Raw genomic sequence first — 53,036 nt, forward strand, 5'->3', positions numbered from 1 at the left:
CTGCAGGACCTCGCCGCGCTGCTCGACCAGCAACAACAGCAGAAGGGCCGACAGCTCCTCCAGGACCTGGCCGCGGTCCTCGACCAACAGCAACAGCAGGGAGGCCGCAACCTGCAGGACCTCGCCGCGCTGCTCGACCAGCAGCAACAGCAGAAGGGCCGGCAGTTCCTCCAGGGCCTGGCCGCTATCCTCGACCAGCAGCAACAGCAGGGAGGCCGCAACCTGCAGGACCTCGCCGCGTTGCTCGACCAGCAGCAACAGCAGAAAGGTCGACAGTTCCTCCAAGGCTTGGCCGCTATCCTTGACCAACAACAGCAACAGGGAAGCAAACAACTAGCCAATCTGAAGGGTGAGTCTCAATGAGTCCGGGCACCGACCGCCCCTGGAACTCGGCATTCCAGCCCGACAGGGGGCTCGGGGCTTTCCACTCGCTGCGCAAGGCCATCCTTGCGCAGCGTACCCAGCTGGGTCTCGATGCCCTGAAACAATGCGACGAAGTGCTGAGGACGGCACAGGAGCCTGGCCTCCCCGAGCCGCTGCTCAATCTCCGGGAGGGGGAAGGAGGATCTACGCTCGTCTTCGATGATCCCGTCTATTCGATCTGGCTGCGTTTTTTCCTCCGCGCATCGGCCAACAGGCGCACGGAAGAACTCATCCGCCATATATCGAAACTTCCCTCGGTACTGCAGGACGTCGAGCGTCGACTCACAGGCAAGGCCAACCTCTACGTCCCCGGCAGCGCGATCGCACTCCAGCGCGAGGATCTGCATCCCTATGTCATGAAAGCGACACCGCCAACCTATGATTTCAGTCGTGCCCCCTCCTCCTCCGGAGAAGAAGGACGCACCATCGGCCATCCGTTGAGAATGCAAGCCGGCCTTCTCGGCAGCGCCCTGAAGAACATCGAAACGGCCTGGCCCGAATTGCATGCGCAGATCGAGGAGTGCGTGCGCATCTTCGGCTACCTTCCGGATGCGGCATTTCGCAGTTGCTCGGCGGCGCGCTACTCCGGAATCGTCTACCTGGGCAACATGGATGAATCACTTCTCGATCTTGAAGAGTCGATCGTCCATGAAACCGGACATCAGGTTCTTTACCAACTTGGAGAAATGACCAGGCTGACCCTCCCGCAGACACCGCTCGAGGCCAACTACGTGCTGCCGTGGTCCGGCTCGCGTCGTGATCTCTTCGGCTTCCTGCATGCCCATTACATCTACGCCCTACTGGTCAAGTACTACTGGCGCCGAGCAAACCTGGATGGACGGGAAGCGGCCGAATGCCGGGGCCGCGCGTTACTGATCCTGTCCGGCTGCCTGAAGGCGACCCCCATGCTGCAAGGAGACGCCAACCTGACGGAACAGGGAAGAATCATCGTCGAGCGGCTTGCCGAAGAACTCGCCGAACTGGATGGCGAAATTCGCGGACGGGTCCGGCACGAGCGGGAGAAAGCGAATGCAGAAGCGACAGGTTGAAACGGATGAGCCAGCCACCCTGCGGATCAGCGGCAACGCCCTGCATCTCTCGGACGGCGTGGGAGTAACGCTGCTCGACGATCAGATCGTCCTCGAGAACCGCGCCACTGGCGCCAGCAAAGCCTTTTCCAGGGAGGCGATACCGCTGCTGGATCTGTTCATGGACTGGATCGAACCCGACGATTTCGTCAGCCGGGCCTTCGAGCAGGGAGGCGAGGCGGAGTCTGTCAACAGAGCCATCGGCGTTCTGCACGATCTGCTGGAACTCGATGTGCTGACGGTGCGCGCCGAGGATCTGAGGGGAACCCGCCTGCGCGCCCCTGGTGCGGGCTGGGGCGACGCCATGCGCTTCCTGCTCGCAACACGGACGAGCAGGGAGACGATCTTCGCCCCACCCGCGGAGTTCAATGCCGCCCTGGCCGAGAAGGCAGCCGTCACGCGTCAGGCATCCGCCTTCATGGAATATCCGGCGGCACCGTTCAGTCCATTGAGCGAACCACGCATGACGGCCTCCAGAGGAGAACCCTCGTTCCCGAAAACCATGCTGAACAGGAGGACGGCTCGCCGATACGCGGACCATCCCCTCACCGAAGCCCAGTTGTCCAGCCTGCTCAAGTTCGCCTGGGGCATGATCAAGAGCGTACCCAACCCTCTCGGCGACGTGTTCGTCCGCAAGACCTCGCCGAGCGGCGGCTCGTTACATCCGGTCGAAGTCTATCCGATCGTCCTCAACGTCGACGGCATCGAGAGAGGGATCTACCACTATTCCGTTCGCCGCCACGGCCTGGAGCGCCTGTGGACGGGGGATGCACACGAGTGGATCGCCAAGGCCTGCGGAGACCAGGAATGGGTTCGGGAAGCCGCCGTCATCTTTCTCTGCTCCGCGTTCCTTCCGCGCACGGCCTGGAAATACGACTTTTCGCGCGTCGCCCGGGCCGTGATGGCCGAGATCGGCTTCAGCGGGCAATCGCTTCTGCTCACCGCGTCATGGCTAGGCCTTGGCGCCTTCACCACCATTGCCCTGCGCGATGAACTGTTCGAGGACCTGCTCGGCTTCGACCCTCTGCGCGAACCGGTATTCGCCGTCTTCGGAGTCGGTGCCCTGGAACCGGACATCGTCGACCATTCGCGTCCTCGAACGGAAAACCAGGACGAAGCGGGCGCCCTGTAGAAGATGGACATCGTGCATTCCCATGGACACGACCCGGGCGTACTCGATCCCCGGACCGATCGCCTGTTCGTCGTCGCGCTCAGCCAAAGCCCAGCCAAGGTCATGCTGCGCGCGGCGGATGGCGCGCACCTGGAAATAGCGCTGCCGGCAAGCGGAGCTCCGGACAGACCGGCCGGGACGCGCTGCTACATGAATCTGGAACGCACGGTGGTGGAGCTTCGCGAACGCTTGAAGCCGCGTGATTGCGGCGCGGCGGTGATCGATCGGGTCAACGCCTATATCTCTCCGCCAGGATGCGGAGCGCCGCTGCATTTCGACATTCGTACCGTATGGATCGTGCAACTGTTCGGCTGCAAGACCTGGAGGCTGGGCGACAAGCCCGCGGTGGAACAGCCAAGCCACAACTGCGTCCTGCCCAATGGCGAGCGCCACGTCATCTACGACGGGCGGGAGCTCGAGGCGCCGACGCGGATGCGAACCTATAACCTGTTTCCGGGCGACTGGCTTCTGGTGCCAAAGGGCGTATGGCACGAAACGACAACGACCGCAGGCTCCGTGTCGGCCACCCTCGCGGCGCCGGAAGGCAGCTAGCCGACGCCTGCTGGGAGGATGTCCTCACCGGGTCGTCATCGGCAGACGCGTCACACCGTGCTCGGTGGTCACCGGACCGCTCGCCACGAAACCGAACCTCTGGTAGACCGGCACAGCCCCCAGCGCCGCGCTGACAGTGAAGACACCCGAATATCCCGCCTCGAGACAAGCCTCGCGCGCACGTGCCCAGAGGGCACGCGCCAGCCCCTGGCCCTGGGCCTCTTCCGCGACGAATAGCATGAGCAGATGATGGTCGTCGCGAGTGGCGACGACGCCAAGCATTTTCCCCCGCTCCTCGGCGACGAAATAGCGGCAGGTTCCACGCATACCCTCCAGGATTCGCGGAGTGCCAAGGGCTCGCTGAAGGAAACGCCGCCCCTGTGGAGGGAAATCACGGGCAACATGCTCGCGAGTCAGCCGGCGTACGAACGCGCCGATCATCTCTGCGTCCTCCACCCGGGCCAGGCGAATATTCACCCGATTGGCAGACATGCCCGCCCTCCCGTCGGTCGTCGGCAAACCATGTTTCCACAGTATTGCCCAGGCGACGCCGGCCTGCCATGCCGGCAGGCCGGACAGCGCAGGCATGGCGCCTGGAGGGAGGCAAGGTAAAGAAAGAAGGTGGCGTCCCCGACAGGAATCGAACCTGTACCGACCCCTTAGGAGGGGGCCGTTCTATCCATTAAACTACGAGGACGAATCGCGCCGGTGCTTTTTGCCATGCCGGCTTTCGACAGAAAGACCATCTCCATCGGAGTCCAGCGGCGCAATGCACGATGCGCTGACGGGGCGGCATGTTAACGGCAGAGAAAGCGTTTGTCATGCCACTGCCACCAAGGCTGCGCATAATTTTCCGCAACCCTGGAGGTGCAGCATGAACCAGACCGTCGCCATTCCCGCCGCACAGGACCTGCCGGACGCCCCGCGCCAGCCGCGGATACCGGACTCCCCCTTCGCCAGCTTCGATGTGCGGATCGCCAGCGAGCACGACGCGCCGCGCCTGTCGTTGCTGCTACAGCAACTAGGTAGCGCCGATCCGCGCCCGGACCCGGCGTTGCTGGCCATCCAACTGCAACGACCGCGCGGCGACCGGGTCACCCTGGTGGCCGAGCGCGGCGAGCGCCTGCTCGGCACCTGCACCCTGCATCTGATCGAACACCTGGCGCACGATTTCGCCCGCTCGGCAATTCTCGAAGACATGGTGGTCGACCGCCACGCCCGCGGCCAGGGCGTAGGCCGCGAACTGATCGGCCGGGCCGTGGAGCGCGCGCGCAGTTGGGGCTGCTACAAACTGGCGCTTTCCAGCCACCAGGACCGGGAAACCGCGCAGCGCTTCTATGCCGCGCTGGGATTCACCAGCCACGGCGTAAGCCTGGCGCTGCATCTGGGCTGACCTCATCATGCATTTTGCAACCGGCAAAATGCCAATCCGTGCAAAGTGCATGTCAGAGAGCCCCATACACATATATAGACCATTGATTTAAAAGGATTTTTTATAGGAAAAAGTTGGCACAACCGCTGCTACAAGACCCTCAGGATCAAACCTTGGCCATCTGCCTGGCAAAGCTACGAAATGGAGGTGAACATGAGCAGCTCACGCAACCTGGTCGGCACCGGACTTCTTTCCCTGCTGGCTCTCGTAGTCTTCCAGAACAGCGCACTGGGCGACGAGGACAGGACGCAGGAACGCCACGGCGAAAGGCCGGTAGTGCTGGACAGCAACGCAACGCCGCAGTGGGCACCCGCTGCGCAGCGACTGGTGATCCAGGCGCCCGAAGAATCCCCGCGCATCGTCACCGTAGGCGAGGACGAGCGCGGCACGGCGCTGGTAAGCGCGGCCGACGAACAGGCCTGGACATTCTGACGAAGCAAGCGCCGGGAGACCGGCATCCAACGACGCTACACCGCCGCACAGGTCCCCGGGATGCTGGCGGGCGGAAGGGAGAACGAACATGTGGATCCTGGCTTTGCCGCTGACCGCCCTGGCCCTTTCGGTCGGCGTCTACGGGCTGCTCTGGCTGATAGAGCGCGGAGGAGAAGAATATCCAGCGAGGCTTCCGCTGAGCGACAAGGGCGCCACGGAACCTCGGCGCCACTGAGCCGGCACAAGGAACAGCGAGCCCGACGGAGAGGGCTCCGGGAGTGAAACCATGTCACGATCCGCCGTCATTCTTCTGTTCGTGGTGATCGCCAGCGCGATCCTGGCGCTGAGCCTGCCGCCCGATGCCACCCTCCTCGCCTGGTGCGCCTGGGGACTGCTGGGCATATCCGGCGCCTGGCTGCTGTTTGCGCTGGTGGTAGGTCGGCGAATCCGCTTCGATCCCAGCCTGGACTGATTTCGCCCACAACGCCTTGCCGGGCGCTACAGCGTCGCTCACAGCGGCAGGCACATGCCGTCGTGTGCCAGTTCCACCCCCTCGGGCAACGCAGCGGGGTGGTCCAGCAGCCAGGCGTCCAGCGCATGCCCGACGTGAGTCAACACGGCCCGCCGGGGACGCAGCGATTCGATGCACTCCAGTGCCCGCGTCAGGTCGTTGTGGTTGCGCGGCGGCCGCTCCTGCGGCGGCATCGAGCAGTCCAGCACCAGCAGGTCCAGCGGCGCCGCGAGCAATCGCGAGGCGCTGTCCGCCGGCAGCCCGACGGTATCGGTGAGGTAGGCCAGACGCCGTATCGTTCCCTCCTCGGAAGCCCCCTCCAGCAAGTAGCCGAAGGTCGGCTTCGAGTGGACCAGCGGTAGCGCGGTCGCCGCCAGCGCGCCCCACTGGCGCCGCTCGAAGGCGCCGAAGGGCTGGCTGAAATCGAGGATGCCCGGATGCTTGTAGAGGTCGGCGAGGCCCTCCGGGTCGGCCGGGCCATGCACCGGGATCACCAGGCCCTGGCCCCAGCGCAGGTGCAGCAGGCCTTGGGCGTGGTCGGCGTGGTAATGGGTCTGGAGGATGCCGTCGAGGCTATGGGGCGGGAAGCGCTCGCAGAGATCGACCAGGCCGCTGTCGATCAGCCAGCGCTGGCCGGCGCACTCCAGCAGCGCGCTACAGGGACGGCGACGCAGGCCGGCGTCGGCGCGGGCGTTGCGACAGGCCGGGCAATCGCAACCGTAGACCGGCACCTGGCGGGCGTCGCCGGTGCCGAGCAGGGTCAGGCGCATGCGCGGTCGCTGCCGAGACGGGCCAGGAGGCTGCGTAGCGTGTCGTCGAGGTCACCGGAGTTGTCCAGTTGGAACAGCGGGCCCTCCAGGCCGGCGGCGAACTCGGCGTTGCGCGCCAGGCGCGCCTCGATTTCCTCGGGGCTTTCCCGGCCGCGCGCCAGCAGGCGCTGGCGCAGCACCTCGGGTTTCACCCCGAGCAGGACCGCGAGCAGATCCGGATAGCGCCGGCGGGCCTGCGCCAGGTAGCCGCGCGAGCCGTTCACCAGCACGTCGTAGCCCTGCGCCAGCCACTCGTCGATCTGCACCGGAATGCCATAGCAAAGGCCGTTGGCGCGCCAGCTCATGGCGAACGCCGAGGCCCGCTCGAGGGTGTCGAACTGCGCCGGGGTCACCGCCTGGGCGTCCTCCCCCACCGCTTCCGCGGAGCGCGTGATCACCCGCCGCACGATACGGCAGCCGCGCAGCGCCAGGGGCTCGCGCGCGGCCTGCAACAGGCTGTCCTTGCCCGAGCCGGAAGGCCCCATCAGATAAATCAGTCTGCCTGTCATCAGAACACTCTCTGCCCGCCGCGCCAGACCTGGCGCACCACCGGCTGGTTGTTGCCGAGCGCCCGCGCCTGCAGCAGATCGGCGCGCAGGCCGACGCGGATTTCGCCACGATCGGTCAGCCCGGCGGCCAGCGCCGGGGTACGGCTGACCATCGCCACCGCGCGCGGCAGGTCGTAGCGGATCGCATCATACTCGCTGTGCTCGCCGGCGAGCAGCAAGGCCGCATGCAGCAGGCTGGCCGGATAGTAGTCGCTGGAAAGGATATCCAGCACGCCGATTCCCGCCAGTTGCGCCGCCGCCACGTTGCCCGAGTGGGAACCGCCGCGGACCACGTTGGGCGCGCCCATCAGCACCTGCAGGCCATGCTCGTGGCTGGCCCTGGCGGCCTCCACGGTGGTCGGGAACTCGGCGATGGCCATGCCGTAGCCGGCCGACTCGCGGACATGCGCGAGGGTCGCGTCGTCATGGCTGGCCACCGACAGGCCGCGTCCCTGGCAGACATCGACGATGGCCGCACGGGCGGCGTCGCTGTAGCGCTCGGAGTTGGCTACCTGCTCGACGATGAAGGCGTCCATCTCGGCATCGCTCAGGTGGTACTTGCCCTGGTAGTACTCGCGGTACTTCTCCAGCCTGGCGAACTGGCGCTGGCCGGGGGCGTGGTCCATCACCGAGACCAGTTGCACCAGCGGATGCTCGACCAGTTCGCGGAACACCTCCAGCGTCTGCGGATGGCTGACCTCGCAACGCAGGTGCAGGCGATGGTCGGCGCGCGCGTCGCCGCTGGCGGCGGCCTCGCCGATGGCCTCGAGCATCTTCGGCAACTGCTGCATGCGCTTGCCCTTGGGGTTGACGTCGCCGATGGACAGCGCGTCGAACACCGTGGTGATCCCCGCGGCGACGATCTGCGCGTCGTGCGCCAGCACCGCCGAGGCCGACGGCCAGTCGACGCCGGGACGCGGGGTCATGTGCTTCTCCAGGTTGTCGGTGTGCAGCTCGACCAGGCCGGGCAGCAGGTAGTCGCCCCCCAGGTCCTCGGCCCCGGCCAGGTGGCTGCGGCCTTCGTCGACCGCGGCGATCAGGCCGTCGCGCAGCAGCACGCTGCCGACGAAGACCCGCTCGGCGCTGACTACCCGGGCATTGCTGAGAACGCGTTCAGACGACATGGGCTTGCTCCTGGCGGGAAAGCTCCTGGCTCATGTCCAGGTAGCGGCTGGCCACCGCCTCGCGGGCGGCGCGGTCGTGGAAGATGCCGATCAACGCGGCGCCGGCGCCCTTGGCTTCGCCGATCAGTTCCAGCACTACCTGGCGGTTGGCTTCGTCGAGGGACGCGGTCGGCTCGTCGAGCAGCAGGATCGGCCACTCGACCATGAAGCCGCGGGCAATGTTGACGCGTTGCTGCTCGCCGCCGGAAAAGGTACCCGGCGCCAGTTGCCAGAGGCGTTCCGGGATGTTCAGCCGGGCCAGCAGGCTGCGCGCCCGCAGTTCGGCGCTGTCGCGGCTCCAGCCACGGGCCAGGGCCGGCTCCATGACCACGTCGAGGGTCGCCACCCGCGGGATCACCCGCAGGAACTGGCTGACGTAGCCGAGGGTCTGGCGACGCACGGCGAGCACCTCGCGAGGCTCGGCGCCGACCAGTTCCAGCCAGTCGCCGGCGTGGCGCAGGCGGATGCTGCCGCCGGCCGGCAGGTAGTTGCCGTAGAGCGTGCGCAGCAGGGTGCTCTTGCCGGCGCCGGAGCGTCCGTGGAGCACCAGGCATTCGCCGCCGGCGACATTGAAGTTGAGCCCGCGCAGCACATTGAGCACTACGCCCTGTTGCTGGTGCAGGGTGAAGGTCTTGCTGAGGTCGCGGACCTCGATCAGGTTGTTCATCGCTACTTCTCCGGGCGCCCGTCGCGCGGACCGGCGCCGACGCTTCGGCTCAGGGTTGCAGGACCGACGACACCAGCAATTGCGTGTACGGATGCTGCGGGTCGTCGAGAATCTGGTCGGTGAGACCGGCTTCCACCACCCGCGAACGGCGCATGACCATCAGGCGGTCGGCGAGCAGGCGCGCCACCGCCAGGTCGTGGGTGACGATCACCACCGCCAGGTCCAGCTCGCGCACCAGGCCGCGCAGCAGGTCGAGCAGGCGCGCCTGCACCGACACGTCGAGGCCGCCGGTGGGTTCGTCCATGAACACCAGGCGTGGCGCCGAGACCAGGTTGCGGGCGATCTGCAGGCGCTGCTGCATGCCGCCGGAAAAGGTTCGCGGCAGGTCGTCGATGCGCAGCGGATCGATCTCCACCTGTTCCAGCCAGTCCAGCCCGGCCTGGCGCAGCCGACCGTAGTGGCGCACGCCCTGGGCCATCAGCCGTTCGCCGATGTTGGCGCCGGCGGACACGCCCATGCGCAGGCCGTCGCGCGGGTTCTGCTCGACGAAGCCCCACTCGGTGCGCAGCAGGGTGCGCCGCTCGGCTTCGCTGGCGGCGTAGAGGTCCAGCCAGCGGTCGCCGTCGTCGCGGTAGGCGACCGTGCCGGCGTCCGGCGGGCAGCGCCCGGAGAGCAGCGAGAGCAGGGTCGACTTGCCCGAGCCGGACTCGCCGACGATGCCCAGCACTTCGCCGGGGTAGAGATCGAAGTCGACCTCCTGGCAGCCCTTTTCCGGCCCGTACAGGCGGGTCAGGCCGCGCACCGAGAGCAGCGGCCGGTCGCGCGCGTCGAGGCTCGCATCGATGGATTCGCAGACCGCGTTCATTGCGCGTCCTCCCCTTCTTCCTGGCGGGCACGCCGCTGCGTGCAGTAATCGGTGTCGGAACAGACGAAGCGCTTGCCGCCACGGTCGTCGACGATCAGTTCGTCCAGGTAGGACTCGTGGCTGCCGCAGAAGGCGCAGCTTTCCTCCCAGCGCTGGACCTCGAAGGGGTGGTCCTCGAAATCCAGGCTCGCCACCCGGGTGAACGGCGGCACCGCGTACAGGCGCTTCTCGCGACCGGCGCCGAACAGCATCAGCGCCGGGTTCATGTCCAGCTTGGGGTTGTCGAACTTGGGAATCGGCGAGGGATCCATCACGTAGCGCTCGTCCACCGTCACCGGGTAGGCATAGCTGGTGGCGATGTGGCCGAAGGTGGCGATGTCCTCGTAGAGCTTCACGTGCATCACCCCATAGTCGTTGAGCGCATGCATGGTCCGGGTCTCCGCCTCGGAAGGCTCGATGAAGCGCAGCGGCTCGGGGATCGGCACCTGGTAGACCATGATCTGCTCGCCGCTCAGGGCGGTTTCCGGTATCCGGTGGCGGGTCTGGATCACCGTCGCCTCCGGGGTCCGTTCGGTGGTGGCGACCCCGGCGGTACGGGCAAAGAAACGCCGGATGGATACCGCGTTGGTGGTATCGTCGGCGCCCTGGTCGATCACCTTGAGCACGTCGTCGGCACCGAGGATGGCCGCGGTCACCTGCATGCCGCCGGTGCCCCAGCCGTAGGGCAGCGGCATCTCGCGGCCGCCGAAGGGCACCTGGTAGCCGGGGATCGCCACCGCCTTGAGCAGGCCGCGGCGGATCATGCGCTTGGTCTGCTCGTCGAGGTAGGCGAAGTTGTAGCCCTGCTCCGGCGCGGCGCTGGCTTGCGGGGAAAGGCTCATGCGCGCTTCTCCTGGACAGTGGGTTGCGCGGATTCGGCGACGCCGGGACGACGCAGCTTGCGAATCAGCTCCAGCTCGGACTGGAAATCGACGTAGTGCGGCAGCTTCAGGTGCGAGACGAAGCCACCGGCCTCGACGTTGTCGCAGTGCATCAGGACGAACTCTTCCTGCTGCGCCGGCGACACCACCTCCTCGCCGTATTCCTCGGCGCGCAGGGCGCGGTCGACCAGGGCCATGCCCATCGCCTTGCGCTCGGCGTAGCCGAAGGCCAGGCCGTAGCCACGGGTGAATTGCGGCAGCTCCTCGCGGGAACCGACGAACTGGTTGACCATCTCGCACTCGGTGACCTCGATCTCGCCCACCGGCACCGCGAAGCCCAGTTCCTCGGGCTCCAGCCAGACCTCGCAGGCGCCGATGCGGATCTCCCCGGCGAACGGATGGTTGCGGCCGTAGCCGCGCTGGGTCGAATAGCCCAGGGCGAGAAGGAAGCCCTCGTCGCCGCGTGCCAAGGCCTGCAGGCGCTGGGCGCGGCCGGTGGGGAAGTCGAGCGGCTCGCGGGTGATATCCGGCACCGCGCCGGGCAGTTCGTACTCCGGCGTCATCAGGCCTTCCCGGTCGAGCAGGCCGAGCACGCGCGGACAAGGCTCCAGGGACGCGCCCCGCTCCACTTCGGGGCCGGGGTAGTCGCCCTCGGCGAGCAGGCTGAAGTCGAGCAGGCGATGGGTATAGTCGAAGGTCGGACCGAGCAGTTGCCCGCCCGGCAGGTCCTTGTAGGTCGCCGAGATCCGCCGTTGCAGGCGCATCCCGGCGGTGTCCAGCGGCAGGCTGGCGGCGAAGCGCGGCAGCGTGGTGCGGTAGGCGCGGAGAAGGAAGATCGCTTCCATCAGGTCGCCGGCCGCCTGCTTGATCGCCAGTGCCGCCAGTTGCTCGTCGTACAGCGAACCTTCGGTCATCACCCGCGACACGGCCAGCGGCATCTGCTGGCGGATCTGCTCCACCGACAGCTCCGGCAGCGCGGTATCGCCGCGGCGCTTGCGCGCCAGCAGGCGATGGGCGTTGTCGATGGCCTTCTCGCCACCCTTGACGGCTACGTACATCAGGCCACCTCCTCGACGGGTTCGCTGACCCGGGTACTGCGTGGCAGGCCGAGGATGCGCTCGCCGGCGGCGAAGAAGGCATCCAGGCCCCTGGGGAATTCGGTGCGTGCGGCGCGCTGCGCCCAGAACCCGGCGCTCACCGGCAACGCCACCTGGCGCACCTCGGCGATACCCGGTCCGCGCCACTCCAGCGAGGCGCCGCCATCGAGGCCGGCAAGCTGGATCAGCAGGGTGCAGGACTGGTCCGGATAACGGTCGCTGCCGCTGTCGAAGCCGCTCAGGTCGTCCAGCTCGCCTTCGTCGAGCAAGGCGAACAGCGCCTGCTCGCGCTCGGCGACGATCGGGCAGCCGCAATGGAAGGCCAGGTTGGCGCGCAACGTCGGGCTGTCGAGACCCGGCGCCAGCCACAGCGGGGTGTCGGAGTCGAGGAAGCTCAGGCACAGCGCGTAGCTGGCCGGTTGCAACGCGGCCAGCGCCGGTGCGCGGTCGAGGTTGCGTACCAGCCCCGGTTCGGCGAGGGCCTTGAGCGCCGCGCGGAAACTCCGCTGGGCGTCCAGGACCGGGTCCTGGAACGCCGGTTGCAATAGCGCGGCGGTATCCGCCGGGCTGGGAAGCGAAGCGCTGGTCATCAATCTTCTCCTCGGACCAAGGTGAAGAACTCCACCTTGGTAGTGGCGATTTCCGCCTCCTGGGCGGCACGGAGCTCGGCCTGGGTACGGGCCAGCGGTTCGATCAGGCGCGCCTGCCAGGCCGCCGCATCGGCGCCCTGCAGGTGCGCGTCGGCCAGGGCGGCCAGTTCGGCGTGGCGCTTGTCGCGCCCGGCGACATAGCTGTAGCCGGTACGTCCGTCAGCGAGGCGGACCACGCAGCGGGTCACGGTCATCTCGCCGAGGTTGAACGGGCTGCCGGTGCCACCCATGCGTCCGCGCACCAGGGTCATGCCGGTCTCGGCGGCGCGCAGCAGGTGATAGTCGGCATCGCGCAGGGCGTCCGCATGGGCGTCCAGCTCCTCGCGACGGGCGCGGGCGAGCACGCCCATCCAGCGCTGTCGTGCGGCGATGGTGGGATCGGAATGCAAGGCGGTCATGGGCTTCTCCTAGGGGGCGACCTGGTACTGGAAGCGATCGGCGCGGCTGATCGACTGGGCCAGTTCCACCGGTTGGCCGGTACGGTCGCGGGACAGGGTGAGGACGGTGAGCAACGGCGCATGGCGGGGCATCAGCAGGCGCGCCGCCTCCTCGCGGTTGGGCAGGCGCGCACCGATCAGGCTGTAGGTGCGGGTCAGCGGCAGGCCTTTGTCGGCCAGGTAGCGACGCAGCGAACCGCCCTGGTAGTCGGCGAGCAGCTCGCTGCGGGAAACGGCGTAGCAATGGCGGATCAGGCTCACCGGCTGGCCGTCGAGGTAACGCAGGGTGGTCAGTTCCAGCACCCGCCCGCCCTCGCCGATCCCCAGGTGGGTGGCCTCGGCGGCGCCGGCCGGACGCTGGCGCGCCTCCAGCAGCCGAGCCTCGACCCGGTGGCCCTGGGCCGAGAGCGACTCGGTGTACGCGTTGGCGGCGCCCATCGGGTAGATCGTCGGCGCCTCCAGGACCTGGGTGCCCTTGCCCTGGCGCCGCAGCACGCGGCCTTCGAGCACCAGTTCGTCGAGCGCCCGGCGCAGGGTATGGCGGTTCACCGCGAAGCGCTGGGCCAGCTGGATCTCGCCGGGCAGGTAGTCGCCGGGGCGGTAGGCCAGCAGTTCCTGGCGCAGCCGTTCGGCCAGTTCGCGGTACAGCGGTTCGCTTTGTCTAGACAAGTGCATGGTTTGGAAAGGGCGCACCAGGCGCCCTCCTCACGTCGTCAGATGAACAGCTTGCGCAGGCGTTGTGACAGAACGTCGATCAGGCTCACCACCACGATGATCACGATCAGCACGGCGCAGGTCTGGCCGAACTGGAAGCCGCGGATGGCCTCCCAGAGGATCACGCCGATGCCGCCGGCGCCGACCATCCCGACCACGGTGGCGGAACGCACGTTGGACTCGAAGCGGTACAGCGAATAGGAGATCCACAGCGGCAGGACCTGCGGGATGACCCCGAATATGACCTCCTGCAGGGCGCTGGCACCGGTGGCGCGGACGCCTTCGACCGGACCGGGGTCGATCGCCTCGACCGCCTCGGCGAAGAGCTTGGCGAGCACCCCGGTGGTGCTGATGAACAGCGCCAGCACGCCGGCGAACGGGCCCAGGCCGACGGCGACCACGAAGAGCATGGCGAAGACCATCTCGTTGATCGAACGGCAGGCATCCATCACCCGCCGCACCGGCTGGTAGACCCACCAGGGCACGATGTTCTCGGAGGCCAGGATCGACAGCGGGATGGCGCAGACGATGGCCAGCACCGTGCCCCAGAGGGCGATCTGCACGGTGACCAGCATCTCGCTGAGGTAGAGCTTCCAGTTGCCGAAGTCCGGCGGGAAGAAGTCGGCGGCGAAGGTCGCCATGTTGCCGGCGTCGCGGAACAGCACGGCCGGGTTCATTTCCGCGCCCTTCCAGGACCAGGCGAGGATGGCGAGGAACAGGCCCCAGCCGACTAGGCGTCCCCAGGATGGCTTGCCGGTGGCGGCCGCCGCGGCGGTGGTGCTCAGAGTGCTCATATCGGGAATCTCGACAGCGGTATTGGCGAATCGGGTGGGGCGCGGCGCCGGCCGCGCCCGGGGTGGATCAGCCGGCGTTGGCGGCGGTCTTCTGCTCGCGCTCGGCCATGCGTTTCTCCAGCTTGGCCAGCTCCTCGTCGAGGGCCTTCAGCTTGGCGGCCTTCTCCTCGGCGCCGAGGTTGGCGTTGTTCGCCACGTCGGTGCGCTGCTTGAACAGCTCGAGCTGGCGGATCGGCAGCAACTGGTCGTCGTCGGAGGGCTGGAACTTCGACCATTGCAGGTCGGCGAGGACCTTCTTCTGCTCGGCGTTGGCGCCGTACTTGAAGAAGAAGTCACGCAGCTTGTTCTTCTGCTCGTCGCTCAGGTTGTTGCGCCACACCAGCGGGTCGCCCGGGATCAGCGGCGACTTCCAGATCACCTTGAGCTGCCTGGCCTTCTCCGGCTGGGTCAGTTCCAGGCGCTCCATGCCCTCGGTATTGAAGGTGGCGACGTCGACCTGCTTGTTGGCCACCGCCAGGGCGTTGACCTCATGGCTGGAGTTGAGGGTGCGCTTGAAGGCCTTGACCGGATCGACGTTGTTCTTGGCGAACACGTAGTAGCCGGGCACCAGGTAGCCGGACGTGGAGTTCGGATCGCCGTTGCCGAAGGTCAGGCTCTTGGCGTTCGCCAGCATGTCCTCGACGCTGTCGATCTTGCTGTCCTTGTTGGCGATCAGCAGGCTCCAGTAGCCCGGCGCGCCGCTGGCGGCGACGGTCTGGGCGAAGATCTCGCCGTGGGCGCGATCCACCGCTTCCATGGCGGCCTTGTTGCCGTACCAGGCGATGTCGACCTTGTCGAAACGCATGCCCTGGATGATCCCGGCGTAGTCGGGGGCGAAGAAGGCCTTCACCTGGTAGCCGGTCTGCTGGCTCATGTCCTTGAGGAAGGGCTCCCAGATGCTCTTGAGGTTCTGCGACGACTCGGTGGAGATGATCCCGAAATTGATCACCGGCTGGTCGGCGTGCGCCATCCCGGCAAGGGAGCCGGCGAGCAGGGCGGAAGCCGCGAGCACACGACTGAAGCGTTTCAACATGGAGAGAACTCCTGGGCAGGGTTTGGCGGGTTTTTATGCGGTTCGAATGACGTCAGGCGCGCGCGAGGGTCAGTTCCGGCTGGCTCTCCGCCCCGCGCCGGGCACGGTCGGAAAACAGCAGCGGGGTATCCCCTTCGGCGCCGTAGAGTTCGTTGAGGAAGCCTTCGGAAAGGTGCTCGCTGCTGCCGTCGAAGAGGATCCGGCCGCCCTTCAGGGCCACCGCGCGCGGGCAATAGCGCAACGCGTAGTCGACCTGATGCAGGGTCACCACCACGGTCTTGCCGTCGTGGCGGTTGATGTCGGCGAGGATGTCCATCACCTTGCGCGCCGACTCCGGGTCGAGCGAGGCGATCGGTTCGTCGGCGAGAATCACCTCGGCCTTCTGGGTCAGGGCGCGGGCGATGGCTACGCGCTGCTGCTGGCCGCCGGAGAGGGTCGAGGCGCGCTGCCCGGCGAAATCGGCCAGGCCGACCCGCGCCAGCGCTTCCAGGGCCTGGCGCTTCTGCTCGGCGCTGAACAGCCCCAGCGAACCGCGCCAGCGCGGCATGCGACCGAGGAAGCCGAGCAGGACGTTGTCCAGCACGCTGAGGCGGTTGACCAGGTTGAACTGCTGGAAGATGTAGCCGATGTCGGCGCGCAGGCGGCGCACTTCGCCGCTCAGGCGGCCGGACGCCTGCAGGCGGCGACCCAGCACGTCGATGCTGCCGCCGTTGTCGCGGTCGCAGCGGGCGAGCCCGGCGACGTGACGCAGGAGCGTGGATTTGCCGGAGCCGGATGCACCGATCAACGCCACCATCTCGCCCGCCTGGATCTCCAGCTTCAGGTTGAAAAGCGCCTGCTTGCGGGCAAAGGTCTTGTTCAGGCTGTCGACACGGATCACCGCGCTCATCGTTCTCCCCTCCAATCGGTTGCACGAAGACGCCAGCGGCGCCATCTGGTGTAGACCAAGATAGGAGGAGACTGTGTCAGACCGGTGAAGTGACGATGACAGTCGAGTGACAATCCATTGAACGACCGGTGGTCAGAAGGCCATCATCTAACCCCAGTAAAAAACTAGGCTTTTGTTGAATCGCTCGCATTTCAGATAGCTGGTACTGGCAAAACGCCGTCACGCAACGCACAATTGACGTCAACTAATTGTTGTTTCCGAAATAACAGACTGAACGGCTGGCGGAAATCGTGGTCATAGGCCCGAGAACAATGAACGCTTCCTCGGCACCGCTTTTCCCTGACTCTACAGGTTCAATGTATGCGCCCACTGAAACAGGCAACTCCTACCTACTCCAGCCGTACCGCTGACAAATTCGTCGTTCGTCTGCCCGAGGGCATGCGTGAGCAGATCGCAGAAGTCGCTCGCAGCCATCACCGCAGCATGAACTCCGAGATCATCGCCCGACTCGAGCAGAGCCTGCTCCAGGAAGGGGCGCTGCAAGACAATCTCGGTGTTCGCCTGGACAGCCCGGAACTCAGCCTGCACGAGCGCGAGCTGCTGCAGCGTTTCCGCCAGCTGACCCACCGTCAGCAGAACGCGCTGGTCGCCCTGATCGCACACGATGCGGAGCTGGCTCAGGCCTGAGCGCCGAAGCCCACGCGTAGCGCTTGAAATGGCCGGCATTCGCCGGCTTTTTCTTTATGGATGGCCAAACCATGGGCGAGTAACCGCAAGGCGGTTATCCGCCGGCCCCTGTAGCGGTGGCGTTATCCCTCCAACGCCACGAGGGAGAGCCGAATGAGCTATCGCCTGGCCGCCGATGCCCTGGTCTGGCTGCACCTGGGCTTCATCCTGTTCGTCCTGTTCGGCGGCCTGCTGCCGTTGCGTTGGCCACGCCTGGCCTGGCTGCACCTGCCGGCGGTGGCCTGGGGCTGCGCCGTTGAGTTCCTCGGCCTACCCTGTCCGCTGACCCCGCTGGAGAATCGTCTGCGCCGGGCCGCCGGGGACGCCGGCTACAGCGGCGGCTTCGTCGAGCACTACCTGTTGCCGCTGATCTATCCCGCCGGCCTGACCCCGACGGTGCAATGGATCCTTGGCGCCATCGTTCTGCTGGTCAACCTGATCGCCTACCTGTATCTGTGGCATCGCCGCGGTAGCCGCTGAGCCACGGATGCCACGTCATTCCGTACCTGGATAGTGCTGCGCCGGCAGCGAGGCGAATCGTAGGCTGGTCACCCCTGCCCAGCCCGGAGTGTTTCCCATGCATCCCTATTTCAGCCTCGCCGGTCGCGTCGCCCTGGTCACCGGCGGCAGCCGCGGCATCGGCCAGATGATCGCCCAGGGTCTTCTCGAAGCCGGCGCCCGCGTCTTCATCTGCGCACGTGACGCAGAGGCCTGCGCCGACACCGCCACACGCCTCTCGGCCTACGGCGATTGCCAGGCGATCCCCGCCGACCTTTCCAGCGAAGCCGGTGCCCGGCGCCTGGCGCAGGCGCTCGGCGAACTCAGCGCGCGGCTGGATATCCTGGTGAACAACGCCGGCACCAGTTGGGGCGCAGCGCTGGAAAGCTATCCGGTGTCCGGCTGGGAAAAGGTCATGCAGCTCAATGTCACCTCGGTGTTTTCCTGCATCCAGCAACTGCTGCCGCTGCTGCGCCGCTCGGCCAGCGCGGAAAATCCGGCGCGAGTGATCAACATCGGCTCGGTGGCGGGCATCAGCGCCATGGGCGAACAAGCCTATGCCTACGGGCCGAGCAAGGCCGCGCTGCATCAACTGTCGCGGATGCTGGCGAAGGAACTGGTCGGCGAGCACATCAATGTCAACGTGATCGCTCCCGGACGCTTCCCGAGCCGCATGACCCGTCACATCGCCAATGACCCGCAGGCACTGGAGGCGGACAGCGCGTCGATTCCCATGGGCCGCTGGGGTCGCCCGGAGGAGATGGCGGCGCTGGCGATCAGCCTGGCCGGCACCGCCGGCGCCTACATGACCGGCAACGTGATCCCCATCGACGGCGGTTTTCATCTCTGAGCGCCGCCAATCCGGGTAACATGACGCCCCCGACCGCTCGCCTCGTCCCGCCATGACCCACAGCGTTTCTCCCATCGGCTACATCCGCTCCTGCTTCATGGAGAAGTTCGCCATCCCGCGCCAGCCGCTGCTCGCGCCGGCGGCGCGGGGGACCCTGGAACTGCTGCCGCCGTTCGACCAGGCGGAAGCGCTGGAAGGCCTGGAGCAGGTCAGCCATGTCTGGCTGCTGTTCCTCTTCCACCAGGCCCTGGAAGACAAGCCGCGGCTGAAGGTGCGCCCGCCGCGCCTGGGCGGCAACCGCTCGCTGGGAGTCTTCGCCACCCGCGCCACCCATCGGCCGAACGGCATCGGCCAGTCGGTGGTGCGCCTGGAGGGCTTCGAAGCGGGGCGCCTGTGGCTGTCCGGAATCGACCTGCTCGACGGCACCCCGGTACTCGATATCAAGCCCTACGTACCCTACGCCGACGCCGTGGCCGACGCCCGCAACGGCATCGCCGACGCGCCGCCGCCGGGCATCGCGGTGGAGTGGAGCGAGCAGGCGCGGCGCCAGGCCCATGAGCACGGCCAGCGGTTGCGGCAGCCGGTGGCCGAGCTGATCGAGCAATGCCTGGCCCAGGACCCGCGTCCGGCCTACCAGAAGCCGGAGCCCGGGCGCCGCTACGGGGTGCGCCTGTGGGACCTCGACGTGCATTGGCACTACCCGCGCCCGGACCTGATCCGCGTGCTGGACGTCGCCCGCGGCGACTGAGCCTTCTCAGCGCAGCGGATTGAGCGCCAGCGCGTCGCTTTCGAAGACTTCCTGTTCGAGGATCAGCGGCTCGACCAACGGCCGGCTGTCGCGGAAATGCGCGGTGCGGGTGTGCGCCTCGTAGGCCGCGTCATCGCGATAGATCTCGTAGAGATAGACCAGGTCAGGGTCCTGTCGGTCGCGGGAAACGTCGAACACCAGGCAGCCGGGCTCGGTGGACACGGAAGCGGCGGCGTTGACCTGGATGGCATCGATGAAAGCCTCGGCGCAGCCGGCCCTGAGGCGGGTCTTGATAAAGATGCAGTACACGGAAACTTCCTTTTGTTTTAGATTTACAAAATTATTGTATACAAAAAAGGAAGCAAACCCATGTCCGACCGCCCTGCCCGCCCCTCCCGCCTCAACGGCCTGCGTCACCTCGCCCTGCTGGTGCCCAACCTGGAAGAATGCGAGCGCTTCTATATCGACGTGCTGGGCATGGAAGTGCTGAACCGCGCCAACGAAGACCTGGTGTATCTCACCTGCGGCAACGACAACCTTTCCCTCGGCCGCGCCCACGCCGCCAGCAACGGCCTGCAGACCATGGATCACTACGGCTTCGTCGTCGACAGCGTGGAGGAACTGGAAGCCTGGTACCGTTACCTGAAGGCGCTGGGCGTGACCCTGCTCGACCAACCCTTCGACCACGGCGACGGCGCGCGCAGCTTCCACCTGCTCGACCCGGCGGGCAACAAGGTGCAGCCGCTGTACCATCCGGCGGTATCCGGGCAGCGCCTGGCCTGAGCCTCGGGCAGCCCTCTCCCCCTCTCCCTGAAGGGAGAGGGGCGACTCGGTACACTGAGTGCCAGCAACCTCGCTGGCTCCTCATCTCCACTTCTTGACTTTCATCAAGCGCGTTCCGCCCCCGCACCTCCTAGCATCCGGCAACGGAAGCGATTCCACCGCCAGGCGCAGACCCCACCGCAGCGCGGCGTCCCTTTTTTCGCCGGTAGCCAGTAGTAGATGGAACCTATGCGCGCCCTTCGTTTTTCCGCCGGATCGTGGCGGTGTGTCTTCGCCTGGATGCTCCTGCTGGTCGGCCTCGCCGCCCAGGGTGCCGAACTCAGCGAGTTGGAGCGTCTGCGCATCGCCCAGGTATTCCCCGCGGTCGAGCGGATCGGCGACCCCGAAGGCGACTACGGCGTACGCCGCCTGAGCAAGGGCGAGGAAACCCTCGGCTACGCCTTCCAGACCCTCAGCGTCACCGACATCCCGGCCTACTCCGGCAAGCCGATCAACCTGCAGGTGATCCTCGATCCGCAGGCGGTTATCCGCGACGCCTACGTCCTCGAACACCACGAACCGATCCTGCTGATCGGCATCCCGGAAGAGAAGCTGCACGCCTTCAGCGCCAGGTACGACGGCGTGCGCGCCGACCAGCGGGTGGTGGTCGGCCGCTCCAGCGACCCGCAGGCGGTTACCGTCGACGCGGTGAGCGGCGCCACGGTGACGGTGATGGTGGTCAACGAGATCGTCATGCGCGCCGCGCATACGGTGGCGGTTGCCCTCGGCCTGATCCAGGACCGCGGCAATGTGCGGCCCAAGCCGGCGCAGGTGCGCCAGCAGCCGGCAGCGACGGCGAGCTGGAGCGAATTGCTCGGCAACGGCGCGATCCGCCGCCTGCAGTTGAGTCGCGGGCAGATCGACGACGCCTTCAAGGGCAGCGAGGCCGAAGGCATCGGCGAAGCCGACGCGGCGCACCGCGACGAGCCGTTCATCGATCTCTACAGCGCCCTGCTCAACCCTCCCGCGGTGGGCCGCAGCCTGCTCGGCGACAACCAGTACCGCGAACTGATGGCGTCGCTGAAGCCAGGCGAATACGCCTTCGTCGTGCTCGGCGACGGCGAGTATTCCTTCAAGGGTTCCGGCTACGTGCGCGGCGGCATCTTCGATCGGGTCCAACTGCGCCAGTTCGGCGACATCATCAGCTTCCGCGACCTCGACTACCAACGCCTGTCGGACGTCTACGCCGAAGGCATGCCGGAGTTCCGCGAGATGGCGATCTTCGTCGCCCGCGCCAGCCAGCGTTTCGATCCGGGCTCGCCCTGGACCCTGGAGTTGCTGGTGCGGCGCCAGACCGGCCCGGTGGCGGGGGTATTCACCAGCTTCGAGCTGGCCTGCCAGACGCCCGAGGAATACCTGGAGCGGCCGCAGCCAACGGCCGAGGAACTGGCCGCCCTGGAAGAGGCCGCCCGGCCGCTGTGGCTGCGGGTCTGGTACCAGAAGAGTTTCCAGATCGGGGTCCTCTGTACCGCCCTCGTCCTGCTCCTGGCGATCCTCTTCCTCCAGGACCGCCTGGTGCAACGGCCGCGCCTGATGCAGCGACTGCGCACCGGCTACCTGGCGTTCACCCTGGTCTACCTGGGCTGGTACAGCCTCGGCCAGCTATCGGTGGTCAACGTGCTGACCTTCGTCCACGCGCTGTTCGAAGGCTTCCGCTGGGAGCTGTTCCTCAGCGACCCGCTGCTGTTCATCCTCTGGACCTTCACCGCAGCCAGCCTGCTGCTCTGGGGCCGCGGCGTGTTCTGCGGCTGGCTGTGCCCGTTCGGCGCGCTGCAGGAACTGCTCAACGAACTCGCGCGCAAGCTCCGCGTGCCGCAGTTCCAGGTGCCGTTCGCCGTACACGAGCGGCTCTGGGCGATCAAGTACATCATCCTGCTGGCGCTCTTCGGTCTCTCCCTGGAATCCCTGGCGCTGGCCGAGCAGGCCGCGGAGGTGGAGCCGTTCAAGACCGCCATCACCCTCGGCTTCGACCGCCAGTGGTGGTTCGTCGCCTACGCCGTCGCGCTGCTGGTGGTCAACCTGTTCACCCGCAAGGTCTATTGCCGCTACCTCTGCCCGCTGGGCGCGGCCCTGGCGATCCCGGCCAAGGCGCGCCTGTTCGACTGGCTCAAGCGCCGCGCGGAATGCGGCAGGCCCTGCCAGCTCTGTGCCCGCGAATGCGAGATCCAGGCGATCCATCCCGACGGCCGCATCGAGGCCAACGAATGCCACTACTGCCTCGACTGCCAGATGACCTACCACGACCAGGACAAGTGCCCGCCGCTGGTGAACAAGCGCAAGAAGCGCGCGAAGAGCGCGCCGGCGGACAGCGCGCGGATACCCGCGGAGAACCTCTGACCTGGCTCCCTTTCCCCTGACTGCCCTTGAGGACCACACGAGATGAGCGACGACACGAAAAGCCCCCACGAAGAAACCCACGGCCTGAACCGCCGCGGCTTCCTCGGCGCCTCGGCGCTGACCGGCGCCGCCGCCCTGGTTGGCGCCAGCGCCCTGGGCAGCGCGGTGGTCGGCCGCGAGGCCCGGGCCGCGGGCAAGGGCGAGCGCAGCAAGGCCGAGGTCGCCCCCGGCGAACTGGATGAGTACTACGGGTTCTGGAGCGGCGGACATTCCGGCGAAGTACGCGTGCTCGGCGTGCCGTCGATGCGCGAGCTGATGCGCATCCCGGTGTTCAACGTCGACTCGGCCACCGGCTGGGGCCTGACCAACGAGAGCAAGCGGGTCCTCGGCGACAGCGCGCGCTTCCTCAACGGCGACTGCCACCATCCGCACATCTCGATGACCGACGGCAAGTACGACGGCAAGTACCTGTTCATCAACGACAAGGCCAACAGCCGGGTCGCGCGCATCCGCCTGGACGTCATGAAATGCGACCGCATCGTCACCATTCCCAACGTCCAGGCGATCCACGGCCTGCGCCTGCAAAAGGTGCCGCATACCCGCTACGTGTTCTGCAACGCCGAGTTCATCATCCCCCATCCCAACGACGGCTCGACCTTCGACCTGTCCGGCGACAACGCCTTCACCCTGTACAACGCCATCGACGCCGAGACCATGGAAGTGGCCTGGCAGGTGATCGTCGACGGCAACCTCGACAACACCGACATGGACTACAGCGGCAGGTTCGCCGCCTCCACCTGCTACAACTCGGAGAAGGCCGTCGACCTCGGCGGCATGATGCGCAACGAGCGCGACTGGGTGGTGGTGTTCGACATCCCGCGCATCGAGGCCGAGATCAAGGCGAAGCGCTTCGTCACCCTCGGCGACTCGAAGGTGCCGGTGGTCGACGGCCGGCGCAAGGACGGCAAGGACAGCCCGGTGACCCGCTACATCCCGGTACCGAAGAACCCCCACGGGCTGAACACCTCGCCGGACGGCAAGTACTTCATCGCCAACGGCAAGCTCTCGCCGACCTGCACCATGATCGCCATCGAGCGCCTCGGCGACCTGTTCGCCGGCAAGCTGGCCGACCCGCGCGACGTGGTGGTGGGCGAGCCGGAACTGGGCCTCGGCCCGCTGCACACCACCTTCGATGGCCGAGGCAACGCCTACACCACGCTGTTCATCGACAGCCAGTTGGTGAAGTGGAACCTGGCCGACGCGGTGCGCGCCTACAAGGGCGAGAAGGTCGACTACATCCGCCAGAAACTCGACGTGCAGTACCAGCCGGGGCACAACCACGCCACCCTGTGCGAGACCAGCGAAGCCGACGGCAAGTGGATCGTGGTGCTCAGCAAGTTCTCCAAGGACCGCTTCCTGCCCACCGGTCCGCTGCACCCGGAGAACGACCAGTTGATCGACATTTCCGGCGAGGAAATGAAGCTGGTCCACGACGGCCCGACCTTCGCCGAACCGCACGATTGCATCCTCGCCCGCCGCGACCAGATCAAGACCCGCAAGATCTGGGACCGCAAGGACCCGTTCTTCGCCGAGACGGTCAAGCGCGCTGAAAAGGACGGCATCGACCTGATGAAGGACAACAAGGTCATCCGCGAGGGCAACAAGGTCCGCGTCTACATGGTCTCGATGGCGCCCTCCTTCGGCCTCACCGAGTTCAAGGTGAAGCAGGGCGACGAAGTCACCGTGACCATCACCAACCTCGACGAGATCGAGGACGTGACCCACGGCTTCGTCATGGTCAACCACGGCGTCTGCATGGAGATCAGCCCGCAACAGACCTCGTCGATCACCTTCGTCGCCGATAAGCCCGGGGTGCACTGGTACTACTGCAGCTGGTTCTGCCACGCCCTGCACATGGAAATGTGCGGGCGGATGCTGGTGGAAAAGGCTTGATCCACTCAGCGCGGTCGATGGCCGGGCGCCGGGCGGGGCCGCTCCTCGCCCTGCTCCTGCTCGGCCTCGCCACGGCCCGCGCGGAGCCGGTCGACGGCCTGCCGCTGCGGGCCGACGGCAATGGCCGCTGGAGCCTGGCGGCGGGCCGCTACGCCGGCAACTTCGTCATCGACCGACCGCTGCACCTGCGCTGCGAGGCCGGCGCCGAACTGGACGGCGGCGGCCACGGCAGCCTGCTGACCCTGACCAGCCCCGGGATCACCGTCGAGGGCTGCCGGCTGCGCAACTGGGGGCGCAACCTGACCGAACTCGACGCCGCGATCTTCGTCGGCAAGGCCGCCAGCGGCGCCGTGATCCGCGGCAACGACCTGCGCGGCGCGGGCTTCGGCGTCTGGCTCGACGCCACGGCGGGCGCGCAGGTGCTCGACAACCGCATCGAGGGCGACGAAAGCGTGCGCTCCCAGGATCGCGGCAACGGCATCCACCTCTATGCGGTGAAGGACGCCCTGGTCCGCGGCAACCGGGTCAGCCACACCCGCGACGGGGTCTACATCGACACTTCCAACGACAGCAGCATCGAAGCCAACCGCTTCGAGGAGCTGCGCTACGGCGTGCACTACATGTTCACCCACAACAGCCGGGTGATCGACAACCTGACCCGGCGCACCCGCACCGGCTACGCGCTGATGCAGAGCCGCAAGCTGACCGTGACCGGCAACCGCTCCATCGACGACGAGAACTACGGCATCCTGATGAACTACATCACCTACTCGACCCTGGCCGGCAACCGCGTCGAGGGCGTGCGCAGCGGCAGCACCGGTGACGCGATGATCTCCGGCGCCGAGGGCAAGGCGCTGTTCATCTACAACTCGCTGTTCAACCGCATCGAAGGCAACAGCTTCGCCGACAGCGCCCTGGGCATCCACCTCACCGCCGGCTCGGAGGACAATCGCATCGCCGGCAACGCCTTCATAGGCAACCGCCAGCAGGTCAAGTACGTCGCCAACCGCGAGCAGGAGTGGTCCGCCGACGGCCGCGGCAACTACTGGAGCGACTACCTGGGCTGGGACCGCGACGACGACGGTCTCGGCGACGTCGCCTACGAGCCCAACGACAACGTCGACCGGCTGATCTGGCTGTACCCGCAGGTACGCCTGCTGTTGAACAGCCCGAGCATCGAGCTGTTGCGCTGGGTCCAGCGCGCCTTCCCGGTGGTGCGCTCGCCCGGCGTGCGCGACAGCCATCCGCTGATGCGGATGCCCGCCGCGGAGCCGAGGCCATGAGCCTGGTCGAGATCGACGGCGCGACCCTGCGCTACGGCGCCCTCACCGCCCTGAGCGGGCTCGACCTGCGCCTGGAGCCCGGCGAGGTGCTCGGCCTGCTCGGCCACAACGGCGCCGGCAAGACCACCACCATCAAGCTGGTCCTCGGCCTGCTGGCCCCCAGCGAAGGCCGCGTGCGGGTCCTCGGCCACGATGCGAGGAGCCTGGAGGCGCGCCGCCAGCTCGGCTACCTGCCGGAGAACGTGACCTTCTACCCGCAGCTCAGCGGCGCCGAGACCCTGCGCCACTTCGCCCGCCTCAAGGGCGTGGCGCCGGCCGAAGCCGCGCGCCTGCTGGAACAGGTCGGCCTCGGCCATGCCGCCAGGCGGCGCCTGAAAACCTACTCGAAAGGCATGCGCCAGCGCCTCGGCCTGGCCCAGGCGCTGCTCGGCGAACCGCGCCTGCTGCTGCTCGACGAACCGACGGTGGGCCTCGACCCGCTGGCCACCGTCGAGCTTTACCAATTGCTCGACCGCCTGCGCGGCCAGGGCACCGGGATCGTCCTCTGCTCCCATGTGCTACCCGGCGTCGAGACGCACATCGACCGCGCCGCGATTCTCGCCGGCGGCCGCCTGCAAGTGGCCGGCAGCCTCGCCGAATTGCGCCGCAAGGCGGCTCTGCCGACCCGCGTGCGCCTGGCCAGCCCGCATAACCCGCAGTGGCTCGAACGCTGGCACCGGGCCGGCCTGGCGGCGCGGAGACTGGACGACCAGCGCATCGAGGTACTGCTGGACGATGCCGAGCGCGACGGCGTGCTGGAAGCGCTGCTGGCCGCGCGCGAGTTCGACCTGGAAATCCTGCCGCCGTCGCTGGAGGACCTCTATCGCCACCACATGTCCCCCGCCCCCGCCCCCGCCGGAGCCACGCCATGCCCGTAGTCTGGACCATCGCCCGCAAGGAACTGGCCGACGGCCTGCGCAATCGCTGGCTGCTGGCGATCAGCCTGCTGTTCGCCCTGCTCTCGGTGGGCATCGCCTGGTTCGGCGCCGCCGCGGCCGGCCAGGTCGGCTTCACCTCGGTGCCGGCGACGGTCGCCAGCCTGACCAGCCTGGCCACCTTCCTGATGCCGCTGATCGCCCTGCTGCTGGCCTACGACGCCATCGTCGGCGAGGAGGAAGGCGGCACCCTGCTGCTGCTCCTGACCTACCCGCTGGGGCGCGGCCAGTTGCTGCTCGGCAAGTTCCTCGGTCACGGCCTGATCCTCGCCCTGGCCACCCTGATCGGCTTCGGCAGCGCGGCGCTGGCGATCCTCGCGCTGGTGCCGGAGGTCGAGGCGGCCATCCTGCTGGGCGCCTTCGGCCGCTTCATGGGTTCCTCGCTGCTGCTCGGCTGCGTGTTCCTCGCCCTGGCCTACGCCCTGAGCAGCCGCGCCAGCGAGAAATCCAGCGCCGCCGGGCAGGCGCTCGGCCTGTGGTTCTTCTTCGTCCTGCTGTTCGACCTGGCCCTGCTGGCGATCCTGGTCCTCAGCCAGGGTCACCTGAGCCCGCGGCTGCTGCCCTGGCTGTTGCTGCTCAACCCGACCGACCTCTACCGGCTGATCAACCTGTCCGGCTTCGACGCAGCCGCCGCCGGCGGGGTGGTTCCCCTGGCCAGCGACCTGCCGGTGTCCGCCAGCGCCCTCTGGCTGGCCCTGGCCCTCTGGGCCTGCGCTGCCCTGGCGCTGGCCCACGGCCTGTTCCGCCGCCGCCCCATCTGACTCACGAGGTTCCGCCATGCAACGTCATACCCTCCCCCTGCGCCCTCTGCTCGGCACGCTCCTGCTCGGCCTGCTGCTGGCCGGCTGCGATGCGTCGCGGGACGACGCCACGGCACTCGGCCCGGTGCCGATCGCCAGCGGCGACGAATGCCACGTCTGCGGCATGCTCATCGAGGAAATGCCCGGTCCCAAGGGCGAGGCGGTGCTTCCCGGCGCGGTGCGCAAGTTCTGCTCCACCGCCGAACTGTTCGGCTGGTGGCTGCAACCGGAAAACCGCCAGGGCCAGGCGCGCCTGTATGTCCACGACATGAGCCAGGCCGACTGGCGGCACCCCGACGATGCCCGCCTGATCGACGCCACCCGCGCCTACTACGTGGTCGGCATCCAGCGGCCGGGCGGCATGGGCGCCACCCTCGCCTCGTTCGCCGACGAAGAGGCCGCGACGCGCCTGGCGGCCGAGGAAGGCGGCCGGGTACTGCGCTTCGACGAGATCGACCAGGCGGTGCTGCAAGGCGTGGGCGGCGACCACCCGCACCGGCACCCGGCGCACTGAGCGGGGGCCGGAAAGCAGAAAGCCCCTGCCGCGGATACGGCAGGGGCTTTCTTCGCCTGGCGCGACGAGGCGCGGCGGAGGCCTACTTCTCGACGAAGGCGCGCTCGATCAGGTAGTCGCCCGGCTCGCCCATGCGCGGCGAGATCTTCAGGCCGAAGCTATCGAGCACGGCGCTGGTCTCTTCCAGCATGCTCGGGCTGCCGCAGATCATCGCACGGTCGTCCTGCGGATTCATCGGCGGCAGGCCGATGTCCTCGAACAGCTTGCCGCTGCGCATCAGGTCGGTCTGGCGGCCCTGGTTGCGGAACGGCTCGCGGGTCACCAGCGGGTAGTAGATCAGCTTCTCTTTCACCTGGTCGCCGAAGTACTCGTGTTCCGGCAGGACCTTGGTGATGAAGTCGGCGTAGGCCAGTTCGCTGACCCAGCGCACGCCGTGGACCAGGATCACCTTCTCGTAGCGCTCGTAGGTTTCCGGGTCCTGGATCACGCTGAGGAAGGGCGCCATGCCGGTGCCGGTGCTGAGCAGGTAGAGGTGCTTGCCGGGCAGCAGGTCGTCGTGCACCAGGGTGCCGGTCGGCTTGCGGCTGACCATCAGCTCGTCGCCTTCCTTCAGGTGCTGCAGGCGCGAGGTCAGCGGGCCGTCCGGGACCTTGATGCTGAAGAACTCCAGGTGCTCTTCGTAGTTCGGGCTGGCAATGCTGTAGGCGCGCATCAGCGGGCGACCGTCGACTTCCAGGCCGATCATCACGAACTGGCCGGTCTTGAAGCGCAGACCCGGGTTGCGGGTGGTCTTGAAGCTGAACAGGGTGTCGTTCCAGTGGTGCACGCTGAGAACGCGCTCGGTGTACAGATTGCTCATCAAAGACTCCTAGGAAAACGCGGGCGCACACCAACAGCAGCAGACGTGACGCAGTTGCGCGGCATTTTATCGGTTGCCAAAATATCCGCAAAATGAATTGTCTGGATAATGCTTATCCAGAATATGGATATGGGATAACACGATATCGGTCGGCCGCCGGCCGCCGAGGGCTCCCATCGCTCCCGCGGACGGGGCGCAAGGATAACCGAGCCAACCCCGCCGACGGAACGGCAAAATGTCGCGGGGCCTTTCGCTCTAGACGAGGAAGCCTGGATGAAATTCACCCTCCGCCAGCTCGAGGTGTTCGTCGCCGTGGCCCAGCAGGAGAGCGTCTCCCGCGCCGCCGAGGGGCTGTCGCTGTCGCAGTCGGCGACCAGCACCTCGCTCGGCGAGCTGGAGCGGCAGTTCGACTGCAAGCTGTTCGACCGCGCCGGCAAGCGCCTGACCCTCAATGCCCTCGGCCGCCAATTGCTGCCGCAGGCGGTGGCGCTGCTCGACCGCGGCGAGGAAATCGAGAACCTGCTCAACGGCAAGACCGCCTTCGGCTCCCTCGACCTCGGTGCCACCCTGACCATCGGCAACTACCTGGCCACGCTGCTGATCGGCGCCTTCATGCAGCGCCAGCCGGACTGCCGGGTGCGCCTGCACGTGCACAACACCGCCCAGGTGGTGCAGCAGGTCGCCCACTACGAGCTGGACCTGGGCCTGATCGAGGGCGACTGCCGGCATCCGGACATCGAGGTGCAACCCTGGATGGAGGACGAACTGGTGGTGTTCTGCGCCCCCCAGCATCCGCTGGCGCGGCGGGGCGGCGCCGACCTGGAACGGCTGACGCGGGAGGCCTGGATCCTCCGCGAGCAGGGCTCCGGCACCCGCCTGACCTTCGACCAGGCCATGCGTCATCACCCGCGGCCGCTGAACATCCGCCTGGAGCTGGAGCACACCGAGGCGATCAAGCGTGCCGTGGAGTCCGGCCTGGGCATCGGCTGCATTTCCCGCCTGGCCCTGCGCGACGCTTTCCGCCGCGGCAGCCTGGTGCCGGTGGAAACGCCCGGCCTGGACCTGCGCCGGCAGTTCTACTTCATCTGGCACAAGCAGAAGTACCAGACCGCGACCATGCGCGAGTTCCTCGACCTGTGCCGCAGCGAGACCGCCGGGATCAGCCGCAGCGACGAGATCGTGCTGCCGCTGATTCCCTGACTCAGTTGGCCAGGGACAGGTTGCCGTCGCGGTACTGGCGGTACGAGGTATAGGGCAGCGCGAGGGTGTCGATCACCCCGGACAGCGCGAAGTCGAGGGCCAGCACCTCGAGGATGCCGTCGGCTTGCGCCGGCGCCACCGGCGACCCGGTCTTCACGTTGAGCCGGCAGAAGGTATAGCTGACCCCGCTGTACACCCGCGGCAGGCTGGTGCAGGCGGTCGCCTTCAGGCGCAGGTCGTGGGCGGCGCTGGCGTCGTCGCGCACCAGCGTGTTGACGGAACCGCACCCGCCGAGCGTGGCGAGCCCCAGAAGCACCAGCAAAGAAAGCCCCGAACGAAACATTCCTTCATCTCCCTGTGCGAACGCCAGCCGAGTATGGCCGGCCTTGCGCCGCTTCACCAACCCTTGATGTTGTCCCAGCGCCAGTTGCGGTACTGGTACAGCAGCGTACCCAGCAACGCATAGGTGGCGGCCATGCCCAGCAGCACCAGGGCATGGTCGCTGACTTCGCGCAGCGGCAGGTCCATCTGGTTCATCTCGGCGATGGCGCGGATCGCCCAGGTCGAGGGGATCGCGTCGGCCAGCCAGCGTACCCAGTCCGGCATGGCCTGTTCCGGCCAGCTGTAGCCGGCCATGTAGAACAGCGGCAGGGTGATGAAGGTCATGGTCAGGTACACCGATTCCTCGGTGGGCAGCAGCTCGGCGATGAACTCGCTGAGGGCGATCACCGCGATCAGGAACGGCAGGACGATCCCCAGCAGCATGAAGAACGAGGCCGACTGGCGATAGCCCAGCAGGTGCGGCCAGATCACGTAGAAGAGCATCGCCAGCACGGTCCAGATCAGCAGTTGCGCGCTGTAGCGGCCGAAGCGGGTCGACAGCGGCTGGCGCATGTAGCGCGGGGTGCCGCCGCGCAGCATGATGTTGCCGCGGGTGCAGCCGAGCAGCAGGCTGTGTTGCAGGATCAGCGACAGCAGCCCCGGAAGGACGATCGCGGCGAAGCTGATACCGGGGTTGAACAGGTCGGTCAATTGCCCTACCAGCGGGCTCAGCACCACCTGCGCCTGGGTCGCGGTGAAGCCTTCGCGTTCCAGCAGGGCGGCGTTGTAGCGGTTGGTCAGCGCGCTGTAGACCGCCGAGATGTCCTGCTGGATCTGGCCGTTGGCCATGCGGTTGGTGGCGTCGCCGAAGTACGGGATCACCAGCGCCTCGCCGCGCAGCAGGCGCTTCTCGAAGTTCAGCGGGATCACGATGATCGCGTACAGCTCGCGCCAGGCCAGGTCGCGCTTGGCCTGCGGCAGGCTGTCGTAGCCGACCACGGCGACCTTCGGCGCCGAATCGAGCAGCCGGACCAGCTCGCGCGACACGTCGCTGTGGTCCTCGTCGACCACCGCCACCGGCAGGTCGAGGGCGGTGTGGTTCATGTACGGCAGCGAGGTGATGCACACCGAGGCCACGACCATCAGCCACATCGGCTTGGACAGCATGGCCTTCAGGGTTTCCCGGAGGATCTGCAGGTAGTTCTTCATATCGGGCTCAGGTCCAGGCGGCTGCGCAGGCGCATCTTGGCGATCATGTAGGCGATCAGCGGGTACAGCGCCAGCTTGGCGCAGGTGTAGAGCGCCGAACTGGGCGGCGCCTGGCGCAGGAACTGGTCGAACAGGCCGTGCAGGGTGTGGGTCAGCGGCTCGGCCTCGGCGATCACCCGCGCCAGGGTCGGCATCGCCAGTTCCGGGATCAGCACTCCCGAGTAGGTCTGGGCGACGCCGATCAGCATGCCCACCAGCGAATAGGCGGTGAAGCGGTTGGCGGTGAAGACGAACAGCACCAGCCCGACGCTCTGCGCGGCGATCACGTAGAACAGCGTGATCATCAGCATCGCCAGCGGGCTGCCGTTGATGCGCGCGCCGGAGAACGCCACCAGCAGGAAGATTTCCAGCATCAGCAGCGCGGTGAACAGCAGCGTGTAGGGCGCCAGTTTGCCCACCAGGCGTACGCCGAGGGCCTTGGCCCGCAGGATGTGCGGCGAGGAGGCGCGCAGTTCCGGCGCCTCGCGGGCCAGCACATGGACCATGGTGACGATCACGAACAGCTGTAGCAGGTGCACGATGGCGGCGAACTGCTGGTAATAGATGTAGTTGCCGCTGGCATTGAACAGGCTGTCGTAGGACACGCTGATGCTCGCCAGGTGCGGCAGCGCCGCCGGCATCCCGGCGGCCAGGCGCGGACGCAATTCGCCGTTGAGGCTGGCGACCAGCGCCGAGAAGTCCTGGGTGGCGGCGTAGCCGGCCGAATACAGCAGCGCGTTGTAGTACAGCTCGGCCTTCGGCGCGCGCCCGCCGAGCACGTCGGCCTCGAAGTCCGGCGGGATGTAGAGCAAGGCGTAGGCATCGGCCCGACGGATCGCGTCGAGCCCCTCCTGGACGCCGGCGGGAACGGTGATCACCTGGGCGTGGGAGGTCGCGTCGAGGTCGCGGATCAGCTTGCGCGACAGCTGGCTATGGTCCTTGTCGACCACCGCCAGCGGCATGTCCAGCAGGGTACCGGCCTGGTAGACGCCGCTGATCACGCCGAACAGCAGCAGCGGCCAGCACCAGCCGAGCCAGTGGATGGTCCAGCTGCGGCAGGCGATCCGCGTCTCGGTGTTGAACGCCTGGACGAAACGGCTGGCGTTGCGCTTCAGCGCGGCCCACGCCATCGCTCAGTTCGTCCAGCGCCACAGCGCGCTCATGCCCGGGCGCAGGCCGGGTGTCGGCTGCAACGGGTAGAAGCGGGTCTCGAAGGTCTTCAGGTCGAAATCGCCGGTGGCGCGGGTCGCGCGCCTGGTCGAGAAATCACCCAGCGGGGCGATGTAGCGCAGCTCGGTCTCGACCTCGGCGCCGCCCAGGCCGGGCACTTGCATGACGATGCGGTCGCCCTTGCGCACCTTGGCCAGGATGTCCTCGCGCAGGTTGAAGACAAAGTAGCTGTCGTCCAGCCGCACCAGCGTCAGCAGCGGACTGTAGGCGTTGATCAGTTCGCCCTGTTCGGCGGGGATCGGCCCGACCTCGCCGTTGACCGGCGCGCGCACCTGCAGGTCGTCGATCTGCGCCTGTAGCTCGGCGATCTGCGCGTCGGCCCGGCGCACCGCGGCCTGCAACGCCTGGCGGCGCTCCTCGCGGTCGCCCTTGAGGCCTTCGTCGAGATTGGCCCGCGCCTCGGCGACGCGGTCGCGGGCGACATCGCGCTCACGCCGCGAGAGGTCGAACTGGGTCCGCGAGAGGAAGCCGCGCTCGACCATCTGCTGGTTGCGCTGGAAATCCGACTCGGCGTTGCGCAACTCGGCCTCGGCCTGTGCCAGGCTGGCCTTGAGCGCGCGGATGCTCTCCTCGCGGGTACCGTGGAGCGACTCGTCGAGCTGCGCCTGGGCCTGGTTGCGCGCCGCGTGCAAGGCATCGAGCTGGGCTTCCAGCTCGGGGCTGTCGAGGCTGATCAGCAGGTCGCCCTGCTTCACCTCGTCGCCGCGCCGCACGTGCAGCACCTGGACCCGGCCCTTGGCCTTGGAGGAAACGATGACGTTGGTGGCGTCCGCCTCGCCCTGCAACAGCAGGGGCGGATTGTGCAGGCGCAGGTAGAGGGTGATGGCGACGATCGCGAGGATCAGCAACGGGGTAAAGAGTTTCCATCCCTTCATGGGGCAGGCTTCCTGAACACGACCGGGCGATGGTAGTACATTGCCAGGCCGTTGCGCTGGCCGGCGCGCCGGGCGGAAGCGCGCCGGAGACCGGCTCCGGCGCGGCGACGAATCAGGCTTCCCCTTCGGCGTCCTCGCTCGCCACCCGCCGCGCGGCGGCGCCGTCGGACTTCGCCGAAGGGAAGCGCGCCGAGGCGAAGCGCACCACCAGGATCGCCAGCGCCAGCAGGAGCAACGCCACCGAGACCAGGATGATGCCATCGTCCGGCGTATGGTTGTGCTGGATGTCGGCGATCATCAGGCGGGTCAGCGCGGTCATCGCCACGTAGATCAGGAAGCGTACCGGCATGTGGTTGGTCTTGAAGTAGATACCGACCATCGCGCCCAGCTCGAGGTAGATGAACAGCAGGAGGATGTCGTCGATCGACGCATGCCCCTTGTTCACCATCCCCAGGAAAGCCGCGCCCGCCGCCCAGAACACCGTGGCGCCAATGGCGAACAGGGCCAGGTAGTGGAATGCCTCCACCAGCAGGTTGCCGAGGCTCTCCGCCTGGTGGTGCATGCTTGCGCGCAGGCGCTCGGCCCAATTCTGTTTCATAGCTTCTCCCGACAAAGACGACGGCCACCTGGCCCGAAGCGTGCAAGGCCCAGGCCAAGGCACGTGCGCAGATAGACGTCCGCACGTCGGCGCAGGGTACAGCCCGGCGGTGACAAAGAACTTTCCGGGCGGCACCCAGTCCCAACCAGCACGACAGCATTCAGGTGGTCCGCCATGACCGACAGCAGCCCTTTCCAGCTCCTCACCGAGGCCTTCCAGGCCGAGTACCGGGTCAACCTCAGCCTGGAGCGGCCGGACGGCAGCATCGTCCTCACCCTCTCCAACGAACGCGGGGTCGCCGCCAAGCGCCTGATCCGACCGGCGCAACTGCATGACCTGGAACAGTTGCAGCGGATGATCGAGAGCATCCGCTTCGGCATCGCCATCGAAAACGGCACCAGCGCGCCGCAACTGTTGCAGGCGATGACCCAAGGCAAGGCACGCTGGCCGATAGCTATCTGATGGCAGCGGCGACCTGCGCGCGTCCTTCGCCGGCGCCGAAATAGGCGGCCAGTACCGCCAGGTCGCGGTCTTCCAGCACCCCCGCCAGCTGGCGCAGGCGCAGCCAGGCGTTGAGGTAGGCGTAGCGCGCTTCCGCCAGGTCGCGGCGGGCGCCGTAGAACTGCTGTTCGGCGTCCAGCACGTCGCGATTGACCCGCTCCCCGCCGGCGACGCTGCGCCGCGTCGCCGTCACCTGTTCGCGCGCCGCCGCCACCGCCATCTCGTAGGCGCGCACCTTGGCCAGGCTGCTGGCGGTCAGGTCGAACTGGCTGTGCAGGTCATTGATCACACTGGCCACCTGGGCATCCAGCTCGGCCTGGGCCTGGGCGTACTTGTCGCCGGCCTGGCGGGTCGCCGCCGACACCCGCCCGCCCTCGAACAGCGGCAGGCTGAGACGCAGGCCGACACTGTCGGTGTCGTATTTCTGCTCGTAGGTGCTTTCCGAAGCCGAGTGCGTCTTGCTGCTGCTGGCGTAGAGGCTGAGCCTGGGCAAGTGGCCGGCACGATTGCGCTCCACCTCGTAGGCTGCCGCCTCCAGCGCATGGCGCTGGGCGCCCAGCTCGGCGCTGCGTTGCAGGGCCACCTGGCGCCAGCCTTCGAAGGTCGCTGGCTGCAGGCGCAGCGCCGGGAAACGCTCGATGGGCGCGGCCAGCTCGCGGTTCTCCAGCGCCTTCCCGAGCATCGCTTCCAGCGTACGTCGCGCCGCCGCCGCACGATCGCCGGCGGCGATCTCCTCGGCGCGGGTCAGGCTCAGCCGGGCGCGGGTCTCCAGCAGGTCGGTGCGGGTGCCCTCGCCTTCCTCGAAGGCACGCTGGTTGAACGCCAGCTGGGTTTCCAGGGCGCGCCGCTGGGCCTCGGCCAGGACCACCTGCTCGCGGGCGAACAGGGTTTCGCTGTAGGCGGCGAACAGGCGCACCGCCAGTTCCTGGCTGCGCCCGCGGAACTGTTCGTCGGCGAACAGCGCCTGGGCTTCGCCCTGGCGGTAGCGCGCGTAGGCCTCGTAGTCGAACAGCGGCTGCTCCAGGCTGAGGGTCGAGGCGTAGCTGCGATAGTCGCGCTCGACGCGGGCGTCGCCCTGGCTGACGGTGGAGTCGTTGCGCGCCTTGTTGTAGTCGTAGCGCAGGCTCGGCAGCAGGCCGGCACGGCCGATGGCGCGGTTTTCGCTGCCGGCGCGGCGCTCGTGGAGCGCCGCCTGGAAGGTCGGGTCGTGGCGCACCGCCAGTTGGTAGGCGTCCAGCAGGCCCAGCGCCTGGGCCGAAGAGGCCGAAAGCAGCACGGAGGACAGCAGGCAGGCTCGCAGGCGATTCATTCTTCCCCCAGCGCCAGGTGGGTACGGTCGGCCAGCGGCTTGAACAGGTAGTTCAACAGCGAGCGCTCGCCGCTGCGAACGAAGGCCTCCACCGGCATCCCCGGGCGGATCTCCAGGCCGGCCAGGCGACGTACGCCCTCCTCGCCTACGCGGATGCGCACCCGGTAGTACGGCGCCTCGCCGCGCTCGTCCAGCAGGCGGTCGGCCGAGACCAGGGTCACTTGGCCCTCCACCCGCGGCGTAGTGCTCTGGTTGAAGGCGCTGAACATCAGTTCCACCGGCAGGCCGACGCGGACCTTGTCGACCATCCCCACCGGCAGCCGAGCGTCCACCAGCAGCGGCTGGCGCTCCGGGAGGATTTCCATCAGTTGCTGGCCGGGCGCGATCACGCCGCCCTCGGTGAACACTTCCTGGCCGAGCACCAGGCCGGCGACCGGCGCCCGTACCTCGCTGTTGGCCAGGTCGAAGCGCGCGCTGGCCAGGCGATTGCGCAACTCCTCGGCGCGCATCTGGGCGTCGGCCAGGCTGGCGCGCACCTCTTCCTGGAACTTCTCCCGCCGCTGGGCCATGCGCAGGCGCAGTTCGAGGATCTGCCGGCGGGTACTGCCGAGGCTGCCGAGGTCGCCGGCGATCTCGCCGTTGACCTGGGCCAGCAGGCGCTCGCTGTCGAGCAGGCGGTTGCGCGGCACGTAGCCCTCGCTGGCCAGTTGGCGCAGGCCGCGCAACTGTTCCTCGAGGGCGGCGCGCTGCTGCTCCTTGCTGCGCAGCGCGGCTTGCAGGCCGTCCAGTTGCGCCTGGCTGCCGGCGACCGTCTCGGCGAGACCATCGAGTTCTAGGCGCAGCGCCCGCCGACGGCTGTCGTGCAACTGCCGCTGCTGTTCCAGCAGGGTCGGCAGGCGCGGGTCGTCCAGCGCCAGCAGCTCGGCGGGAAACTCGATCCGCGCCTTTTCATCGCGCTCGGCGCTCAGCCGCGCCAGACTCGCCAGCGCCGCCAGGTACTGGGCGAACAGGCCATCGGCCTGGGCCCGGGCCTGGGTAGCGTCCATCTCCAGCAGCACCTGTCCTGCCTCCACCCGCTCGCCTTCGTGCACGCGGATGTGCCTGACCAGGCCACCGGTAGGGTGCTGCACGGCCTTGCGGCTACCGGCCACCATCACCGTGCCGGAGACCCCGACACCCTTGTCCAGCGGGGCCAACCCGGCCCACAGGAGAAAGCCGACGAAGCCGAGCAGCACCAACCCCCAGCCGAGCCGGGAAAAACGCTTCTCGTCCAGTTCCAGCGCCGCGCCGCCGGCGCCGACTTCGCGCAACCGCGCCTGCCCGCTCATCGCGCCGCTCCTCCCGGCACACCGCCGACCGGCATCCCCGGTCCCGGCCGGTAGCCGAAACCGAACGCCGGCGTCGGCCGTGTCGGCGCCGGGGCCGCAGCGGCCGGCGGCGAGGCGCTGGCAAGCACCTCGGCGGTCGCACCGAAACGCTGCAGGCACCCGCCATGCAGCAACAACAGCTTGTCGGTCAGCGCCAGCACCGCCGGCTTGTGGGTGACCAGCACCAGGCTGCTGCCCTGCCGGCGCATCGCCGCGATGGCCTCGGCCAGGGCCGCCTCACCCGCCTCGTCGAGACTGGCATTGGGTTCGTCGAGCACGATCAGCGCCGGTCGCCCGTACAGCGCGCGGGCCAGGCCAATGCGCTGGCGCTGGCCGCCGGAGAGACCGGCGCCGCCGTCGCCAAGGCGCGTGTCGTAGCCCTGCGGCAGGCGCAGCACCAGGTCGTGTACGCCGGCCAGGCGCGCTGCCGCCACCACCTTCTCGGCATCCACCTCGGCGAAGCGCGCGATGTTCTCGGCGATGCTGCCGGCGAACAGTTGCACGTCCTGGGCCAGGTAGCCGATGTGCGGCCCCAGTGCCGCCGCGCTCCACTGCCGCAGGTCGGCGCCGTCCAGGCGCACCGCGCCGGACAGCGGCTGCCAGGCGCCCACCAGCAAGCGCGCCAGGGTCGACTTGCCGGAACCGGACGGCCCGATCACGCCGAGCGCTTCGCCAGGCTCCAGGGCGAAACCGAGGTCCTGCAACAATGCCTGCTCGCGTCCCGGCGCGGCCGCGCAGAGCCGCTCGACGCGCAACGCGCCGCGCGGCGCCGGCAGCGGCATGCCCAGGGCAGCCGGCGGATTCTCCTCGAGCAGCCGCGCCAGCCGCTGGTAGGCCTGCCGCGCGCCGCTCCACTGGCGCCAGACCGCGATCAACTGGTCGATGGGGCTGAGCACGCGGCCCATCAGGATCGAGCCGGCGATCATCATCCCCGGGGTGATCAGGCCTTCCACCGCCAGCCAGGCACCGAGGCCGAGCACCAGCGACTGCAAGGCCAGGCGCACGCCCTTGGAGGTCGCGCCGATCGCCGCGCTGCGCTCGCTGCCGAGGTTCTGCCGGGCAAGGAAGGCCTGGTGCTGGGCGAACCAGCGCGCGCGCATGGCCGGCAACATGCCCATTGCCGCCAGGGTTTCCGCCTGGCGCAGGTTGGCCGAGGCCTGCTGGGTGGCGAGGATCGACAGTTGCCCGGCCTCGGCCAGCGGTTCGCGCGAGCGGCTTTCGTTGACCCAGGCGAGCAGCACCAGCAGCAGCGCCCCAACCAGGGCGAGCAGGCCGAGCCAGGGACTGAAGAGGAAGATCACCAGCAGGTAGAGCGGGAACCAGGGCGCGTCGAAGAAGGCGAACAGGGCGTTGCCGGTGAGGAACTGGCGCAGGCTGGTCAGGTCGTTCAGCGCCTGCCCGGCGGCCTGCTCGCCGCGCTCCAGGCTGGCGCGGAACGAGGCGTCGTAGATGCGCTGGTTGAGTTGCATGTCGAGCTGGCCGCCGAGGCGGATCACCACCAGGCTGCGCACCCACTCCAGGGCGCCGAGCAGCAGGTAGAGGCCGAGCACCATGAGGGTCAGCATCAGCAGGGTCATGTGGTTGCCGGAGCCGAGCACCCGGTCGTAGACCTGCAGCATGTACAGCGACGGCGCCAGCATCAGCAGGTTGATCACCGCGGTGAACAGCGCGACGCTGCGCAGCGCCGGGCGGAAGCGGCCGAGGGTGGCGAGGATTTCATTGCGCGGCGAGGCCGGCCGGAGCTTCATCGGAGTCGGGTCCTGTGGGTGTCCGGGCCGCGAGCGGGCCCGGAGGACATTGCGGCAGTCTCCGCTTGCCGGGCACGGCCGGCGGAGGAACAATCCGGGGGCCGCCGTCGCCACGGGTGCGAGGCGCAACGACGGCGGTTCGTGCGCCGGAGAGGAGCGCCAACTCCTCTCCGGCCTTTAGCGCAAGCAGTCCACGAACGCTATCGTGGACAGTTGCTCAGGCCGCCAGGGCCAGGTCGTGCGGCAGTTCCTGTACGCCGACCACGCCGACCTCCGCCGCTGCCGGGGTGGCATGGGCGACGCCGGCCGCGGCCAACTGGTCGAAGGTGGAGTTGATCGACAGGCTCGGGTCGACCGCTTTCAGCAGCGCGTCGATCTGCCCCTGCAGGGCGCTGCTGTCGCCGCTCATCAGGCCGTAGACCACCTTGTGCACGGTGCCGTCGCGGCCCTGGGCGATCGGCGAATCCAGGCCCAGGTTGCTGAAGCTCACCTCCTGGCTGTCCAGGGCGTAGCCACCGCTGGAGGCGCCGCCGGTCAGGGTGTCGCCGAGGGCGATGCTGTCCAGCTTGCCCCAAAGGGTGTGGCTGGGGTTGCTGAACAGGGTGTAGTGGAGGTCGCCGCCGGCGATGAAGGCCGCGTCGCTGGCGGTGCTCTTCAGCGCGTACTGGCTGCCGTCGAACGGACCGGGGTTGAAGCCGCCGGTATTGCTGCCGTCCACCACCTGGCCCGGACGATGGTTGACGTCGCCGAAGTAGGCCGACCAGTCCGCCAGGTAATCCGCTACGGTCCAGCCGCTGTAGGTGGTGCTGTAGGAAATCGAAATGCTCATGCCAAAACTCCAATTCAACGAGTGGTGAATGCCGGAGCGCACGGATGCCCGCTCCGGTTTTGCCCTTCACTGGGCAAAACGGGGGTCAGAACTGGTATTCGAGGGTGCCTTGCAGGGTCCGCCCGCGACCGAGGGTGAAGGCCAGCACGTCGCCCAGCGGCACCAGGTAGGCGCGGTCGGTGACGTTCTCCATGGCCAGGCGCAGGGTCAGTTCATCGCTCACCCGGTAGCTGCCGTACAGGTCGTAGACGGTGTATTCCTTCCAGTCCGCCGGGTACACGCCGGCCTGCGACACCGTGGCGCCGCCAGCCACCGAGTAGCCTTCGCTGTAGCGGGCACGGGCGCCGACGTCCAGCCTGCGGTCGAAGAAGCGCATGCCCAGGGTCAGCGAGCCGCGGTCCATCGGCATGTGTTCGGCGGAGCCGAGCACCGCGCTGCAATGGGTGGCGGCGTTGGCCTGCTCGTCCGGCCGCATGTCGATCACCGGCGGGCGGCGACCGCTGCCCTTCACCGTCTGGGTGACGCCGCCGAGCCAGGCGGTCTTCGAACAGAAGTCGTTGCTGCCGATCATGTGCGTGTAGGAGAGCTGCCCGTAGGCCAGCCCGGCATCGTAGTCGAGCTGGTACTCGACGCCACGGAAGCGCGTGCTGTCGAGGTTGTTGACGTAGGCGCTGTTGCCGATCCCGGCCATGCCGTAGCCCGGCGGCTGCATGCCCATGCCCATGAAGATGAAGTCGTCGACCCGGGTGTCGAAGTAGGCGACCTTCAGGCCCAGGCGGTCGTCGCTGAACCAGAGGTTCTCCTTCAGCACGTTGAAGCCGACTTCCCAGGCCTTCGAGCGCTCCGGACTGAGGAACGGGTTGGGGTACATGTTTTCCGCGCCGCCGCCGTGGGGGCGGCCGGTGATCAGGCTCTCGGTCACCGCCGGCGGGCGCCAGCCCTTGCCGTAGGTGGCGAACAGCTGCAACCAGTCGACACCGGGCTTGACCGACAGGCCGAAGGTCGGCGAGAAGCGCCCCTCCTCGCGGTCGACGGCGTATTGCAGCGGCATGTCGGTCTGCCGGGTAGTGCCAAGGATGAAGGTGCGCGCGTTGAAGCCGGTGTCGCCGCGCAGGCGGTAGCGGTCGTAACGCAGCCCGGCGTTGAGGTTGAGCCAGTCGTCGTAGTCGTAGTCGAGACGGGCGAACAGGCTGCCGAGGGCGCGATCGCCCTTGGGGGTCATGCCTTCGGCCGCGGGGAAGTCGACCGCCGAGGTGCTCGCCCGCGGCTGGCTGGAGTCCGGCCGCACCTTGTCGTAGAAGAACTCCAGGCCATAGTTGGCGCGCAGCGTGGAGAGCTCGTCGAGAGCGAAGGTCGAGGTGTTCTGCGCCTGCGCGCCGTAGGTGTCGGTCTGGTAGGTGATCGAGTAGCCGGGGGTGATACCGCGTTGCAGGGTCTGCTGGCGGTTGCGGTTGTCGACGTAGTAGAGCTTGGCCTTGAAGTCCACCAGCGGGTTGTCCGGCGCGTAGCCGTAGTCGATGGCGAAGTTCTGCGCACGCACGTCGCTGCTGCCGAGCTTTTCCCAGAGCGCCTGGTTCTCGGTGTTGAGCATGTTGGCGTCGTCGTAGGACACCTGGGTGGTCAGGTAGCTGAACTGCAGGCGCTGGTCCTGCGGCAGGGCGACGCCAAGCTTGGCCAGTCGCGAGCGCATCACGTAGCCGGAGTAGGCCACCGGCGAATGCTTGACCCGCTGCCCGGCCTCGGGATTGAACCAGGCGCCGGTGCGCAGCTCGCCGATGCTGCCCTTGGTCCCCGGGTCGTAGTCGCCCAGGTGGCGCTCGCTGGCGGCGACCAGCATGTCCCAGGCCTCGGTGCCGATGGCGAAGGCCGCGCTGCCGATGAAGTGGGTGCCGTTGGCGTCGCCGCCCAGGCCGCTGGTGAGGCGCACCCGGCCACCGACCTGCTTGCCCGGCTTGACCAGGTCGCGGGCCTCCAGGGTGCGGAAGTTGGCGATCCCGCCGATCACCCCGGCGCCGCCCATGGCCGAGCTGGCGCCCTTGTCGATGACCACCTCGCTGAGCAGCTCGGGATCGACGTAGAGCGTCCCGTTGCGCTGCTGGTGGCCGCTCTGCTGGTAGTTCTGGCGCATGCCGTCGACCGACATGTTGACCCGCCCGTAGTCCTGGATGCCACGGATGTTCACCGACAGGCCGGGATCCTGCTGGCTCACCGAGGAGTACACCCCGGGGGTTTCCTCGAGCATGTCGGCGGCATGCCGCGGCGGGTTGCGCTCGATCTGCTCGCGGCCGATCACGCTGACCGAATGCGGCGTCTGGTAGACCCAGTCGTCCGGACGCGCGGCTGAGATCACCGAGGGCGACATCTGCACCAGGTCGTCCTGGCTGACGCGGATCAGGCTCAATTGGTCCTTGCCGGAGAAGCGGTATTCCACCGGGCTGCCCTGGAGCATCTGGCTCAGGCCGTCGGCCAGCACGTATTCGCCGTGCACCGCCGCGCTGCCGAGACCGGCGAAACGCTGGCTGTCGAAGAACACCTGGACCCCGGCCTGCTCGGCGAATCGCAGCAGGGCGCGGTTCAGCGGTTGTGCCGGGATGTCCAGCCGGACCCGGCGCAGCGCGGTCTGCTGCTGGCTCGCCGAGTCCGCCCCGTCTTGCGCATGCAGCGGTAGCGCGGCCGTTCCCAGCAGGACCAGGCCCAGCCCCAGGGCCAGTTGCGCCCCCTTGCGACCGCCTCGCACGGCACTCCATCCACGATGTTTCATGACAGCGCCTACACTCCATCGTTTTTGTGTAATAAGAATCAGTCTCGTTAAGAGAACGATGGAGGCAGGGAAAGTCAGTAACGGAAATCGAGAAAATTTTTCGCCGGCGGGATCCACGGCTCGAAAATGCGCTTCCCGGCCCCTGCCGGAACAAGCGCGCGGGGCGACTGCCCGGCCCGTGGTCGAGGCTCTCGGAAGCGATCGCGCCGCTCAGTAAAGCAGCGTCACTCCCGCCAGGCCCAGGCTGCGCACGCCCAGCTCATCGCTGATCGACTGCAACGAGGCCTCCAGGTCGGCGACCCGGAATACCCCGCTGACCCGCCGCTGCGCCAACGCACCGGGAGCCACCAGCAAATGCCCCGGCCGGTAGTGATTGAGGCGCGCCACCACCTCGCCCAGCGGCTGCTCGTCGAAGACCAGCAGGCCGCGCCGCCAACTGGTCAGGTCGTCGAGGCGACCGCCCAGCGGCGCCTCGACGCCGCCCTCCGCGCTGTAGCGCAGGCTCTCGCCCTCGCCCAGCTCGCGGCGCCCGACGGTCCCCGTGCGCGGATGCGCCAGGGCCACCGCGACGCGGTGTTCGAGCACCCCGACCTGGACGCTGCCGTCGTCGTTGCGGCTGACCAGGAACCGAGTGCCCAGCGCGCGAGTGCTGCCGCCGGCGCTTTCCACCACGAAGGGCCGGGTCTCCCGGCCCGCGCGTGGGGCGGCGCGGAAGATCGCGCTGCCTTCGAGCAGGCGCACCCGTCGCTCGCGGCTGTCGTAGGCGACATCGATGGCGCTCTGTGCGTCCAGCTCGACCTCGCTGCCATCCACCAGCCGCAGGATGCGCACCTCGCCCTTGCCGGTGGCGTGGTCGGCCAGCCAGCTCACGCCGGCGTCGCGTTCGTTCCAGGCGCTGCCCAGGGCCAGCAGCACCGCCGCCGCCGCGGCCCAGCCGCGCCAGCCCTTGCGCCGCCCCCCGGCGCGGCGCGGCGCGCTGGCGACCGGCGTCTGAACCATCGTCTGCGGTTCGGCCAGCAATCCCAGCTGTTTCCAGGTCCGTTGCGCCAGCGCCAGCGCGGCCGGGTGCCGGGGGTCGGCCGCCAGCCAGCCGTCCAGCGCTTCGCGCCGGGACCGGTCGAGGTCGCCGCCGTCCAGGCGGATCGCCCATTCGGCGGCCTGCTGGCGGATCTGCTGTTGTTCCTGGGGGCTGTTCACGTGCGGCTCTCGTTGGTCGTTATAGAGGTTCAGACGCGCGAACCGGCAAGACTCGGTAATCCATTCAGCGGGAATCCTCGAGTGCCTGCATCACATGGGCCAGGGCGCGGGCCAGGTGCTTCTGCACCGAGCTATCGGAGATTTCCAGGCGTCTCGCCACCTCGGCATGGGTCAGCCCCTCCAGACGGTTGAGGCGGAAGATCTCACGGGTGCGCGGCGGCAGTTCGGCGACTATCTCGCGCAGGCGGGCAAGCGCATCGGCATCCACCGCGGACTCCTCGGGGCCGGGCTGGTCGGCGACGAACCCGGCGAGGTCGTCGTTGGGGCGGGTCTCGGTGCGGCGCCGCCGTTCCTGCCGGTAATGGTCGATGGTGAGGTTGTGCGCGGTGCGGTAGAGATAGGCGTCGACATGCTCGATCGGCTCCTTGTGCCGCTGCTCGGCCAGGCGCAGGAAGCTCTCCTGCGCCAGGTCCGCCGCCAGGTGCGGATCGCGGGTCTTGCGCAACAGATACGACTGCAACTGCCGCGCATGCCTGAGAAACAGTGCCTTGAGATCCTGCTCCGCCAACGGCGCATCCACCCACGTCCTTTCAGAAGGGCAGCAGCATATTTTTTATGATAATGATTTTCAATCGTATTATTGTGAGATGCCGGGCTCAGCCGAACACCGAGCCGCCGCCGAGGTAGGCCAGGCCCGCGCCAAAGGCCGCCAGCGCCAGCGGCGGGCGCATCGGCGCGTCGTTGATGGCGAAGGCCAGTTGCGCCAGCGGAAACAGCAGCAGGCAGAGCAATGCGCAGGGGATCGAACGGCGGCCGCCGCTGGCCACGGACCAGACATAGCCGATGAGCAGGAGGGCGAAACCGAGGTCTTGCATGCCGGGCATCCTTGCGGGGCGGAAGGTATGCGCCGCGCAACGGGCGGCAGGCGCGCAACCTTAGCAGAAGCGCGGGAGCCGAGGAAAACCCGGCGCGGCCCGTGCCGCGCCGGGTTCGCTCAATTGCCGCTGCAACCGCTGCCCCAGGCCTTGTACTCGACGGTATGCCGCTCGCCCTGCGAGTCCTCGTAGACCAGGCGCGCCGGGACGATCCCACAGGCGCTCCACAGGTCGGTCTTGTAGATCACCCGGGCGATGTCCAGGCGCCCTTCCACGTAATGCTGGCGGAGCGATTTCGAGTCCGGGTTGGGTCCGTAGGGCTGCTGCTGCGCCTGGGCCAGCGGCGCCAGGCCGAGCAGCGCGACAAGTGCCAACGGGATCACTCTCATGAGGATGTCTCCTTGGTAGAACGTTCAGCCTGAAACTACGCTGCGGAGACTGTCAGGCTCATGAGCCCGGCGTGACATTTCTGTCAGACGACGACCGCCCCGGCAATGCGCCAGCAATCCTGGCGCTATCCACGGACGGCAAGACGCCATATACTGTATGGATAACCAGTCAAAGCAACCTTGCGACTCAGAAGGCACAGAGGTGATGAATGGCCGTCGAAGTGGTGTACCGCAGCAGCCGGGATCAGGAGCGTTTGTTCATGGACAAGGCTGAAGCCGATCGTTACGACAAGATGCTGGAGCTGGCGGAAACGCTGGCCGAGGTGCTGCAGAAGGCGGTGCCGTCGCTGAAGGAGGAACAGGTGGAAGAACTCGGCATCTTCATGGCGAAGAACCGCGACGCCTTCGCCCGCGCCTTCAAGAACCAGCCGGACGCCCTCAACGAACTGTTCGAGGAAAACGCCGCGGACGAATGAGCCGCCGCTGCAAGCAAAGCGCAAGGAGCCGAAACATGCCGCGACAACTTGCCGGCCTGCTGTGCGTCCTCCTCGGCCTCACCGGCGCCCCTGCCCTCGCCTGCCCGTTCCGGGCCACGGACGCCGAGACACCGGCAGCCTCTGCCGGCGCCGCGCAGGTCCTGGCCCTGGGCGGCACCGGCAGACTGCAACTCGACCTGCAACGGGCCCCCGCCACCCTGCTGCACAGCGGCGACCTGCTGATTGCCCGCTACGCCGAGGGTCATTACCTCGCCCACCGCCTGCTCGAAGGCAACGAGATGGGCGCGGACGAGGGCGAACGGCTCGACCTTCCGCGACAGGTTCGCCTGCTCTTCGGAGCCCTGCCGCTGGACGGCCTGCCCGACGCCGAGCGCGAGCGTCTCCAGGCGCAGCGCCAGGCCCTCGGCCTGTGCGACCGGCGCGCCAGCGTCAGCCGCTACCGCGTGGCCGGCACCGAGGTCTATCGCCTGCGCGGCAGCCAGGCCGGCAAGCCCTACCACGCGCTCTACCTGCTCGACGGTCCCCAGGTGCACTACCTCGACAGCTCCGGCAGCGACGCCTTCATCGAGCAGTTGCTCGCCAGCCTGCGACGCCGCTGAGTCCGCGCGGCGCTTGTCCGACCCGCGCCCGGCTTGCCGGAAACCGGCGCTTGCCGTACAACGCCCGGCAGCCCCATCGACCAGGAAGGTCCCATGCCCGCTCTCCCCGCCTCTCCCGTCCGCTCCCGACGCTGGCGCCTGGACCGGCGCAGCCTGCTGCTGGCACTGCTGCTGTTCGGCCTGCTGGTCCTGCTCGCCACCCTGGGCCGGCATTGGGGCTGGATACGCAGCTTCGGCGGCGACCTGCTGGCGGTGGTCTGGCTCTACTACCTGATGGGCAGCGCGCTCAGGGCGCCGGCCGCCTGGCTGGCATCCGCCGCCTTTGCCGTCGGCGCGCTGCTGGAACTGGGCCAGTACCTGGCGGCGCAACTGCATTGGCAATTCTCCAGCCCCGTGCTGCGCATCGTTCTCGGCAGCACCGCCGACGGCTTCGACCTGCTCGCCTATGCCCTCGGCGCGCTGCTGGCATGGTGGCTGGAGCGCCGGCGCTGATCAGCCGTCGGGCTGCTCCAGGGCGTTCACCAGTACCTTGAGGAAACGCGCCGCCTCGCCACCGGTGGCGGCGCGGTGATCGAAGGTCAGCGAGAGCGGCAGGATCGGGTGGATCGCCATCTCGCCGCGCCAGGCCACTACTTCGTCGCGGATGCCGCCGGCGCCGAGGATGGCCACCTGCGGCGGCACCACCACGGGGTTGGCGTAGCGGCCGAACAGGGTGCCGAAGTTGGATAGGGTCAGGGTCGCGCCGAGCATTTCCGCCGGCGGGATCGAGCGTACCTGGACGTCTTCGCGCAGGCGCCGCATACCGGCGCGCAGGTCCTCCGCCGAACGCGCACCGACGTCGCGCAGCACCGGCACGAACAGGCCGTCCGGGGTGTCCACGGCGATCCCCAGGTCGAGCCGCTCATGCAGTTTCAGCGACAACGAGGCGCCATCGAACCAGGCGTTGAGGGTCGGCTCGGCGCGACAGGCCTCGGCCAGCGCCTGGGCCAGGCGGATCAACGGGTCGCGTGCGGTCTTCCAGCGATGCAGGTCGGCGTCGCCGTAGATCGTCACCGGCACCACCTCGGCATGCGAGCGCGCCATGTTCAGCGCCATGCTCCGCCGTACCCCGCGCAAGCGCTCGCCGCCGAAGCGTTCGCGGGCGCCCTGGGCGGCGGCCTCGACGTCGGCGCGGGTGATCAGGCCATCCGGGCCGGAGCCGCTCAGGCCGGCCAACTCGACGCCCTGCTGGCGGGCGAACTGGCGCACCGCCGGGGTCGCGCGCGGTGCCAGGTGCTCGCGGGTGGACGGTGCGGCGCCGATGAAGAAACGGTCCTCCAGGGCGCTACCGCCGCCCTCCAGGCGCCCCACCACGGTACCGGCGTCCGCCTCCTCGCCCTCGAAGCCCACCAGCGGTTCGCCGACGTGGAGGATGTCGCCCTCGGCGCCGAACAGCTTGCCCACCACCCCGTCGTAGGGCGCGGGGATGTCCACCAGCGCCTTGGCGGTTTCCACCGAGACCAGGCGCTGGTCGGCGCGCACGCTGTCGCCGGCCTTGACGTGCCATTCGACGATTTCCGCTTCCTGCAGGCCCTCGCCCAGGTCGGGCAGCTTGAAGTGCTTCATGGTCGTCTCCCCTCGGCTCAGGCGTAGCCGAGCACGGTGTCGCAGGCCGCCAGGATGTCCTCCACGGCGGGCATGTACAGCGCTTCCAGGCGGTACAGCGGCGGCGGGATATCGGCCGCGGCGACCCGCTGGATCGGCGCCCGCAGATCGAACAGGACGCGCTCGTAGAGGCTCGCGGCGATTTCCCCGCCAAGGCCGCCGCTCTTCGGCGCCTCATGGACGATCACGCAGCGACCGGTCTTGCGCACCGAAGCTTCGAGGGTGTCGAGGTCGAGCGGCTTGAGGCAGGCGACGTCGATCACTTCGGCCTCGATGCCGCGCTGCGCCAGGCGCTCGGCGGCCTGCAGGGTCTCGTGGACGCTGGCGCCCCAGCTGACCAGGGTCAGGTCGCCGCCTTCGCGGAGGGTGAAGCAACTGTCCAGCGGCAGGCGCCGGGCGTCGTCCGCCAGCGGCTGCGGGTTCATCCGGTAGAGCCGGGTCGGTTCGAGGAAGATCACCGGATCGGGATCGTCGATCGCCGCCAGGAGCAGGCCGTAGGCCCGCGCCGGCGACGACGGCACCAGCACGCGGACGCCGGGGATGTGCGCGAACATCGCCTCGGTCGCCTCGCTGTGGTGCTCCGGCGCGCGGATTCCCGCGCCCATCGGCGTGCGCAGCACCAACGGGCAGGCCAGGCGGCCGCGGGTGCGATTGCGCAGGCGGCTGGCATGGGACACCAGTTGCTCCATGGCGGCGTAGATGAAGCCCATGAACTGGATCTCCATCACCGGCTTCAGGCCCTGGGCGGCCATGCCGATGGACAGCCCGGCGATCATGTTCTCCGCCAGCGGCGTATCCAGCACCCGCTTGAAGCCGAAGCGCTCGCGCAGGCCGAGGGTGGCGCGAAACACCCCGCCGTTGACCCCGACGTCTTCGCCCAGCACCACCACCGCCTCGTCCTCGGCCATGGCCCGGTGCAACGCCAGGTTGACCGCCTCCAGAAGGGCCAGGCGTTTCGCTTCGCCGTTGCGCTCATTCATGTTCGGCCCCTCCCTGCCGCCGCGCGGCGCGTTCCAGCAATTGCTCGCGCTGCTCCTCCAGGGCCGCCGGCCAGCGCGCGTAGACATGCTCGAACAGTGCCTGCGGCGCCTGCGCGGCGAACGTCTCGAAACGCTCCACCGCCTCCTGCACCCGCGCCTGGCACTCGCCCACCAGCGCCTGCTCGCGCTCCTCGTCCCACTGGCCGCGGCCGGCGAGGAAGGCGCGCAGGCGCTTGATCGGCTCCTCGCGCCAGGCCTGGTTGACCTCCTCGGCGGAACGGTAGCGGCTGGCGTCGTCGGCCGTGGTGTGGTCGCAGAGGCGATAGCTGATGCACTCCAGCAGGGTCGGCCCCTTGCCCTGGCGCGCGCGCTCCAGGGCCGCGCGGACGCGTTCGGCGACCGCCAGCACGTCGTTGCCGTCCACCTGTTCGCCGGGGAAGCCGGCACCCACCGCCTTCTCCGCCAGGGTCGGCGCGCCGCACTGGATGCGCCGCGGCACCGAGATCGCCCACTGGTTGTTGTTGACCACGAAGAGCACCGGCAACTGCCAGGCGCCCGCCACGTTCAGCGCCTCGAGGAAATCGCCCTTGCTGGTGGCGCCGTCGCCGCAGGTGGTCACCGCCACCCGGTGTTCGCCGCGGATGCGGAACGCCGAGGCGACCCCGCAGGCATGCAGGGCCTGGGTGGCGATCGGCACGCAAATGGGAAAGTCCTGCGCCGCCAGCGGTTCGGCGTAGTCGCTGCCGCGCTCGTCGCCGCCCCAGTAGAGGAGGATGTCCTCCATGCGCACGCCGCGCATCAATTGCACGGCGGTATCGCGGTAATAAGGCACCAGCACGTCCTCGGCGCGCATCTGGCTGCCGATGGCCACGCCGATGGCTTCCTGGCCGAGGGTTGGCGCATAGGTGCCGATCCGCCCGGTACGCTGGAGGGCCACCGCCTTCTGGTCGAACAGGCGGGTCAGGAGCATCTGCCGGTAGAGGCCGACCAGCGCATCGCTGTCGCCGGCCCAGGCGGGCAACTCGCCGAGGGGCCGACCGTCGCTGTCGAGGTAGCGGGTGAAAGGCGGGTCGATCCGGTTGTGAACCATCGCAAACCTCCTCCGCACGCCGGGTAGGCGTGCCGCTCAGGGTCGCGCCGCGGGTGGCGGCGTGCACGCGCGGCGCGGCGGGGGTGGCCCGCACTGCCGCTGGCGAGGCCCGCTGGCGGCCTCGCCGGAAACGCCGGCCCGTCACTGCGGGCCGTAGAGAATCCGTTCCGCCAGACGGTCGGCGATCCGCGCCGGCGACTGGTGGTCGGCCTGGGCATGGGCATAGATCTCGGTGAGCCGCGCGGGAATCCGCGCCAGGTGCGCGGTGATGCTGTGCGGATCGGCGCCGCGGTGCTTGAGGGCGACGTAGATCAGGCCGCCGGAGTTGATCACGTAGTCCGGCGCATAGAGGATGCCGCGCGCCTCCAGCTCGTCGGCGACCTCCGGCCGCTCCAACTGGTTGTTCGCCGCCCCGGCCACCGCCGCGCAGCGCAACTGGCTGACGCTCTGGCTGGTGAGCACGCCGCCCAGGCCGCAGGGCGCGAGGATGTCGCAAGGGGTGGAGAGCAATGCCTCCGGCGCCAGCGGATGGGCACCGAGCTGCTCGACGGCCAGTTGCACCCGGCCGGGATCGAGGTCGCAGACCAGCAGCTCGGCGCCGACCGCCGCCAGTTGCTCGGCCAATGCGTAGCCGACGTGGCCGAGCCCCTGCACCGCGACCCGCAGGCCTTCCAGGTCGTCGCTGCCGAGGCGCGCCTGGGCGCTGGCGCGAATCCCGGCGAACACGCCGAGGGCGGTATGCGGCGAGGGGTCGCCGGCCTGGGTGGTGCTGGTGACGTGGCGGGTCTGCTGGGCGATGCAGTCCATGTCGGCGCTGGAGGTACCGCTGTCCACCGCAGTGATGTAGCGTCCGCCGAGGCTTTCGATGAAGCGCCCGAAGGCCTCGAACAGCGCGCCGCGATTGTCCAGGTGCGGCGGGCGGATGATCACCGCCTTGCCGCCGCCCTGCTCCAGCCCGGCCAGGGCCGCCTTGTAGCTCATGCCCTGGGCCAGGCGGATGGCGTCGCCGATGGCGGCTTCGTCGTTGGGGTAAGGCAGGTAGCGACAACCACCCAGCGCCGGGCCGAGTCGCGTGCTGTGGATGGCGATAATGGCCTTGAGTCCCGTGGCCGGGTCTTGGGCGAGGTGGAGACCCTCGAGCCGGGCCGCGTCCATCATGTCGAACATGCTGGGGCTCCCCTGCTTGCTGCTTGTTGTCCGGGCCGGGCCGTTGCCGCCCGGCACCTTCAGTATAGGCAGGCGTCGGCGAAACGCCCGCAAGGCCGACGACCAGGCGGCGGCGCTCGCCGAGCCGGGTACTGGACGAAGCTTCGGCGGACGGTTACAACCTTGGGGTCCGCCCGCTCGAAACCGGCCCCGGCGTGCTCCGAACGGCCCGTCCGCAGCGATCCAGGCGCACCAGGAGGAAAGCCATGGACCCGCGTCAAGCCTGCCTCGATTGTCTCGCCCAGGAACCGCCAGCGCTGTTCGAGGCGGCCCTGTGGATCGCCGCGGAGCACCTCCCGGCGTATTCGCCCGCCCACGCCCTGCGCGAGCTCGACGAACTCGTCCGGCAGATCGGCGCGAGCCTGGACGACCGCGCCTCGGCCAGCGAGCGCGCCCAGGGGTTGCTGCGGCGAATGAGCGAACAGGGTTTCTGCGAGGACGACGACTTCCCCCTGCAACCGCGCTCGGCCCTGCTTCCGCTGGTACTGCAGCGGCGCCAGGGACAGCCGTTGTCGCTGGCGCTGGTGGCCATGGAACTGGCGCGGCGGCTGGACATTCCGCTGGTCGGAGTGAACTTCCCGGGACGCTTCCTGCTGCGCGTGCCGCAGGCCGACCATCTGCTCGACCCGGCCACCGGACGGCGCCTCTATCCCACCGACTGCCGCGAACTGCTGCTGCGCCTGCAGGGGCCGAAGAGCGAGCTGCAAGCCGCCTACCTGAAGCAGGCCTCTCCCGGGGAAATCCTCCAGCGTCTGTCGCGCAACCTGCGACAACTGCACAGCGCCGCCGGCGAGCCGCTGGCCGCGCTGAAGGATGCCCAGCGGGTGATCGAACTCGGCCCGGTGGGCGCCGCCGACCACGAGGCCCGCGCCGGCCTCTATCGGCAACTGGATTGCCCGCAGGCGGAACGCTACGACCTGGAACGCGCGCTCTTGCTCAGCGACGATCCCACCGAGCAACTGCGCCTCGGCCAGCGCCTGGGCGAACTCGCCCCGCCGACCGGCCGCGCCCTGCACTGAGGCCGCTCAGGCGAGCAGGCCGAGGGCCTTGGCCCGCGCCACCGCCTGGGTCCGGCGGGCCACCCCGAGCTTGCCGTTGATCCGCCGGGCGTGGGTCTTCACCGTGTGCAGGGAAATGAACAGTTGCTCGCCGATCTCCTGGTTGGAACAGCCCTGGGCGATCAGGCCGAGCACCGCCAGCTCCCGGCAACTGAGCGGACTGAGCCCCTCCTCTTCTTCCCCCGGCAGGGCGGCGAACAGTTGCGGCTGGCGATCCCGCAGTCGCCGCTGCGGCAGTTGCAGGCCTAGCCGCTCCGCCAGCTCCAGGCCGCTGCGCAGGGTTTGCTGGGCCTGGGGCAATTGTCCGGAGAGGAACTGGCACTCGGCGATACCCATGCGCACTTCGCAGAGCAGCGTCTGCCGCCCCTGCGCCTCGAGAATGGCGAGCAGCCCGCGCAGCCGCGCTTCGGCGGCGGCAGCCTCACCGCTGTAGAGTTCGGCCAGCGCCAATTGGTGCTCTACCCGCGCTTCCAGCTCCGGTTCGGAGGGCGGCGACAGGCGCGCCCGTCCCGGCTGGAAGTAGGCGCGGACCCGCAGCAGGATCTCCCGCGCCTGCGCCGGCCTTCCCTGCTGCAGGGTCAGGGCGGAGCTGACCAGCAGCAGCGCGCCGCGATACAGCGGATCGGGGACATGGCGCTGCTGCATCAGCCGCTCGACCTCCAGCAGGCGGTTGAACGCCGCGTCCAGGTCGCCCTGCCCGGCTTCCAGCAAGGCCAGTCCCAGGTAGCCGTAGAGCGCCCAGGGATCGAGATTCTCCCGTGCCTGCTCCAGGCCCAGCCGATACCAGTGCCCGGCCTCGACCTCGCGGCCCTGCTGCAGGCACAGGCGCGCGCGGCGCAGGGCGATCCGGCCGAGCATCGGGCTGCCCTGCTGGCCGAGGTCCTCCAGGTAGCGCTGGGCGCGATCGAGGACGCCT

The 53,036-nt window shown here is 68.3% G+C and carries 60 protein-coding genes and 1 tRNA gene (1 of these 61 running past the window's edge); 24 read left to right on the top strand and 37 right to left on the bottom strand.

Features of this window, described 5'->3' with window-relative positions:
- A partial coding sequence (locus tag HMPREF2924_RS08975; RefSeq protein WP_218189332.1) for a hypothetical protein occupies positions 1 to 333 on the bottom strand: 333 nt, incomplete at its 3' end.
- Positions 334 to 359: 26 nt separating this feature from the next.
- Here HMPREF2924_RS08975 and HMPREF2924_RS08980 point away from each other — a divergent pair.
- Genes HMPREF2924_RS08980 through HMPREF2924_RS08990 form a run of 3 tightly spaced genes read left to right on the top strand, consistent with a single transcriptional unit; the run spans position 360 to position 3,234 of the window.
- Entirely contained in the window at positions 360 to 1,472 is a 1,113-nt protein-coding gene (locus HMPREF2924_RS08980; RefSeq protein ID WP_003130268.1) for an aKG-HExxH-type peptide beta-hydroxylase, read from the top strand.
- The gene (locus tag HMPREF2924_RS08985; protein WP_003130266.1) at positions 1,453 to 2,643 is read left to right on the top strand and encodes a SagB/ThcOx family dehydrogenase; all 1,191 of its coding nucleotides are present in this window, start codon (positions 1,453 to 1,455) and stop codon (positions 2,641 to 2,643) included. The genes HMPREF2924_RS08980 and HMPREF2924_RS08985 overlap by 20 nt, the downstream gene beginning before the upstream one ends.
- Positions 2,644 to 2,646: 3 nt before the next feature.
- A complete protein-coding gene (locus tag HMPREF2924_RS08990; protein ID WP_003130264.1) occupies positions 2,647 to 3,234 on the top strand; it encodes a JmjC domain-containing protein in 588 nt (195 codons plus the stop codon).
- Positions 3,235 to 3,258: 24 nt separating this feature from the next.
- Here HMPREF2924_RS08990 and HMPREF2924_RS08995 read toward each other — a convergent pair whose 3' ends face one another.
- Positions 3,259 to 3,726, bottom strand: a complete 468-nt coding sequence (locus HMPREF2924_RS08995) for a GNAT family N-acetyltransferase (protein ID WP_003130262.1) — start codon at positions 3,724 to 3,726, stop codon at positions 3,259 to 3,261.
- Positions 3,727 to 3,856: 130 nt separating this feature from the next.
- Positions 3,857 to 3,931 (bottom strand) — tRNA-Arg (locus tag HMPREF2924_RS09000).
- A 177-nt stretch (positions 3,932 to 4,108) separates the two neighbouring features.
- On the opposite strand from HMPREF2924_RS09000, the gene HMPREF2924_RS09005 reads away from it, so the two are divergent.
- From HMPREF2924_RS09005 to HMPREF2924_RS09020, 4 genes are all read left to right on the top strand, one after another.
- Complete coding sequence (locus HMPREF2924_RS09005) at positions 4,109 to 4,627, top strand: GNAT family N-acetyltransferase (protein WP_003091762.1); 519 nt, start codon at positions 4,109 to 4,111, stop codon at positions 4,625 to 4,627.
- 192 nt (positions 4,628 to 4,819) lie between these two features.
- Positions 4,820 to 5,098 (top strand): hypothetical protein, encoded by a 279-nt coding sequence (locus tag HMPREF2924_RS09010; RefSeq protein ID WP_003130260.1) that lies wholly within the window; start codon positions 4,820 to 4,822, stop codon positions 5,096 to 5,098.
- A gap of 88 nt (positions 5,099 to 5,186) precedes the next feature.
- Entirely contained in the window at positions 5,187 to 5,333 is a 147-nt protein-coding gene (locus HMPREF2924_RS09015) for a hypothetical protein (protein ID WP_003130258.1), read from the top strand.
- 51 nt (positions 5,334 to 5,384) lie between these two features.
- Complete coding sequence (locus tag HMPREF2924_RS09020) at positions 5,385 to 5,570, top strand: PA3371 family protein (RefSeq protein ID WP_003091768.1); 186 nt, start codon at positions 5,385 to 5,387, stop codon at positions 5,568 to 5,570.
- A gap of 38 nt (positions 5,571 to 5,608) precedes the next feature.
- Here HMPREF2924_RS09020 and phnP read toward each other — a convergent pair whose 3' ends face one another.
- The 13 genes from phnP to phnC form a co-directional block, all read right to left on the bottom strand.
- Positions 5,609 to 6,379, bottom strand: coding sequence for a phosphonate metabolism protein PhnP (phnP, locus tag HMPREF2924_RS09025; protein WP_003109294.1), 771 nt, complete (start codon positions 6,377 to 6,379; stop codon positions 5,609 to 5,611).
- A complete protein-coding gene (gene phnN, locus HMPREF2924_RS09030; protein ID WP_003109293.1) occupies positions 6,370 to 6,927 on the bottom strand; it encodes a phosphonate metabolism protein/1,5-bisphosphokinase (PRPP-forming) PhnN in 558 nt (185 codons plus the stop codon). The genes phnP and phnN overlap by 10 nt, the downstream gene beginning before the upstream one ends.
- Complete coding sequence (locus HMPREF2924_RS09035) at positions 6,927 to 8,090, bottom strand: alpha-D-ribose 1-methylphosphonate 5-triphosphate diphosphatase (RefSeq protein ID WP_003091776.1); 1,164 nt, start codon at positions 8,088 to 8,090, stop codon at positions 6,927 to 6,929. The genes phnN and HMPREF2924_RS09035 overlap by 1 nt, the downstream gene beginning before the upstream one ends.
- A complete protein-coding gene (phnL, locus tag HMPREF2924_RS09040) occupies positions 8,080 to 8,796 on the bottom strand; it encodes a phosphonate C-P lyase system protein PhnL (RefSeq protein WP_003091778.1) in 717 nt (238 codons plus the stop codon). Before phnL ends, HMPREF2924_RS09035 begins: the two co-directional genes overlap by 11 nt.
- 49 nt (positions 8,797 to 8,845) lie before the next feature.
- Positions 8,846 to 9,661: a phosphonate C-P lyase system protein PhnK gene (phnK, locus tag HMPREF2924_RS09045; RefSeq protein ID WP_003091781.1), complete on the bottom strand. Its 816-nt coding sequence runs from the start codon at positions 9,659 to 9,661 to the stop codon at positions 8,846 to 8,848.
- The gene (locus tag HMPREF2924_RS09050; protein ID WP_003091784.1) at positions 9,658 to 10,542 is read right to left on the bottom strand and encodes an alpha-D-ribose 1-methylphosphonate 5-phosphate C-P-lyase PhnJ; all 885 of its coding nucleotides are present in this window, start codon (positions 10,540 to 10,542) and stop codon (positions 9,658 to 9,660) included. Before HMPREF2924_RS09050 ends, phnK begins: the two co-directional genes overlap by 4 nt.
- Entirely contained in the window at positions 10,539 to 11,639 is a 1,101-nt protein-coding gene (locus tag HMPREF2924_RS09055) for a carbon-phosphorus lyase complex subunit (protein WP_003091786.1), read from the bottom strand. Before HMPREF2924_RS09055 ends, HMPREF2924_RS09050 begins: the two co-directional genes overlap by 4 nt.
- Complete coding sequence (gene phnH, locus HMPREF2924_RS09060; protein WP_003113122.1) at positions 11,639 to 12,268, bottom strand: phosphonate C-P lyase system protein PhnH; 630 nt, start codon at positions 12,266 to 12,268, stop codon at positions 11,639 to 11,641. The genes HMPREF2924_RS09055 and phnH overlap by 1 nt, the downstream gene beginning before the upstream one ends.
- Complete coding sequence (phnG, locus tag HMPREF2924_RS09065; RefSeq protein WP_003130255.1) at positions 12,268 to 12,726, bottom strand: phosphonate C-P lyase system protein PhnG; 459 nt, start codon at positions 12,724 to 12,726, stop codon at positions 12,268 to 12,270. The genes phnH and phnG overlap by 1 nt, the downstream gene beginning before the upstream one ends.
- A gap of 9 nt (positions 12,727 to 12,735) precedes the next feature.
- The gene (gene phnF, locus HMPREF2924_RS09070; RefSeq protein ID WP_003091792.1) at positions 12,736 to 13,458 is read right to left on the bottom strand and encodes a phosphonate metabolism transcriptional regulator PhnF; all 723 of its coding nucleotides are present in this window, start codon (positions 13,456 to 13,458) and stop codon (positions 12,736 to 12,738) included.
- A 20-nt stretch (positions 13,459 to 13,478) separates the two neighbouring features.
- Positions 13,479 to 14,273 carry a phosphonate ABC transporter, permease protein PhnE gene (gene phnE / locus HMPREF2924_RS09075; protein ID WP_003091793.1) on the bottom strand — a complete coding sequence of 265 codons (795 nt, stop codon included), beginning with the start codon at positions 14,271 to 14,273 and terminating at the stop codon, positions 13,479 to 13,481.
- A gap of 67 nt (positions 14,274 to 14,340) precedes the next feature.
- The gene (gene phnD / locus HMPREF2924_RS09080) at positions 14,341 to 15,345 is read right to left on the bottom strand and encodes a phosphonate ABC transporter substrate-binding protein (protein ID WP_003091795.1); all 1,005 of its coding nucleotides are present in this window, start codon (positions 15,343 to 15,345) and stop codon (positions 14,341 to 14,343) included.
- Positions 15,346 to 15,397: 52 nt separating this feature from the next.
- On the bottom strand, positions 15,398 to 16,234 hold the full coding sequence (gene phnC, locus HMPREF2924_RS09085; protein WP_003130253.1) for a phosphonate ABC transporter ATP-binding protein: 837 nt from the start codon (positions 16,232 to 16,234) through the stop codon (positions 15,398 to 15,400).
- A 360-nt stretch (positions 16,235 to 16,594) separates the two neighbouring features.
- On the opposite strand from phnC, the gene amrZ reads away from it, so the two are divergent.
- From amrZ to tsaA, 4 genes are all read left to right on the top strand, one after another.
- On the top strand, positions 16,595 to 16,921 hold the full coding sequence (amrZ, locus tag HMPREF2924_RS09090; RefSeq protein ID WP_003091802.1) for a transcriptional regulator AmrZ: 327 nt from the start codon (positions 16,595 to 16,597) through the stop codon (positions 16,919 to 16,921).
- 153 nt (positions 16,922 to 17,074) lie between these two features.
- Positions 17,075 to 17,440, top strand: coding sequence for a DUF2784 domain-containing protein (locus HMPREF2924_RS09095; protein WP_003109290.1), 366 nt, complete (start codon positions 17,075 to 17,077; stop codon positions 17,438 to 17,440).
- Positions 17,441 to 17,537: 97 nt separating this feature from the next.
- Entirely contained in the window at positions 17,538 to 18,308 is a 771-nt protein-coding gene (gene rhlG, locus HMPREF2924_RS09100; RefSeq protein WP_003091805.1) for a 3-oxoacyl-ACP reductase RhlG, read from the top strand.
- A 52-nt stretch (positions 18,309 to 18,360) separates the two neighbouring features.
- A complete protein-coding gene (gene tsaA / locus HMPREF2924_RS09105) occupies positions 18,361 to 19,056 on the top strand; it encodes a tRNA (N6-threonylcarbamoyladenosine(37)-N6)-methyltransferase TrmO (protein WP_003091808.1) in 696 nt (231 codons plus the stop codon).
- Between the two features lie 6 nt (positions 19,057 to 19,062).
- Here tsaA and HMPREF2924_RS09110 read toward each other — a convergent pair whose 3' ends face one another.
- Positions 19,063 to 19,365: a heme-binding protein gene (locus tag HMPREF2924_RS09110; protein WP_003130248.1), complete on the bottom strand. Its 303-nt coding sequence runs from the start codon at positions 19,363 to 19,365 to the stop codon at positions 19,063 to 19,065.
- A 60-nt stretch (positions 19,366 to 19,425) separates the two neighbouring features.
- On the opposite strand from HMPREF2924_RS09110, the gene HMPREF2924_RS09115 reads away from it, so the two are divergent.
- The 7 genes from HMPREF2924_RS09115 to HMPREF2924_RS09145 all read left to right on the top strand — a co-directional run bounded on the left by HMPREF2924_RS09115 (position 19,426) and on the right by HMPREF2924_RS09145 (position 27,739).
- Positions 19,426 to 19,839 (top strand): VOC family protein, encoded by a 414-nt coding sequence (locus HMPREF2924_RS09115; protein ID WP_003130247.1) that lies wholly within the window; start codon positions 19,426 to 19,428, stop codon positions 19,837 to 19,839.
- A 228-nt stretch (positions 19,840 to 20,067) separates the two neighbouring features.
- On the top strand, positions 20,068 to 22,215 hold the full coding sequence (gene nosR / locus HMPREF2924_RS09120; protein ID WP_023094569.1) for a transcriptional regulator NosR: 2,148 nt from the start codon (positions 20,068 to 20,070) through the stop codon (positions 22,213 to 22,215).
- Between the two features lie 42 nt (positions 22,216 to 22,257).
- Positions 22,258 to 24,168, top strand: coding sequence for a TAT-dependent nitrous-oxide reductase (gene nosZ, locus HMPREF2924_RS09125; protein ID WP_003098686.1), 1,911 nt, complete (start codon positions 22,258 to 22,260; stop codon positions 24,166 to 24,168).
- Positions 24,165 to 25,451, top strand: a complete 1,287-nt coding sequence (locus HMPREF2924_RS09130) for a nitrous oxide reductase family maturation protein NosD (protein WP_003130242.1) — start codon at positions 24,165 to 24,167, stop codon at positions 25,449 to 25,451. Before nosZ ends, HMPREF2924_RS09130 begins: the two co-directional genes overlap by 4 nt.
- Complete coding sequence (locus tag HMPREF2924_RS09135; RefSeq protein ID WP_003130240.1) at positions 25,448 to 26,368, top strand: ABC transporter ATP-binding protein; 921 nt, start codon at positions 25,448 to 25,450, stop codon at positions 26,366 to 26,368. Before HMPREF2924_RS09130 ends, HMPREF2924_RS09135 begins: the two co-directional genes overlap by 4 nt.
- Positions 26,359 to 27,186 (top strand): ABC transporter permease, encoded by an 828-nt coding sequence (locus HMPREF2924_RS09140; protein ID WP_003098680.1) that lies wholly within the window; start codon positions 26,359 to 26,361, stop codon positions 27,184 to 27,186. The genes HMPREF2924_RS09135 and HMPREF2924_RS09140 overlap by 10 nt, the downstream gene beginning before the upstream one ends.
- 16 nt (positions 27,187 to 27,202) lie before the next feature.
- A complete protein-coding gene (locus tag HMPREF2924_RS09145) occupies positions 27,203 to 27,739 on the top strand; it encodes a nitrous oxide reductase accessory protein NosL (RefSeq protein ID WP_003091829.1) in 537 nt (178 codons plus the stop codon).
- Between the two features lie 82 nt (positions 27,740 to 27,821).
- Here HMPREF2924_RS09145 and fpr read toward each other — a convergent pair whose 3' ends face one another.
- Positions 27,822 to 28,598 carry a ferredoxin-NADP reductase gene (fpr, locus tag HMPREF2924_RS09150; RefSeq protein WP_003091832.1) on the bottom strand — a complete coding sequence of 259 codons (777 nt, stop codon included), beginning with the start codon at positions 28,596 to 28,598 and terminating at the stop codon, positions 27,822 to 27,824.
- Positions 28,599 to 28,871: 273 nt separating this feature from the next.
- Between fpr and HMPREF2924_RS09155 the strand changes: the two genes are divergently transcribed.
- A complete protein-coding gene (locus HMPREF2924_RS09155; RefSeq protein WP_003091833.1) occupies positions 28,872 to 29,798 on the top strand; it encodes a LysR family transcriptional regulator in 927 nt (308 codons plus the stop codon).
- Between the two features lies 1 nt (position 29,799).
- Here HMPREF2924_RS09155 and HMPREF2924_RS09160 read toward each other — a convergent pair whose 3' ends face one another.
- The 5 genes from HMPREF2924_RS09160 to HMPREF2924_RS09180 all read right to left on the bottom strand — a co-directional run bounded on the left by HMPREF2924_RS09160 (position 29,800) and on the right by HMPREF2924_RS09180 (position 34,070).
- On the bottom strand, positions 29,800 to 30,141 hold the full coding sequence (locus HMPREF2924_RS09160) for a YceK/YidQ family lipoprotein (protein ID WP_003098676.1): 342 nt from the start codon (positions 30,139 to 30,141) through the stop codon (positions 29,800 to 29,802).
- A gap of 53 nt (positions 30,142 to 30,194) precedes the next feature.
- On the bottom strand, positions 30,195 to 31,328 hold the full coding sequence (locus tag HMPREF2924_RS09165) for an ABC transporter permease (protein WP_003130239.1): 1,134 nt from the start codon (positions 31,326 to 31,328) through the stop codon (positions 30,195 to 30,197).
- The gene (locus HMPREF2924_RS09170; RefSeq protein ID WP_003130238.1) at positions 31,325 to 32,497 is read right to left on the bottom strand and encodes an ABC transporter permease; all 1,173 of its coding nucleotides are present in this window, start codon (positions 32,495 to 32,497) and stop codon (positions 31,325 to 31,327) included. The genes HMPREF2924_RS09165 and HMPREF2924_RS09170 overlap by 4 nt, the downstream gene beginning before the upstream one ends.
- A gap of 3 nt (positions 32,498 to 32,500) precedes the next feature.
- Entirely contained in the window at positions 32,501 to 33,472 is a 972-nt protein-coding gene (locus HMPREF2924_RS09175) for an HlyD family secretion protein (protein ID WP_003091837.1), read from the bottom strand.
- 112 nt (positions 33,473 to 33,584) lie between these two features.
- The gene (locus HMPREF2924_RS09180) at positions 33,585 to 34,070 is read right to left on the bottom strand and encodes a phosphate-starvation-inducible protein PsiE (RefSeq protein ID WP_003091838.1); all 486 of its coding nucleotides are present in this window, start codon (positions 34,068 to 34,070) and stop codon (positions 33,585 to 33,587) included.
- 174 nt (positions 34,071 to 34,244) lie between these two features.
- Between HMPREF2924_RS09180 and HMPREF2924_RS09185 the strand changes: the two genes are divergently transcribed.
- A complete protein-coding gene (locus HMPREF2924_RS09185; protein ID WP_003091839.1) occupies positions 34,245 to 34,532 on the top strand; it encodes a DUF3509 domain-containing protein in 288 nt (95 codons plus the stop codon).
- Here the strand turns inward: HMPREF2924_RS09185 and HMPREF2924_RS09190 are convergent.
- The 9 genes from HMPREF2924_RS09190 to HMPREF2924_RS09230 form a co-directional block, all read right to left on the bottom strand.
- On the bottom strand, positions 34,525 to 35,880 hold the full coding sequence (locus HMPREF2924_RS09190) for a TolC family outer membrane protein (RefSeq protein ID WP_003130237.1): 1,356 nt from the start codon (positions 35,878 to 35,880) through the stop codon (positions 34,525 to 34,527). The two genes, HMPREF2924_RS09185 and HMPREF2924_RS09190, sit on opposite strands and share 8 nt — an antisense overlap.
- A complete protein-coding gene (locus HMPREF2924_RS09195; protein WP_003130236.1) occupies positions 35,877 to 37,208 on the bottom strand; it encodes an HlyD family type I secretion periplasmic adaptor subunit in 1,332 nt (443 codons plus the stop codon). Before HMPREF2924_RS09195 ends, HMPREF2924_RS09190 begins: the two co-directional genes overlap by 4 nt.
- Positions 37,205 to 38,995, bottom strand: coding sequence for a type I secretion system permease/ATPase (locus tag HMPREF2924_RS09200; protein ID WP_003130235.1), 1,791 nt, complete (start codon positions 38,993 to 38,995; stop codon positions 37,205 to 37,207). The genes HMPREF2924_RS09195 and HMPREF2924_RS09200 overlap by 4 nt, the downstream gene beginning before the upstream one ends.
- Positions 38,996 to 39,212: 217 nt before the next feature.
- Positions 39,213 to 39,824 (bottom strand): heme acquisition protein HasA, encoded by a 612-nt coding sequence (hasA, locus tag HMPREF2924_RS09205; protein WP_003124283.1) that lies wholly within the window; start codon positions 39,822 to 39,824, stop codon positions 39,213 to 39,215.
- 85 nt (positions 39,825 to 39,909) lie between these two features.
- A complete protein-coding gene (gene hasR / locus HMPREF2924_RS09210) occupies positions 39,910 to 42,585 on the bottom strand; it encodes a heme uptake receptor HasR (protein ID WP_003130234.1) in 2,676 nt (891 codons plus the stop codon).
- Between the two features lie 210 nt (positions 42,586 to 42,795).
- A complete protein-coding gene (locus HMPREF2924_RS09215) occupies positions 42,796 to 43,782 on the bottom strand; it encodes a FecR family protein (RefSeq protein WP_023094567.1) in 987 nt (328 codons plus the stop codon).
- A 64-nt stretch (positions 43,783 to 43,846) separates the two neighbouring features.
- A complete protein-coding gene (locus HMPREF2924_RS09220) occupies positions 43,847 to 44,362 on the bottom strand; it encodes an RNA polymerase sigma factor (RefSeq protein WP_003107536.1) in 516 nt (171 codons plus the stop codon).
- 76 nt (positions 44,363 to 44,438) lie between these two features.
- Complete coding sequence (locus HMPREF2924_RS09225) at positions 44,439 to 44,657, bottom strand: hypothetical protein (RefSeq protein ID WP_003112066.1); 219 nt, start codon at positions 44,655 to 44,657, stop codon at positions 44,439 to 44,441.
- Between the two features lie 119 nt (positions 44,658 to 44,776).
- Positions 44,777 to 45,046, bottom strand: coding sequence for a DUF2790 domain-containing protein (locus HMPREF2924_RS09230; RefSeq protein ID WP_003091850.1), 270 nt, complete (start codon positions 45,044 to 45,046; stop codon positions 44,777 to 44,779).
- A gap of 209 nt (positions 45,047 to 45,255) precedes the next feature.
- On the opposite strand from HMPREF2924_RS09230, the gene HMPREF2924_RS09235 reads away from it, so the two are divergent.
- From HMPREF2924_RS09235 to HMPREF2924_RS09245, 3 genes are all read left to right on the top strand, one after another.
- On the top strand, positions 45,256 to 45,522 hold the full coding sequence (locus HMPREF2924_RS09235) for a YebG family protein (RefSeq protein WP_003091854.1): 267 nt from the start codon (positions 45,256 to 45,258) through the stop codon (positions 45,520 to 45,522).
- A gap of 35 nt (positions 45,523 to 45,557) precedes the next feature.
- A complete protein-coding gene (locus tag HMPREF2924_RS09240; protein ID WP_003130212.1) occupies positions 45,558 to 46,142 on the top strand; it encodes a hypothetical protein in 585 nt (194 codons plus the stop codon).
- Between the two features lie 93 nt (positions 46,143 to 46,235).
- Positions 46,236 to 46,634 (top strand): DUF2809 domain-containing protein, encoded by a 399-nt coding sequence (locus HMPREF2924_RS09245; RefSeq protein WP_003107529.1) that lies wholly within the window; start codon positions 46,236 to 46,238, stop codon positions 46,632 to 46,634.
- On the opposite strand, the gene HMPREF2924_RS09250 is transcribed toward HMPREF2924_RS09245, so the two are convergent.
- The 4 genes from HMPREF2924_RS09250 to HMPREF2924_RS09265 all read right to left on the bottom strand — a co-directional run bounded on the left by HMPREF2924_RS09250 (position 46,635) and on the right by HMPREF2924_RS09265 (position 51,023).
- Positions 46,635 to 47,747, bottom strand: a complete 1,113-nt coding sequence (locus HMPREF2924_RS09250; RefSeq protein ID WP_003130210.1) for a dihydrolipoamide acetyltransferase family protein — start codon at positions 47,745 to 47,747, stop codon at positions 46,635 to 46,637. It lies immediately after the preceding gene.
- Between the two features lie 17 nt (positions 47,748 to 47,764).
- The gene (locus HMPREF2924_RS09255; RefSeq protein ID WP_003091856.1) at positions 47,765 to 48,766 is read right to left on the bottom strand and encodes an alpha-ketoacid dehydrogenase subunit beta; all 1,002 of its coding nucleotides are present in this window, start codon (positions 48,764 to 48,766) and stop codon (positions 47,765 to 47,767) included.
- A complete protein-coding gene (gene pdhA, locus HMPREF2924_RS09260; RefSeq protein WP_003091858.1) occupies positions 48,759 to 49,856 on the bottom strand; it encodes a pyruvate dehydrogenase (acetyl-transferring) E1 component subunit alpha in 1,098 nt (365 codons plus the stop codon). The genes HMPREF2924_RS09255 and pdhA overlap by 8 nt, the downstream gene beginning before the upstream one ends.
- 141 nt (positions 49,857 to 49,997) lie before the next feature.
- On the bottom strand, positions 49,998 to 51,023 hold the full coding sequence (locus HMPREF2924_RS09265) for a Leu/Phe/Val dehydrogenase (RefSeq protein WP_003091859.1): 1,026 nt from the start codon (positions 51,021 to 51,023) through the stop codon (positions 49,998 to 50,000).
- Positions 51,024 to 51,268: 245 nt separating this feature from the next.
- Here HMPREF2924_RS09265 and HMPREF2924_RS09270 point away from each other — a divergent pair, with 245 nt between their 5' ends.
- Positions 51,269 to 52,081, top strand: coding sequence for a SirB1 family protein (locus tag HMPREF2924_RS09270; RefSeq protein WP_003091860.1), 813 nt, complete (start codon positions 51,269 to 51,271; stop codon positions 52,079 to 52,081).
- A gap of 6 nt (positions 52,082 to 52,087) precedes the next feature.
- Here HMPREF2924_RS09270 and HMPREF2924_RS09275 read toward each other — a convergent pair whose 3' ends face one another.
- Positions 52,088 to 53,036, bottom strand: partial view of a LuxR C-terminal-related transcriptional regulator gene (locus tag HMPREF2924_RS09275; RefSeq protein ID WP_023094566.1) — the final stretch only. It continues 1,535 nt past the right edge of the window; only the last 949 of its 2,484 coding nucleotides appear in the window; its start codon lies beyond the right edge, outside the window; it ends in the stop codon at positions 52,088 to 52,090.

Origin of the sequence: Pseudomonas sp. HMSC063H08 (assembly GCF_001813645.1) — a bacterium.
Classification (GTDB): Bacteria; Pseudomonadota; Gammaproteobacteria; order Pseudomonadales; family Pseudomonadaceae; genus Pseudomonas; species Pseudomonas aeruginosa.

Bases quoted from the DNA above. Each gene is read 5' to 3' on its own strand.
- HMPREF2924_RS09155 (WP_003091833.1), top strand. From the start codon at position 28,872: ATGAAATTCACCCTCCGCCAGCTCGAGGTGTTCGTCGCCGTGGCCCAG.
- HMPREF2924_RS09175 (WP_003091837.1), bottom strand. From the start codon at position 33,472: ATGAAGGGATGGAAACTCTTTACCCCGTTGCTGATCCTCGCGATCGTC.
- HMPREF2924_RS09240 (WP_003130212.1), top strand. From the start codon at position 45,558: ATGCCGCGACAACTTGCCGGCCTGCTGTGCGTCCTCCTCGGCCTCACC.
- HMPREF2924_RS09005 (WP_003091762.1), top strand. From the start codon at position 4,109: ATGAACCAGACCGTCGCCATTCCCGCCGCACAGGACCTGCCGGACGCC.
- HMPREF2924_RS09170 (WP_003130238.1), bottom strand. From the start codon at position 32,497: ATGGCGTGGGCCGCGCTGAAGCGCAACGCCAGCCGTTTCGTCCAGGCG.
- HMPREF2924_RS09010 (WP_003130260.1), top strand. From the start codon at position 4,820: ATGAGCAGCTCACGCAACCTGGTCGGCACCGGACTTCTTTCCCTGCTG.
- HMPREF2924_RS09035 (WP_003091776.1), bottom strand. From the start codon at position 8,090: ATGTCGTCTGAACGCGTTCTCAGCAATGCCCGGGTAGTCAGCGCCGAG.
- HMPREF2924_RS09230 (WP_003091850.1), bottom strand. From the start codon at position 45,046: ATGAGAGTGATCCCGTTGGCACTTGTCGCGCTGCTCGGCCTGGCGCCG.
- HMPREF2924_RS09185 (WP_003091839.1), top strand. From the start codon at position 34,245: ATGACCGACAGCAGCCCTTTCCAGCTCCTCACCGAGGCCTTCCAGGCC.
- HMPREF2924_RS09180 (WP_003091838.1), bottom strand. From the start codon at position 34,070: ATGAAACAGAATTGGGCCGAGCGCCTGCGCGCAAGCATGCACCACCAG.
- HMPREF2924_RS09250 (WP_003130210.1), bottom strand. From the start codon at position 47,747: ATGAAGCACTTCAAGCTGCCCGACCTGGGCGAGGGCCTGCAGGAAGCG.
- HMPREF2924_RS09050 (WP_003091784.1), bottom strand. From the start codon at position 10,542: ATGAGCCTTTCCCCGCAAGCCAGCGCCGCGCCGGAGCAGGGCTACAAC.
- HMPREF2924_RS09255 (WP_003091856.1), bottom strand. From the start codon at position 48,766: ATGAATGAGCGCAACGGCGAAGCGAAACGCCTGGCCCTTCTGGAGGCG.
- HMPREF2924_RS09225 (WP_003112066.1), bottom strand. From the start codon at position 44,657: ATGCAAGACCTCGGTTTCGCCCTCCTGCTCATCGGCTATGTCTGGTCC.
- HMPREF2924_RS09095 (WP_003109290.1), top strand. From the start codon at position 17,075: ATGAGCTATCGCCTGGCCGCCGATGCCCTGGTCTGGCTGCACCTGGGC.
- HMPREF2924_RS08985 (WP_003130266.1), top strand. From the start codon at position 1,453: ATGCAGAAGCGACAGGTTGAAACGGATGAGCCAGCCACCCTGCGGATC.
- HMPREF2924_RS08980 (WP_003130268.1), top strand. From the start codon at position 360: ATGAGTCCGGGCACCGACCGCCCCTGGAACTCGGCATTCCAGCCCGAC.
- HMPREF2924_RS09135 (WP_003130240.1), top strand. From the start codon at position 25,448: ATGAGCCTGGTCGAGATCGACGGCGCGACCCTGCGCTACGGCGCCCTC.
- fpr (WP_003091832.1), bottom strand. From the start codon at position 28,598: ATGAGCAATCTGTACACCGAGCGCGTTCTCAGCGTGCACCACTGGAAC.
- HMPREF2924_RS09200 (WP_003130235.1), bottom strand. From the start codon at position 38,995: ATGAAGCTCCGGCCGGCCTCGCCGCGCAATGAAATCCTCGCCACCCTC.
- phnK (WP_003091781.1), bottom strand. From the start codon at position 9,661: ATGAACGCGGTCTGCGAATCCATCGATGCGAGCCTCGACGCGCGCGAC.
- HMPREF2924_RS09165 (WP_003130239.1), bottom strand. From the start codon at position 31,328: ATGAAGAACTACCTGCAGATCCTCCGGGAAACCCTGAAGGCCATGCTG.
- pdhA (WP_003091858.1), bottom strand. From the start codon at position 49,856: ATGGTTCACAACCGGATCGACCCGCCTTTCACCCGCTACCTCGACAGC.
- HMPREF2924_RS09145 (WP_003091829.1), top strand. From the start codon at position 27,203: ATGCAACGTCATACCCTCCCCCTGCGCCCTCTGCTCGGCACGCTCCTG.
- nosZ (WP_003098686.1), top strand. From the start codon at position 22,258: ATGAGCGACGACACGAAAAGCCCCCACGAAGAAACCCACGGCCTGAAC.
- HMPREF2924_RS09140 (WP_003098680.1), top strand. From the start codon at position 26,359: ATGCCCGTAGTCTGGACCATCGCCCGCAAGGAACTGGCCGACGGCCTG.
- phnE (WP_003091793.1), bottom strand. From the start codon at position 14,273: ATGAGCACTCTGAGCACCACCGCCGCGGCGGCCGCCACCGGCAAGCCA.
- HMPREF2924_RS09020 (WP_003091768.1), top strand. From the start codon at position 5,385: ATGTCACGATCCGCCGTCATTCTTCTGTTCGTGGTGATCGCCAGCGCG.
- rhlG (WP_003091805.1), top strand. From the start codon at position 17,538: ATGCATCCCTATTTCAGCCTCGCCGGTCGCGTCGCCCTGGTCACCGGC.
- HMPREF2924_RS09270 (WP_003091860.1), top strand. From the start codon at position 51,269: ATGGACCCGCGTCAAGCCTGCCTCGATTGTCTCGCCCAGGAACCGCCA.
- HMPREF2924_RS09115 (WP_003130247.1), top strand. From the start codon at position 19,426: ATGTCCGACCGCCCTGCCCGCCCCTCCCGCCTCAACGGCCTGCGTCAC.
- HMPREF2924_RS09235 (WP_003091854.1), top strand. From the start codon at position 45,256: ATGGCCGTCGAAGTGGTGTACCGCAGCAGCCGGGATCAGGAGCGTTTG.
- tsaA (WP_003091808.1), top strand. From the start codon at position 18,361: ATGACCCACAGCGTTTCTCCCATCGGCTACATCCGCTCCTGCTTCATG.
- phnH (WP_003113122.1), bottom strand. From the start codon at position 12,268: ATGACCAGCGCTTCGCTTCCCAGCCCGGCGGATACCGCCGCGCTATTG.
- HMPREF2924_RS09160 (WP_003098676.1), bottom strand. From the start codon at position 30,141: ATGTTTCGTTCGGGGCTTTCTTTGCTGGTGCTTCTGGGGCTCGCCACG.
- HMPREF2924_RS09190 (WP_003130237.1), bottom strand. From the start codon at position 35,880: ATGAATCGCCTGCGAGCCTGCCTGCTGTCCTCCGTGCTGCTTTCGGCC.
- nosR (WP_023094569.1), top strand. From the start codon at position 20,068: ATGCGCGCCCTTCGTTTTTCCGCCGGATCGTGGCGGTGTGTCTTCGCC.
- HMPREF2924_RS09195 (WP_003130236.1), bottom strand. From the start codon at position 37,208: ATGAGCGGGCAGGCGCGGTTGCGCGAAGTCGGCGCCGGCGGCGCGGCG.
- HMPREF2924_RS09245 (WP_003107529.1), top strand. From the start codon at position 46,236: ATGCCCGCTCTCCCCGCCTCTCCCGTCCGCTCCCGACGCTGGCGCCTG.
- HMPREF2924_RS09015 (WP_003130258.1), top strand. From the start codon at position 5,187: ATGTGGATCCTGGCTTTGCCGCTGACCGCCCTGGCCCTTTCGGTCGGC.
- phnN (WP_003109293.1), bottom strand. From the start codon at position 6,927: ATGACAGGCAGACTGATTTATCTGATGGGGCCTTCCGGCTCGGGCAAG.
- HMPREF2924_RS08995 (WP_003130262.1), bottom strand. From the start codon at position 3,726: ATGTCTGCCAATCGGGTGAATATTCGCCTGGCCCGGGTGGAGGACGCA.
- amrZ (WP_003091802.1), top strand. From the start codon at position 16,595: ATGCGCCCACTGAAACAGGCAACTCCTACCTACTCCAGCCGTACCGCT.
- HMPREF2924_RS09265 (WP_003091859.1), bottom strand. From the start codon at position 51,023: ATGTTCGACATGATGGACGCGGCCCGGCTCGAGGGTCTCCACCTCGCC.
- phnD (WP_003091795.1), bottom strand. From the start codon at position 15,345: ATGTTGAAACGCTTCAGTCGTGTGCTCGCGGCTTCCGCCCTGCTCGCC.
- phnL (WP_003091778.1), bottom strand. From the start codon at position 8,796: ATGAACAACCTGATCGAGGTCCGCGACCTCAGCAAGACCTTCACCCTG.
- HMPREF2924_RS09055 (WP_003091786.1), bottom strand. From the start codon at position 11,639: ATGTACGTAGCCGTCAAGGGTGGCGAGAAGGCCATCGACAACGCCCAT.
- phnP (WP_003109294.1), bottom strand. From the start codon at position 6,379: ATGCGCCTGACCCTGCTCGGCACCGGCGACGCCCGCCAGGTGCCGGTC.
- phnC (WP_003130253.1), bottom strand. From the start codon at position 16,234: ATGAGCGCGGTGATCCGTGTCGACAGCCTGAACAAGACCTTTGCCCGC.
- HMPREF2924_RS08990 (WP_003130264.1), top strand. From the start codon at position 2,647: ATGGACATCGTGCATTCCCATGGACACGACCCGGGCGTACTCGATCCC.
- phnG (WP_003130255.1), bottom strand. From the start codon at position 12,726: ATGACCGCCTTGCATTCCGATCCCACCATCGCCGCACGACAGCGCTGG.
- hasR (WP_003130234.1), bottom strand. From the start codon at position 42,585: ATGAAACATCGTGGATGGAGTGCCGTGCGAGGCGGTCGCAAGGGGGCG.
- hasA (WP_003124283.1), bottom strand. From the start codon at position 39,824: ATGAGCATTTCGATTTCCTACAGCACCACCTACAGCGGCTGGACCGTA.